Annotated in this window: 37 protein-coding genes and 2 pseudogenes (1 of these 39 running past the window's edge); 23 read left to right on the top strand and 16 right to left on the bottom strand. The window is 45.0% G+C overall.

All coding sequences use genetic code 11. From position 1 onward, the window contains the following. From VB073_RS11815 to VB073_RS11765, 11 genes are all read left to right on the top strand, one after another. Positions 1–1,889, top strand: the 3' portion of a protein-coding gene (locus tag VB073_RS11815; RefSeq protein WP_323404384.1) for an alpha-L-arabinofuranosidase C-terminal domain-containing protein. 727 nt of this gene lie to the left of the window's left edge; only the last 1,889 of its 2,616 coding nucleotides appear in the window; its start codon lies beyond the left edge, outside the window; its stop codon occupies positions 1,887–1,889. Positions 1,890–1,981: 92 nt separating this feature from the next. Further along, a complete protein-coding gene (locus tag VB073_RS11810) occupies positions 1,982–5,725 on the top strand; it encodes a beta-L-arabinofuranosidase domain-containing protein (RefSeq protein ID WP_323404383.1) in 3,744 nt (1,247 codons plus the stop codon). Positions 5,726–5,926: 201 nt separating this feature from the next. Further along, the gene (locus VB073_RS11805; protein WP_323404382.1) at positions 5,927–8,272 is read left to right on the top strand and encodes a beta-galactosidase; all 2,346 of its coding nucleotides are present in this window, start codon (positions 5,927–5,929) and stop codon (positions 8,270–8,272) included. Between the two features lie 183 nt (positions 8,273–8,455). Next, the gene (locus VB073_RS11800; RefSeq protein ID WP_323404441.1) at positions 8,456–10,360 is read left to right on the top strand and encodes an alpha-L-arabinofuranosidase C-terminal domain-containing protein; all 1,905 of its coding nucleotides are present in this window, start codon (positions 8,456–8,458) and stop codon (positions 10,358–10,360) included. A 72-nt stretch (positions 10,361–10,432) separates the two neighbouring features. Beyond that, entirely contained in the window at positions 10,433–12,436 is a 2,004-nt protein-coding gene (locus VB073_RS11795) for a hypothetical protein (protein WP_323404381.1), read from the top strand. A gap of 418 nt (positions 12,437–12,854) precedes the next feature. After that, positions 12,855–14,057 (top strand): MFS transporter, encoded by a 1,203-nt coding sequence (locus VB073_RS11790; protein WP_323404380.1) that lies wholly within the window; start codon positions 12,855–12,857, stop codon positions 14,055–14,057. Between the two features lie 64 nt (positions 14,058–14,121). Next, complete coding sequence (locus VB073_RS11785; protein WP_323404379.1) at positions 14,122–15,558, top strand: IPT/TIG domain-containing protein; 1,437 nt, start codon at positions 14,122–14,124, stop codon at positions 15,556–15,558. Positions 15,559–15,583: 25 nt separating this feature from the next. Beyond that, entirely contained in the window at positions 15,584–18,688 is a 3,105-nt protein-coding gene (locus VB073_RS11780; protein ID WP_323404378.1) for a TonB-dependent receptor, read from the top strand. Between the two features lie 44 nt (positions 18,689–18,732). Then, entirely contained in the window at positions 18,733–20,760 is a 2,028-nt protein-coding gene (locus tag VB073_RS11775; RefSeq protein ID WP_323404377.1) for a RagB/SusD family nutrient uptake outer membrane protein, read from the top strand. A gap of 48 nt (positions 20,761–20,808) precedes the next feature. Beyond that, entirely contained in the window at positions 20,809–21,753 is a 945-nt protein-coding gene (locus VB073_RS11770; RefSeq protein WP_323404376.1) for a BT_3044 domain-containing protein, read from the top strand. Between the two features lie 23 nt (positions 21,754–21,776). Continuing rightward, positions 21,777–22,856, top strand: a complete 1,080-nt coding sequence (locus VB073_RS11765; protein WP_323404375.1) for an Ig-like domain-containing protein — start codon at positions 21,777–21,779, stop codon at positions 22,854–22,856. 241 nt (positions 22,857–23,097) lie between these two features. Here VB073_RS11765 and VB073_RS11760 read toward each other — a convergent pair whose 3' ends face one another. Then, positions 23,098–24,252: an ATP-binding protein gene (locus VB073_RS11760; RefSeq protein ID WP_323404374.1), complete on the bottom strand. Its 1,155-nt coding sequence runs from the start codon at positions 24,250–24,252 to the stop codon at positions 23,098–23,100. A 277-nt stretch (positions 24,253–24,529) separates the two neighbouring features. Here VB073_RS11760 and VB073_RS11755 point away from each other — a divergent pair, with 277 nt between their 5' ends. The 12 genes from VB073_RS11755 to VB073_RS11700 all read left to right on the top strand — a co-directional run bounded on the left by VB073_RS11755 (position 24,530) and on the right by VB073_RS11700 (position 37,497). Next, positions 24,530–25,699, top strand: coding sequence for a Gfo/Idh/MocA family oxidoreductase (locus tag VB073_RS11755; protein ID WP_323404373.1), 1,170 nt, complete (start codon positions 24,530–24,532; stop codon positions 25,697–25,699). 134 nt (positions 25,700–25,833) lie between these two features. Then, the gene (locus VB073_RS11750; protein WP_323404372.1) at positions 25,834–27,396 is read left to right on the top strand and encodes an SUMF1/EgtB/PvdO family nonheme iron enzyme; all 1,563 of its coding nucleotides are present in this window, start codon (positions 25,834–25,836) and stop codon (positions 27,394–27,396) included. A 121-nt stretch (positions 27,397–27,517) separates the two neighbouring features. Further along, entirely contained in the window at positions 27,518–27,880 is a 363-nt protein-coding gene (locus VB073_RS11745) for a four helix bundle protein (RefSeq protein WP_323404371.1), read from the top strand. A gap of 54 nt (positions 27,881–27,934) precedes the next feature. Beyond that, positions 27,935–29,305 carry a Gfo/Idh/MocA family oxidoreductase gene (locus VB073_RS11740; protein WP_323404370.1) on the top strand — a complete coding sequence of 457 codons (1,371 nt, stop codon included), beginning with the start codon at positions 27,935–27,937 and terminating at the stop codon, positions 29,303–29,305. A 12-nt stretch (positions 29,306–29,317) separates the two neighbouring features. Next, positions 29,318–30,232: a sugar phosphate isomerase/epimerase gene (locus VB073_RS11735; RefSeq protein WP_323404369.1), complete on the top strand. Its 915-nt coding sequence runs from the start codon at positions 29,318–29,320 to the stop codon at positions 30,230–30,232. 198 nt (positions 30,233–30,430) lie between these two features. Next, on the top strand, positions 30,431–31,144 hold the full coding sequence (locus VB073_RS11730) for a hypothetical protein (protein ID WP_323404368.1): 714 nt from the start codon (positions 30,431–30,433) through the stop codon (positions 31,142–31,144). 100 nt (positions 31,145–31,244) lie between these two features. Then, complete coding sequence (locus tag VB073_RS11725; protein WP_323404367.1) at positions 31,245–31,679, top strand: hypothetical protein; 435 nt, start codon at positions 31,245–31,247, stop codon at positions 31,677–31,679. After that, entirely contained in the window at positions 31,633–32,490 is an 858-nt protein-coding gene (locus VB073_RS11720; protein ID WP_323404366.1) for a polyphosphate polymerase domain-containing protein, read from the top strand. Before VB073_RS11725 ends, VB073_RS11720 begins: the two co-directional genes overlap by 47 nt. A 31-nt stretch (positions 32,491–32,521) precedes the next feature. Then, positions 32,522–33,199, top strand: a complete 678-nt coding sequence (locus VB073_RS11715; protein ID WP_416349540.1) for a DUF4956 domain-containing protein — start codon at positions 32,522–32,524, stop codon at positions 33,197–33,199. Continuing rightward, a complete protein-coding gene (locus VB073_RS11710) occupies positions 33,200–33,883 on the top strand; it encodes a DUF2490 domain-containing protein (protein ID WP_323404364.1) in 684 nt (227 codons plus the stop codon). It abuts the gene before it with no gap. An 85-nt stretch (positions 33,884–33,968) separates the two neighbouring features. Beyond that, a complete protein-coding gene (gene ccsA / locus VB073_RS11705) occupies positions 33,969–36,422 on the top strand; it encodes a cytochrome c biogenesis protein CcsA (protein WP_323404363.1) in 2,454 nt (817 codons plus the stop codon). Positions 36,423–36,504: 82 nt separating this feature from the next. Continuing rightward, a complete protein-coding gene (locus VB073_RS11700; RefSeq protein ID WP_323404362.1) occupies positions 36,505–37,497 on the top strand; it encodes a Gfo/Idh/MocA family oxidoreductase in 993 nt (330 codons plus the stop codon). On the opposite strand, the pseudogene VB073_RS11695 reads toward VB073_RS11700, so the two are convergent. The 15 genes and pseudogenes from VB073_RS11695 to VB073_RS11625 form a co-directional block, all read right to left on the bottom strand. Continuing rightward, positions 37,493–37,588: pseudogene (locus VB073_RS11695) on the bottom strand (DNA-binding response regulator); the annotation flags it as partial. The gene VB073_RS11700 and the pseudogene VB073_RS11695 overlap by 5 nt on opposite strands. A 137-nt stretch (positions 37,589–37,725) precedes the next feature. Beyond that, entirely contained in the window at positions 37,726–39,024 is a 1,299-nt protein-coding gene (locus VB073_RS11690; protein WP_323404361.1) for an alginate export family protein, read from the bottom strand. A 240-nt stretch (positions 39,025–39,264) separates the two neighbouring features. Beyond that, positions 39,265–40,158 carry a transporter gene (locus VB073_RS11685; RefSeq protein WP_323404360.1) on the bottom strand — a complete coding sequence of 298 codons (894 nt, stop codon included), beginning with the start codon at positions 40,156–40,158 and terminating at the stop codon, positions 39,265–39,267. A 1-nt stretch (position 40,159) separates the two neighbouring features. Continuing rightward, positions 40,160–41,074 carry an alpha/beta hydrolase gene (locus VB073_RS11680; protein WP_323404359.1) on the bottom strand — a complete coding sequence of 305 codons (915 nt, stop codon included), beginning with the start codon at positions 41,072–41,074 and terminating at the stop codon, positions 40,160–40,162. Between the two features lie 127 nt (positions 41,075–41,201). Next, on the bottom strand, positions 41,202–41,762 hold the full coding sequence (gene gmk / locus VB073_RS11675; RefSeq protein ID WP_323404358.1) for a guanylate kinase: 561 nt from the start codon (positions 41,760–41,762) through the stop codon (positions 41,202–41,204). Between the two features lie 46 nt (positions 41,763–41,808). Next, positions 41,809–42,681 (bottom strand): YicC/YloC family endoribonuclease, encoded by an 873-nt coding sequence (locus VB073_RS11670; protein ID WP_323404357.1) that lies wholly within the window; start codon positions 42,679–42,681, stop codon positions 41,809–41,811. Positions 42,682–42,695: 14 nt separating this feature from the next. Continuing rightward, the gene (locus VB073_RS11665; protein ID WP_323404356.1) at positions 42,696–43,439 is read right to left on the bottom strand and encodes a CDP-alcohol phosphatidyltransferase family protein; all 744 of its coding nucleotides are present in this window, start codon (positions 43,437–43,439) and stop codon (positions 42,696–42,698) included. Between the two features lie 143 nt (positions 43,440–43,582). Further along, positions 43,583–44,299: a response regulator transcription factor gene (locus tag VB073_RS11660; protein ID WP_323404355.1), complete on the bottom strand. Its 717-nt coding sequence runs from the start codon at positions 44,297–44,299 to the stop codon at positions 43,583–43,585. Position 44,300: 1 nt separating this feature from the next. Then, a complete protein-coding gene (locus tag VB073_RS11655) occupies positions 44,301–45,860 on the bottom strand; it encodes a HAMP domain-containing sensor histidine kinase (RefSeq protein WP_323404354.1) in 1,560 nt (519 codons plus the stop codon). 299 nt (positions 45,861–46,159) lie between these two features. Further along, a complete protein-coding gene (sprA, locus tag VB073_RS11650; protein WP_323404353.1) occupies positions 46,160–53,362 on the bottom strand; it encodes a cell surface protein SprA in 7,203 nt (2,400 codons plus the stop codon). A gap of 193 nt (positions 53,363–53,555) precedes the next feature. Further along, positions 53,556–54,146 (bottom strand): Holliday junction branch migration protein RuvA, encoded by a 591-nt coding sequence (gene ruvA / locus VB073_RS11645; RefSeq protein ID WP_323404352.1) that lies wholly within the window; start codon positions 54,144–54,146, stop codon positions 53,556–53,558. 155 nt (positions 54,147–54,301) lie between these two features. Continuing rightward, the gene (locus tag VB073_RS11640) at positions 54,302–55,519 is read right to left on the bottom strand and encodes an L-serine ammonia-lyase (RefSeq protein ID WP_323404351.1); all 1,218 of its coding nucleotides are present in this window, start codon (positions 55,517–55,519) and stop codon (positions 54,302–54,304) included. A 234-nt stretch (positions 55,520–55,753) separates the two neighbouring features. Beyond that, positions 55,754–55,900: pseudogene (locus tag VB073_RS17480) on the bottom strand (nitroreductase family protein); the annotation flags it as partial. A gap of 10 nt (positions 55,901–55,910) precedes the next feature. Then, positions 55,911–56,846 carry a helix-turn-helix transcriptional regulator gene (locus VB073_RS11630; protein WP_323404350.1) on the bottom strand — a complete coding sequence of 312 codons (936 nt, stop codon included), beginning with the start codon at positions 56,844–56,846 and terminating at the stop codon, positions 55,911–55,913. Positions 56,847–56,967: 121 nt separating this feature from the next. Next, a partial coding sequence (locus VB073_RS11625) for an NAD-dependent epimerase/dehydratase family protein (RefSeq protein ID WP_323404349.1) occupies positions 56,968–57,671 on the bottom strand: 704 nt, incomplete at its 5' end.

Here is a 57,671-nt window from a genome sequence, read left to right as displayed (position 1 = left end):
ATCCTGTCACCATCTCCATTTCTCCGGCTATTCAAAAAAAGAAATCAATCAGCGATTTATTGATAGGTATCTTCTATGAGGATATCAACTATGCTGCCGACGGTGGCCTGTACGCCGAGTTGGTGCAGAATCGCGGGTTCGAATATGCTTTGAGCGATAAGGAAGGCTGGGACAAGAACTGGAACAACCGTACTGCCTGGTCGGTGGTAAATGGAGAAACTTTTTTGATCGATACGGTTTCCCCCATCCATCCGAATAATAAGCATTATGCTGTCTTGCAGATTGAGAAAATTGGGGTGGCGCTCGTCAATGAAGGGTTCAACGGTATCGCGGTAAAGGCAGGTGAAAAATATGACCTTTCACTGTTTGCCAGAAGTCCTGGGAAAGTGAGAGGTAAAATCTTGGTGCGGCTCACGGGGAAGAACGGTGAAGTATATGGAGAGGTCACTATGCGTACAGTCAGTGCAGAGTGGAAGAAGTTGGAAGCGGTGATTACTGCAACCAAAACGGCAGATGATGCCCGTATTGAGGTGGTACCCCAACAGACGGGTAGGGTAGACCTGGATATGGTCTCCCTCTTCCCGCAGAAAACTTTCAAGGGACGCAGGAACGGACTGAGGGCTGATCTGGCACAAGCGCTGTCCGACCTGAGACCACGCTTCATGCGTTTTCCGGGCGGTTGTGTGGCCCACGGTGACGGGATCGGGAATATCTATCGTTGGGAGAACACTATCGGCCCGCTTGAAGCGCGTAAGCCACAACGCAATCTCTGGGGATATCACCAGTCGTTTGGACTGGGTTATTTTGAATATTTCCAGTTTTGCGAGGATATCGGTGCCGAACCCGTTCCGGTTGTGACGGCGGGTGTTCCCTGCCAGAACTCTGCCCACCATGGATGTTTGATCGGAGGACAGCAAGGGGGCATTCCTATGGAGGAGATGGATGAATATATCCAATCCGTGTTGAACCTGGTCGAGTATGCCAACGGCGACGCCAAATCGGACTGGGGAAGGAAAAGGGCGGAAGCAGGCCATCCGGAACCGTTCAACCTGAAATATATCGGTGTGGGTAATGAGGACCTTATCTCGGATGTTTTTGTGGAACGATTCACGATGATATATAACGCTGTAAAAGCTAAATACCCTGAAATAACGGTGATCGGAACAGCCGGTCCTTTTAGCGAAGGATCCGATTATGTGGAAGGCTGGAATCTGGCGACCGAACTGGGTGTTAAACTGGTCGACGAACACTATTACCAACCCCCCGGATGGTATCTCAACAATCAGGATTATTACGACAGGTACGACCGATCGAAAGCTAAAGTCTATCTGGGTGAATATGCAGCCCATGTCCCGGGTCGGCATAACAACCTTGAGACGGCGCTCTGTGAAGCACTGCACCTGATCAATATCGAACGGAATGGTGATATTGTGGCGATGACTTCCTATGCCCCGTTGCTGGCAAAAGAGGGATCCACCCAATGGAATCCCGACCTGATCTATTTCAACAATACCGAAGTGAAGCCGACTGTCGGCTATTATGTGCAGAAATTGTTCGGCCATCATTCCGGAAATGAGTATCTTCCAGCCAATATCAACCGTTCAGATAACCGGGAAGATATCAGAAAACGGGTTGTATCCTCTTTTGTGATAGATGCTAAAACAAATGAATTGACCATCAAACTGGTGAATTTACTCCCAGTCCCTGTTTCGTCTTCCATTGACTTGTCGGATATCCATATTGCCAACAATCAATCGGATCTGATTGTAATGAAAGGATCGCCGGATGACAAAACAGTCAGACCTAAGGAGTCAAAGTTGACCGTTTCCGAACAATTCAATTATGAGTTGCCGGCATATTCCTTCTCGATAATCCGGATAAAAATGTAAATAGCGGACTGAAGCTCTTCGCCTTGGTTGTAACATACTCTATGGACAGATGCGGAAGTCTGATAAAAATATAAAACGATACAGGAAACAGAATGGATAGAAAAAAGCTCAATTGGATCATCATTTGTTTTACTTGCATCCCTTTAGCGAATGCTCAGATCAATCCGCAGGTCGAATATTTCCGGTTGCAGGATGTCAGGTTGTTGGATAGTCCTTTCAAGCATGCGGAAGAATTAAACAGGCAATACCTGCTGGAAATGGATGTGGATCGTCTCCTTGCTCCTTTTTTGAGGGAGGCCGGTCTGCCGCAGAAAGCTGAAAGTTATGCCAACTGGGAAAACAGCGGACTCGACGGCCATATCGGTGGGCATTATCTGTCCGGGTTGGCGTTGATGTATGCCTCTACCGGAGACGCGCAGGTCAAAAGCCGGTTGGATTACATGCTCGCTGAATTAAAACGGTGTCAGGATGCCAACGGCAATGGTTATATCGGGGGAGTACCCGGAGGAAAGGCTATTTGGGAAGAGGTGGCTGCCGGCAATATCCGTGCCGGCGGCTTCGACCTGAATGGTAAATGGGTGCCGCTCTATAATATCCATAAGACTTATGCGGGACTGAGGGATGCCTGGCTGGTCGCGGGCAATGAAGAGGCAAAAGAGATGCTGATCAAAATGACCGACTGGGCGATAAAACTTGTCTCCAACCTGTCGGAAGAACAATTGCAGGATATGCTTCGCAGTGAACATGGTGGGCTGAATGAGACTTTTGCCGATGTAGCAGCCATTACGGGTGATAAAAAATACCTCGAACTGGCACACAAATTCTCCCATCAATTGATATTGGATCCGTTGATTCATCATCAGGATAAACTGACCGGAATGCATGCCAACACCCAGATCCCGAAAGTGCTGGGATTCAAACGGATTGCGGACCTTGAGGGAAATGGATCGTGGGAAGAGGCAGCCCGTTTCTTCTGGAAGACGGTAGTTGAAAACCGGTCGGTGTCCATCGGTGGAAACAGTGTGTCTGAGCATTTCAACCCGGTGGATGATTTCTCACGGATGATCAGCAGCATTGAAGGCCCTGAGACCTGCAACACTTATAATATGCTGCGTCTGACTAAAATGCTGTATCAAACCTCGAAAGAGAAGAAATATGTGGATTATTACGAACGGGCTCTCTACAATCATATCCTCTCTTCCCAGCATCCGAATACGGGTGGTTTCGTCTATCTTACCCAGATGCGCCCCGGACATTACCGGGTCTATTCGCAGCCGCATACCAGCATGTGGTGTTGCGTGGGATCGGGGATGGAGAGCCACTCGAAATATGGGGAGATGATCTATGCCCATGCAAATAACCAGCTTTATGTCAATCTTTTTATTGCATCTTCATTGCAATGGAGAGCACAGGATACCGAAATTATTCAGGAAAACAACTTTCCCTATGAGGCTAAAACGGAAATTACGGTGAATCCCCGTAAACGGAAACGGCTTACGTTGTGGTTGCGTTACCCCGGCTGGGCCGGTGAAGGGAGTGTAAAGGTCACAGTGAACGGAAAAGTATATCCCGTATTGAATAAAAACGGATATATTCCTATCGACCGGAAATGGAAGAAGGGTGATAAGGTGGTGATGGAGATGCCCATGTCGCTCAGAACCGAGCAATTGCCCGATGGATCGGGTTATTATTCGTTCCTGTACGGCCCGGTGGTACTTGCCGCCAAAACCGGTACCGAAGAGATGACGGGATTATTTGCCGATGACAGCCGGAACGGACATATCGCACATGGAAGATATATCCCGATGAAAAATATGCCCTTGCTGGTTGGTGATCCGGATAAGTTGACCTCCTATCTGGCACCGGTCCCCGGTAAACCGCTGACTTTTCGTGTGAATAACCTCTATCCTGAGCAGTATGCCCGGGGAATGGAACTGGAACCCTTCTTCAACCTGCACGAATCCCGCTATATCATTTACTGGCCTCATGTCACCGAAAAACAAGTGAAGGAATCGGAGTCGGTGGCTTACCTGTTTACCTATTTCACCGGCAACCGGGTGGAAGAGGAGTCGGTGAGGTATGCCATCAGTAGCAATGGCTACAATTACTATACGCTGAACAACAACCGGCCAGTGATCGACTCGAAAAAGATCAGCTCGACGGGTGGGGTGCGTGATCCCCATATCCTGCGGGGTGAGGATGGGAAAACCTTCTATATGGTGCTGACCGATATGACTTCCTCCAAGGGATGGGATTCCAATCGTGCGATGATATTGCTCAAGTCGTCCGACCTGATCAACTGGTCATCGAGCATCATCAATATCCAGCAGAAATACGAAGGACAGGAAGACCTGAAGCGGGTATGGGCACCGCAAACCATCTACGATCCGGAAGCCGGGAAGTATATGGTCTACTGGTCAATGCTGCATGGTGATGGAGCCGATATCATCTACTATGCCTATGCCAATGACGATTTCACCGACCTGGAGGGGGAACCCCGTCCGTTATTCCTGCCCAAAAACGGGAAATCATGTATCGATGGAGATATCGTGTTGAAAGACGGTCTGTTTCATATGTTCTATAAGACCGAAGGGCACGGTAACGGCATCAAACTGGCGACCACCTGTTCGCTTACCTCGGGGCAATGGACCGAATATGATGATTACAAGCAGCAGACGGCGGAGGCGGTGGAAGGATCGAGCCTGTTCAGGCTGATCGATTCCGACAAATATATACTAATGTATGATGTCTATATGAAAGGTGCTTATCAATTTACCGAAAGCACCGATCTGATGAATTTCAAGGTGATCGATCATGAGATCTCGATGGATTTCCATCCCCGTCACGGATCTATTATCCCTATCACCCAAAAAGAGCTCGATGCCCTGATCGTGAAATGGGGTAAACCGGAGAATTTCTCTGCAAATAAGACCAATCCGGTACTGAAAGGGTTCTTTGCCGATCCTTATGCGCTATACTCCAATAAAACGAATAAATACTATATCTATCCCACCAGTGACGGCTATCATGGTTGGTCGGGTACTTATTTTAAAACCTTCTCGTCGGAAAACCTTTCGGAATGGAAAGATGAAGGCGTTATCCTCGACCTGAAAAAAGATGTTTCCTGGGCCGAAAGGAACGCATGGGCACCTTGTATCATTGAAAAGAAAAGAGAAGAGGGATATAAGTATTACTACTATTTCACTGCAGCACAGAAAATAGGAGTCGCGGTGGCTGATGATCCCGCCGGCCCGTTTGTCGACTCCGGTAAGCCGTTGATCGACTTCAAGCCCGAAGGGGTGAGAGGCGGACAGGAGATTGATCCGGACGTTTTTTGGGATCCGGTAACAAAAAAGAACTATCTTTACTGGGGCAATGGATATATGGCCGTGGCGGAACTCAACGACGATATGGTATCTATCAAAAGGAACACCATCAAAGTGATGACACCTGACAACACATTCCGTGAAGCAATCCATGTCTTTTACAGGAACGGTATCTATTACTTTCTCTGGTCGGAAGATGATACCCGAAGCGAGAATTACAGGGTACGTTACGCTACCTCTACATCGCCGGTGGGACCGCTTACCATTCCGGAAAACAACCTGATCCTGTCGAAATCGCCCGAAGAGGGAATTTGGGGTACAGGCCATAATTCGACGTTAAAAATAAAAGATAAAGATGAATGGTATATTGTCTACCACCGCTTTTTCCGCCCTGAAGGGATCCACTGGGGCGATGCCGCCGGCTATCACCGGGAAGTATGTATCGACCGCATGGAATTCAATGAGGATGGGAGTATTAAGGCAGTCGTACCGACTACAATGGACAATTGATAATGTGCCAATATGCCAATGTGCCAATTAAAGCGTAGTGAAGATCCGGACGTGTCGGGACAGGTAGTGAATAATGTGCTAATGGTAAAAGAAGTCTGAAGTTGAGAAGTCAAGATCTCATTGTCAATTATCCATTGTCAATTGTCCATTGTCAATTGTCCATTGTCAATTAATAAAGTCTTGGCTCTAAAAATTAAACAAATGAATAAAATCCTACTAATTTTAATCGGTCTCTTGGCCCTGTTGGCAACGAGTTGCAGCAATAGAGAAAAAGGGACATTCGAAGTCGGCCAGAATACTTTTCTGCTGAACGGTGAGCCGTTCGTGGTGAAGGCGGCGGAGTTGCATTACCCGCGTATCCCGCGTGAATATTGGGAGCACCGTATTCAAATGACCAAAGCATTAGGTATGAATACGATCTGTCTTTATATCTTCTGGAATATCCATGAGCCGGAAGAGGGTCAGTTCGATTTCACCGGTAACAGCGATGTGGCGGCTTTCTGCCGGTTAGCACAAAAATATGGGATGTATGTGATCGTACGTCCGGGACCTTATGTATGTGCCGAATGGGAAATGGGTGGATTGCCCTGGTGGTTGTTGAAGAAAAACGATATCAAGCTACGGGATAACGATCCCTATTTCCTGGAACGTACCCGGCTGTTTATGAACGAAGTCAGTAAACAACTCGCCGATCAGCAGATCACCAGAGGGGGTAATATCATTATGTTCCAGGTGGAGAATGAATATGGTGCATACGGCATCAATAAGGAGTATGTTGCCAATATACGCGATATCGTGAAGGATGCGGGACTCCGCGAGGTGCCCCTTTTCCAGTGTGACTGGAATTCCAATTTCGAGAATAACGCACTCGATGACCTACTTTGGACAATCAATTTTGGTACCGGTGCTAATATCGGAGATCAGTTCCGCCGATTGAAAGAACTACGTCCCGAAAGTCCGCTGATGTGTAGCGAGTTCTGGTCCGGCTGGTTCGATCATTGGGGCGCCAAGCACGAAACACGCAGTGCACAAGCGCTGGTAGGGGGATTGAAAGAGATGCTCGATCAGGATATCTCGTTCAGCCTATATATGACACATGGTGGGACAAGTTTCGGACATTGGGGTGGCGCCAACTTTCCCAATTTTTCACCCACCACCACTTCTTACGATTACGATGCCCCCATCAACGAATATGGCAGGGCTACACCGAAATACTACGAAGTACGGAAGCTGTTGGAGCAATATCTTCCCGAAGGGACAGAGTTGGCTCCTGTCCCGGATTCGATACCGACCATTTCAATCCCCGGGTTTGAGTTGACCGAAACAGCAGTGCTTTTCGATAATCTTCCCGAACCGGTAGTCAGTGAGGAGGTGAAGCCGATGGAATATTTTGATCAGGGGTGGGGCAGTATCCTCTACCGCACCAGACTCAAAGAGTCGCCAGACCGCCAGACGCTGGTCATTACCGAGGCCAATGATTGGACGCAGGTGTTTATCAACGGTGAACGGATTGCCACGCTCAATCGCCTCAAAGGTGAAGGTAGCGCTATACTGCCGTCGGTGAAGGAAGGCGATGTGCTGGATATCCTCGTCGAAGCAATGGGGCGCATGAACTTCGGCCGGGGGATATATGACCGGAAAGGGATTACAAAAAAAGTGGAGCTTGTCTCCGAAAAGAGAGTTACGGAACTGAAAGGCTGGGAGGTGTACAATATCCCTGTGGATTATGCCTTTGCAAAAAATAAAACTTATCGGGAAGAGGCCAACATCAAAGGTGCACCCGCCTATTACCGTGCCACCTTCACGCTGGATAAAACCGGGGATACCTTCCTCGATATGAGGAACTGGAGCAAAGGGATGGTATGGGTGAACGGTTATGCTATCGGCCGTTACTGGCATATCGGTCCCCAGCAGGCGCTTTATGTGCCGGGTTGCTGGTTGAAGAAGGGCAGGAACGAGGTGATCGTGCTGGATATGACTTCGCCGGAGAAAGCGACCCTGGCCGGATTGAGAGAACCTATCCTCGATCAGCTCTCTTTAAAAGGTGCTGCCTATACGCACCGGAAGGCGGGGGAAGAACTAAACCTCACAGGCGAGCAACCCTACTATGCCGGTTCGTTCAAGCCGGGCAACGGGTGGCAACACGTCAAATTCGGGAAACAGGAACAGATCCGTTATTTCTGCCTTGAGTCGCTCAATTCACATGGAGGTGATAAATATGCTTCCATGGCCGAACTGGAATTGCTGGGAGAAGATGGGAAACCCGTTTCACGTCAACACTGGAAGGTGGTATATGCGGACAGTGAGGAGACCAACGATGCCAATAATGTGGCCTCCAACGTGTTCGACTTGCAGGAATCGACCTTCTGGCATACCGATTATACCGGCCTTAATCCCGATCATCCGCATCAGATAGTCATCGATCTGGGTGAAGACAAGGTCATCAGCGGATTTTCATACCTACCTCGTCCTGAGTCCGGAAAACCGGGTATGATCAAGGATTATAAGGTATACCTGAAGAAAACGCCGTTTAAGTTAGCACCCTGAATGCTGAATGTGAAAACCGAAGAGTGGTATACTAACTAAGATCGTATGGCTAAAATCGAGTGGGTAATAGATAGTTTCAATCCTATGAGAAAATATTTTTTGATCATCCTTTTGTCGTGTGTATACGCCGGTGTACCCGCACAGCAGGCTAACGGGCCGGTCGTTGACGGGAAGAGCCGCGAAATGGGGATTCAATCTTCCTATGACCTGGTAGTCGATGTGAAGAAACCGGGAGCGGAGATACAACCGACCATGTACGGTTTGTTTTTCGAGGATATCAACTTTGGGGCTGATGGCGGCTTGTATGCCGAACTGGTCAAGAACCGCTCCTTTGAATTTCCCCAGTCTCTGATGGGCTGGAAAACTTTCGGACAGGTAGAGGTACGTACCGACGGTGCTCCCTTTGAGCGTAATCCCCATTATGTGCGACTGGACAATGCCGGGCATGGACATAAACATACCGGTCTGGAAAATGAGGGATTTCGGGGGATAGGCGTGAAGAAAGAGGCTACCTACCGTTTTTCGGTCTGGGCACGTTCCGGCAATGCAACCGCTCAAAAGATCAGGATCGAATTGATCGATGGCGATAACAATCCTTTTGAACGGAAAGAGCTGACAATCGGTTCCGGGGAATGGAAGAAATATGAGGTAATCCTTACCTCGTCAAAGGAAGAGGCGAAAGCCTCACTGCGTATATTTCTCATCTCCGGTGGGCCGGTGGATATGGAACATATCTCCTTGTTTCCCACAGATACATGGAAAGGGAGAGAAAACGGCCTGCGCAGGGATCTGGTAGAAGCACTCAATGAATTGAATCCCGGCCTGTTCCGTTTTCCCGGTGGATGTATCGTGGAGGGAACCGACCTGGAGACACGCTATAACTGGAAAAATTCGGTCGGCCCGGTAGAAAACCGCCCGTTGAACGAAAACCGCTGGCATTATACCTTTGCTCACCGCTTCTTCCCCGATTATTTCCAGACATACGGAATGGGATTCTATGAACTGTTCCTGCTCTCAGAGGATATGGGAGCCGAACCGCTGCCGGTAGTGAACGTGGGGTTATCATGTCAGTACCAGAACGAAGGAGAACATTGCCATGTTCCTGTCGGCGAACTACAGGATTATATTCGGGATGCATTGGACCTGATCGAGTTTGCCAATGGTGCCATCTCGACTACCTGGGGTAAGGTCAGGGCGGAGATGGGGCATCCCGAACCGTTCAACCTGAAATTCATCGGTATTGGTAATGAGCAGTGGGGAGCTGAATATCCTGCCCGGCTGGAAAAATTCATCGAGGCCATCCGTGCACAATACCCTGAAATAAAGATCATCGGAAGTTCAGGGCCACAGGCAGAGGGAAAGGATTTCGATTATCTCTGGCCGGAGATGAAACGGCTCAAAGTCGATCTGGTGGACGAGCACTATTACCGTTCACCGGAGTGGTTTTTGAATCAGGCTGCGCGTTACGACTCCTACGACCGGAAGGGGCCAAAAGTATTCGCGGGCGAGTATGCCTGCCATCCGCAGAGCAGGGAGAACAACTTCGAGTCGGCGTTGTGCGAGTCGGCATTTATGACCGGATTGGAAAGGAATGCCGATATTGTGCATATGGCTACTTACGCGCCTCTGTTGGCGCATGTGGATGCCTGGCAGTGGCGTCCCGACCTGATCTGGTTTGACAACCTGCGTTGTGTGCGTACCCCCAACTACTATGTACAGAAGTTGTACGCACACTATAGAGGTACAAATGTGCTACCCTTTACCCTGAATAAAAAGCCTCTCACCGGGCAGGAGGGTTTGTATGCCTCCGCAGTCATCGATACGGATAAACAGGAGATTATCATAAAGTTAAGCAATGTCTCCAATGAGGATAAAGATATCCGTATCAATATTGAGGGGTTACAACGTAAAATGAAGATAGGGTCGGAAGCACAGGTGGTCCTGTTAAAAGGTGAGGTGGACCGGGAAAACAGGTTGGACAATCCGGATGTCGCTGTTCCGGTAAAATCGGTTGTCAGGATGAACGGAACGGTATTGGAAGCGACGGCGGAAAGTCAATCTTTTAATGTGTATGTGATCTCTTATTGAGATTGATAGGAGATTGAAGGGCGATTGATGGTAAATTAGGGAATATCATAAAAAATAAATAGTATTAATCATATGAAAAAAACGGTTATTATCTTTATTTTCTGTTTTGTGCGTGGATTTGCGATGAGTAGTCAGGAGGAAAATCGCTGGCATATAAACTCTTCGGGAGGCATTACCTGGAATATTGATTCCCGTATTCCGCATAATGACCATATCGAAATGAGTGGAGAACAGATATCCACTGTGCTCAGATATGGAGTGGATGAAAAAGGTAAGTTCTTACTGGAGCGGAGTTTTGTGTGGCCGATGTTGCGTACTATACCCAATAATACCCATGCAAGTCTGATGCGCCGTTTTGGATGGGACATTATAGGGGATATGATGACAATGAACGGAAGGAGAGTTCCTCAGGAAAAGGTGAAGAGCATAACATTGGATGGCGTCATGACCGTCGAGAGCGAATTTGATATACCGCGGAATGGAAAAATGAAACTTATTCGCTATTTGTTCCCCTCTACGAAAAAGGCTGCCTACTGTGAAAAATATGTTATACTTAACGATGGCCAGGAATCAGTTATGATAGAAATTCCGGAAGCCAGGTCGGTGATCAAAACCGATCCTGAAAAGGGTGTGGATGGTGAGTATGAGATTGAAACCAATGTATCGGGAGTGAGGGGACATACACTTGCCCCGGGAGAATCGGTTGTTTTTTATGCTGATTTCAAGGCTTACAAGAAAGGAGAGGCGAGCGATCCCGTCGAGGTTGAAAAAGAATTAACCGGGAGAAGGGCCTTGATAGACGAATTCTGGGATAAATTGATCCTTGAAACGCCCAATCATACGATCAATGCCATGTTTGCTTTCGCCAAGATCCGTGCTGCAGAAAGTATTTATAAAACAGGAGGCGGTTATATGCATGGTCCCGGAGGTGAGTCATATTATGCTGCTATCTGGGCGAATGATCAGGCTGAATATATCAATCCTTTCTTTCCTTTTTTGGGATATGATACCGGTAATAAGTCCGCCTATAATTCTTTCCGGCATTTTGCCCGTTTTATGAATGATGCATACAAGCCTATTCCCAGTTCAATTATTGCGGAAGGAATCGATTTCTGGAATGGTGCGGGAGATCGGGGTGATGCGGCCATGATAGCCTATGGCGTAGCAAGGTATGCTTTGACAAGAGGTGACAGGCAGGAAGCCCTGGATTTATGGCCCTTGCTTGAATGGTGTCTGGAATACTGTAGGAGAAACCTCAATGAGGATGGCGTGGTCGCTTCTGATTCGGATGAACTTGAAAACCGTTTTCCTTCGGGTAATGCGAATCTGTCTACCTCATCCCTGTATTATGATGCGCTGGTGTCAGCGGTTTATTTGGGCAAGGACTTAGGTAAACCCAATGCTCAATTGTCTACCTATAAGAGAGAGTCAAAAGAACTGCGTAAAGCCATCGATCAATATTTTGGAGGAACTGTGGAGGGTTTCAATACTTATAAGTATTACAAGGAAAATGATATCTTACGTTCATGGATATGTATTCCGTTGACGGTAGGAATTTATGATCGTAAGGATGAAACAATAAAAGCTTTGTTTTCGCCCCGTTTATGGACTCAAAACGGTTTGCTCACCGAGGCCGGAAGTGAGACTTTCTGGGATCGCTCCACCTTGTATGCTTTGCGTGGTGTTTTTGAATGTGGGGAGACAGCCAAAGGCATCGATTACCTGTCCTATTATTCAAACCAACGATTGTTGGGAGAACATGTACCATACGCTATCGAAGCCTGGCCTGAAGGTAATCAACGACATCTCTCAGGTGAAAGCGGACTCTATTGCCGTATTATAACAGAAGGTTTATTTGGTATTCGTCCCACAGGTTTGTCTTCATTCACACTCACTCCCCGTTTACCGGAATCGTGGGATAAAATGAGCCTGAAAAAGATAAAAGCTTTTAATAAATCGATTGATATTGAAGTGTATCAATGGGGAGATAAAGTGAAAATAGAAGTATATGCGGATAATAAATTAATCAAATCAATTGTTGAGAAGAAAGGTAAGTCGATAAATGTTGCAATATAATGGATAAAATGTTGCAATGCAAACGCTTAAATAGATTGATAATTATTGATTTTTTTTATAATGGCCGAGGTCTTTATAATTTACTTCTATATATCTTTATTATATAATTTTTTTTTACTTCCTTTGCTGATGTAAATGTTTTTTTACTTATGGCTAAAGGGAGATGTTTCAGTGATTATGTGCCGTGTTACGATACTATTAAAATGAGAATGAACACACTCGACAAGTTCTATGCCCTTGATTTATTGGATGATATTTAGTGGGTGGGGTAATCCTCTCTCCGTAACCAGAAATGTTCAATAAATATCAGTTTGTGTGTAGGTATGTTGCCCAGATAATATACATTATTAATATTTGTTGAGAAGATGATCCTGATTTAGCTTGATTTATAAAAAAATTAACAATAAAAGATCAATAAATGGGAAGCAAAAACAAAAAAACACAATTATCCCTGATGATGTTCTTTCAGTTCTTCATCCAGGGGTCATGGTATGTGACCATGGGCACCTACTTAGGGCAAACACTTCATTTTTCGGGAGTGCAGATTGGGCTGGCATATAGTACGGCTGCCATAGCCGCGATTATATCTCCTGTAATCGTGGGGATGATAGCCGACCGGTTTTTCTCTCCTAATAGGGTGTTGGCATTTTTAAATATTGTAGGGGCACTATTATTGCTTTGGCTGACACAAATCCAACATTTCTCCTTGTTCTTTCCCGTGCTGCTGTTGTATAGCATCTGCTTTATGCCGACGATGTCGTTATGTAACTCCATCTCTTTTGACAACCTGCTGGAACCCTCGAAAGAGTTTTCCCGCATCCGCTTGTTCGGATCGTTCGGATGGATTATTTCCGGAATATTGATCAGTTCAATGAATCTGGAATCGTTGGCAACCCCTTTCATGATCGCTGCGGGGATCTCTCTGCTGGCAGGCTTGTATGCATTCATTCTTCCGTACAAAGCGCCTGAAAAACGTGCTGAAAAGGTGAGTGTCGGTCAGATACTGGGATTCGATGCCTTTAAACTGACGAAAGATAAATCGTTTCTGGTGCTGTTGGTATTCTCTGCGCTGACCTGTATTCCGCTTGCATTCTATGACTCATTCACCAATCTCTTTATCGTCAATGTGGGTATTGACAATGCTGCAGCAGCGATGAGTCTGGGGCAGGTTGCCGAGGTGATTTTCCTTTTCGCATTCCCGTTGATGTTTCTTAAGTTGCGTTACAAGGGAAGTATCGTGGCTGCAATTGTAGCCTGGGTGCTGATGTATGGATTCTTTGCATTGGGAGCATATACGGGCCAGACCGGATTTATTTATGCCGTATTACCGCTCCATGGATTCTGTTTTACTTTCTTCTTTGTTTCGGGGCAGCTGTTTGTAGATGAAAAGGCTCCGTCGTCATTACGCAATTCGGCACAAGGATTGATTGCCTTTGCAACCTATGGGGTAGGGAAGTATCTGGGAACACTGGTAGCGGGAAATGTAGTGCATCAGTACACGACTGCTCAGGGATCATACAACTGGGTATCCGTCTGGACGGTACCCTTTGTGATGGCTGTTGTGATCCTGATAGGTTTTGTGGCGCTGTTCAGGGAAAAAAACAAAACACAAACAGTGTAAATATATTATATAGTAAGTTTTTAAGTATAAAAAACAAATAATTTTTTAATAAATAAGGTTGAATATGAAAAGCAAACAAAATTATGTTTCGAGACATGTTGAACCAATTATTCATCTTTTTTCAGAAATAAAGCTGAGAAAAAATGTGAATATTGTGTTCCTGTTCTTTGTGATTGTACCGTTGTTTTTTCTGAGTTCCTGTAAAGGAGAGGAAGAAAGCGGTGGTGTAGCGCATGATCCGAATAAACCGATCGTACTGACCTCATTTTCGCCTGATTCGGGTCGTATTTCCGAGATGGTGTTATTGGATGGGGATAATTTTGGAACGGATCCTTCCAAGATTCAAGTTTTCTTCAATGTGAAGGAAGCTGCAGTAATCAACTCTACCGGAAAACGCATATTGGCATTGGTACCCCGTCTTCCGGGAGACACCTGTGTCTTAAGTGTGAAGATTGGGAATCAGGAAAAAGAGTATTCCGAGCAATTTTATTACAAAATTGCAGCCTCGGTTACTACTACGGCCGGTAATGGAAATGATCCTGCCGATCCTCCTGTCTATAACGTCGGTTTGGATAAGATCCAATTGGTGCCGGTGTATATTGGAATGGATAAGGATTTCAATATTTTCGTTTCATTGGGGAATGATAACCTGTTGAGGTTAAATGTAGCTGAAAATAGTGCTACCGTTGTGGCTACCGGCCCACAAGGCTACGACCACCGTTGTCCTCCGATCGCTAATCCGCTCACCAATGTACTGCAGACCGGCTCGGAAGATGAACGTGACCGTTTTTGCTTTATGGATCCCAGAACGGGCTGGATACCCAAACTCTATTTTATCAAAGAGTGGAACCGTGGATTTAATAGTGTAACCGGGAAAGAATATGATATGCCCTCCGATGTAAGGCATTATCACTGTCTTGTGAGCGAAGCGGATGGAAACTATTACACTCGTTACCATGACGGACAGTTAGTCAGGATCGATCCGGTAACATGGAAAGCCACCATTATAGGGATGACACCGAGTGGAATAGCCTATGGGATGGCCATGCATCCTATCAATCCGAATGAATTGTGGATCGCCTATTCTTCTGGTGCAGGAGATGTATCCAATAGTATATGTGTTGTGGATGTGACCGATACCAGAGTGGGGAGTGATGGTGTTCGTCTTGCATCGTTCCAAAAACTTTCCGGTGCAACCAACGGTGCACATCGTGATGGACCCTTATCGATTTCCCAGTTCAATCAACCGCGCGGGATCAGTTTTGACGCCGATGGAAACCTGTATGTGGGAGACAATGAGAATCACTGTATTCGTATGATCAATACAACCACCATGATGGTGGAAACGATGATCGGTATACCCAATAATGCAGGATTCAAGGACGGATCGAAAGACGATGCCCTTTTTAGAAATCCTCACGGGATTGTTGTAGATGCTGAAGGTAATATTTTTGTATCGGACTACGGAAATAAAAGGATTCGCAGAATTGCTATTGAATAAACACTAACGGGTAAATTTTTATAATATGCAAAAGATATATTATTTCTTGATTTTTTTCTTCGCGGTGACCTTAGGGGCGTTGGCGCAGGAAACAGTGTATACGATTAAGGGTACCGTTTCGGATAATACGGATGTATTAATCGGTGTAACGGTAACGGTACAGGGTAAAATGGGCGGTGCTGTGACCGACGTAAATGGGGATTTTAGTATTAGGGCGTCGAAAGGCGACAAATTGATTTTTTCCTATATCGGTTATGAAACTTTAGAGTATCTTGTGACGAAAGAGGAAAGCGATTTGAAAATAACGCTTAAAACTGCCGATACACAAATAGATGAAGTAATTGTAACGGCAATGGGTACCCAGCGTAAGATTTCCAGTTTGGCTTCCATATCCTCGGTAACACCGGAGGAACTACAAGTCCCCACCCCTTCGGTCGCCAATCTGTTGGGCGGTCGTGTGGCAGGGGTTATTACTATGGTAAACAGTGGTGAGCCTGGAAAGAACCTTGCCGAATTCTGGGTACGCGGTATCGGTACTTTTGGAGCCAATAGCAGCGCCTTGGTGCTGATCGATGGGCTGGAAGGAAATATCAATTCAATCGATCCGGCAGATATCGAGAGCTTCTCGGTGTTGAAAGATGCTTCGGCTACCGCCGTATATGGTGTGCGTGGTGCCAATGGGGTGGTGCTTATCACTACCAAGCGGGGAGAGACGAACAAGTTGAGCCTCACGGCAAGGGTTAACTATTCGATTTCCCAGATACGCCGTTTGCCCAAATACCTGAGGGCCTATGATTATGCCTTATTGGTCAATGAGGCCAAAGAGGTACGTGGTGAAGATCCCACCTATAACGATATTCAATTAAATGTGATTCGGGATGGACTGGATCCCGATTTATACCCGGATGTCAGCTGGCAGGATGAGATGATCCATAATTTATCATTAAAGCAAAATTACTATGTGAGTGCGCGCGGTGGAGGAAACGTGGCAAGATATTTTGTGAGTTTAGCTGGTTCGAATGAATCCGCCGCCTATAAAGTGGAAAAAAACAATCCTTATGCTTCCAATACAGGCTATAACACCTACTCTTTGCGTTTGAACTTGGATATCAATCTAACTAAAAATACCTCTCTCTATTTTGGTTCGGAGGGTTTTATTTCAGTAAATAACCGTCCGGGACAGGTCAATACCGATTTTATCTGGCAATCGCAGGCCAGCCTTACTCCTTTGATTTTTCCTGTACATTTTTCCAACGGCCAGCTTCCGGCTGCCGGAACAGATAGCGGTATGTCTCCCTATGTGTTGATTAATCACACAGGTAAAACTTCTATCAATCACAATAGTAGTATGTTCACCATAGCTCTCAATCAAGATCTGGGGCATATTACCGAAGGGTTGAGGATAAAGGCGCAGGGTGCCTATAATCGTAATGGTGATTTTACAGAAATGCGTTTTACCTTTCCGGCTCTGTACAGAGCAATCGGACGTAATTCAAAAGGAGAGTTGTTGACACGGGAACAGGTAGCGAGAAGTGCTTCCGATATATATGGTAGTTCACAAGCCCAGTGGAGAAAATTTCATTTTGAATCTACGCTGAACTACGACCGGGTATTCAATGATGATCACCGTGTGGGTGGATTGGTCTATTATTATCTGAGTGATCAGCAGGCTACCAATCAAATGACTTACGATGAAAGTGCCAATTTAAGAGCAAGCCTTGCCCAGATCCCTAAAAGATATATGGGATTATCAAGTCGTCTGACTTATGGATTTAAGGATACATATTTGTTAGACCTTAACTTCGGGTATACCGGTTCGGAAAACTTTATTCCGGGCAAGCAATTCGGATTTTTCCCATCTATTGCTCTTGGTTGGGTACCTACAGGGTATAAATTTATGCAGGATAACTATCCATGGATTAATCTGATTAAATTCAGAGGAACCTATGGTACGGTAGGGAACGACCGTATCGGTGGAGACCGGTTCCCTTACCTGAACCGTGTTTCCGAGGGGTATGCCAATGTATGGGGTGCCTCCACTTCGGTGGAACGAGTAGGTATTTCCCGTGTGGGTGCCGATAACCTGATATGGGAGGTTGCAAAGAAAGCGAATCTCGGTATTGATCTCGCGTTTCTTAATAGCAAATTGACGGGAACAGTGGATATATTTAAAGACCGTCGTGATGGTATTTTCCAGCCACGTGTACAGGTTCCCGATTTCGTGGGGTTACCCAATATGCCTTACGGTAATGTGGGTAAGATGGAAAGTTGGGGTACAGACGGTAACGCTGCTTATACGCATATCATCAACAACGATATGGATTTTACCGTGCGTGGCAATTATACCTTTGCACAGAATAAGATATTAAACTATGAGAAGACCTATGATGAGTATCCATACCAGGATTATACGGGATTGCCCGATAATGTATGGCGTGGACTTCAGTGTCTTGGCTTCTTTAAGAATGAAGATGATATAAAGTACAGCCCTAAACAAAGTTGGGGAGAAGTAAAACCGGGTGACCTGAAATATAAGGATATCAACGGTGACGGTAAAGTTGATGATAACGATAAGGTTCCTATCTCTTATAAAGAAATGTATCCTCAACTGATGTATGGATTCGGAGGTCAGTTCCGCTATAAAGATATCACCGTGGGAGTTTTATTCAGGGGTACCGGTAAAGTGGATTATTATCGGAATAACACGGGATATATTCCTTTTAATGAAGGAGAAAGGGGTAATGTGCTGGTACAGTTTAATGATCCATCCACGCGTTGGATTCCGAAGGCATATGTGGAAGCGCATGGAATGGATCCTTCGTTGGCAGAGAATCCGAACGCTCAATTGCCCCGTCTTCAATATGGAAATAACTCCAATAACACGCAATTATCTGACTTCTGGAAAGGTGATGCCCGTTATTTGCGCCTACAGGAGGTGACCATCAACTATAATCTGAGAAATAATTTCCTGAAACAGATTGGTATTGGATCGTTGGATTTACAGCTGGTAGGAAATAATCTATATATATGGGATAAGGTGAAAATATTTGATCCCGAACAGGCCCATAAAGTTGGGCGTGTTTATCCTATCCCTGCTATATATTCTTTTCAGATGTATGTGAATTTCTAAATAACAGGAAGGCATAATTATTACAAATAGATACAGAGATGAATATGAAAATATATAATATAAGGAGAGCCGTTGTGGCCAAGTTGATAACCCTCTCTATGCTCATTACATGGGGACTTTCTTCCTGTGATTTTTTGAGTATCGACGGTTATATCGATGATGAATTGAAAATGGACTCGATATTTAGTTCCAAACGTTATATTGAAGCTTTCATGTGGGATGCGGCATCACAATTCCCGGATGAGGGGGCTATATTCGGTGGTGGCAGTATGTATACTCCTGGGCCGATGGCGACTGATGAAGCCTTTTGTCTGTTTGGTACGGGAGAGTTTCAGGGAATGGCCTTTGTGCTTGGAGAACGGAACGATGCGAATCTGGGTTATTTCAACCGATGGGGACAATATTACAAGATTATCCGTCAATGTAATACTATCTTTGCCCGCATTGATGAGGCTTCCGACTGGTCAGCCGTCGAACGATTGAATGTGGTCGCCTATACCCGTTTTATCCGGGCTTATGCTTATTACAACCTGTTGATGAATTTCGGTCCGGTAGTCTTGCTGGGCGATGATATCCTCAACAACAATGAAGATATTACCTATTATGACCGTCCACGGGATCTCTACGACGATTGTGTGGAATATATCTGTACAGAGTTTGAAGAAGCAGCCTTGTATCTTCCTTCCAAAGTCAACTCGGTACTGGAATATGGGCGTCCTACCAAGGGTGCGGCACTCGCGTTGGTTGCCAGGGTTAGGTTGATACATGCCAGTGACCTTTTCAACGGGGGACGGTCGGCACGTACCTATTTCGGGAGTTGGACACGGAAAACGGATGGTAAACATTATATTCAGCAGACTTATGATCCGAGGCGCTGGGCAGTTGCCGCTGCCGCTGCCAAACGAGTGATGGATCTTCAGCAGGATGGTCTGTCCATGTACCGCCTACATACGGTAGAAGCGGATGACAGAACACGTCCGTTACCCACCAATGTGAATGATCCCAATTATCACAACCTTTTTCCGGATGGAGCCGCAGGAATCGATCCTTTCCACTCCTATTCGGATATGTTTAACGGTGAAACGGTAATGAATGTTAATCCGGAGTTTATCTGGGCAAGAAATTCAGGTGCAGTTACGAGTTACACCAGACATTCATTTCCGGTAGCCAATGGTGGCTGGAATGGACTGTGTGTGACCCAGAAAGTGGTAGATGCTTATGAGATGGTTGACGGCCGAACCATTAACACAGCCAGTGAGGAATATCCTTATGACGAGACAGGATTTACCAACGACAGGAAGGAGTTGTACCGCGAATATTATTTGAATGCGAACGTCTATAATATGTATGTAAACAGGGAGGCCCGTTTCTATGCCTCTGTCGGTTTCAGTGAAGGTTTCTGGTTAATGGGCTCGACTTCCGATAATACCCAAAAGAACCTCACCATTACCTATTATAATGACTCTCCCAACGGAAAAAGCGGAGCGCCTAATCCGAATGACCACCCTATGACGGGGTATGTTTTGAGAAAATATGTGAATCCGATCGATGCCTGGGCAGGTACTTCGGCGAGAAGGATTGATAAACCATTCCCGATTATCCGGTATGCAGAGATCCTGTTGTCATACGCAGAAGCTTTGAACCAACTGGGGAATGAAAGTTTCACCATTGAAGTAGACGAGCAGCATCAGACTTTTACCCGGGATATTGCCGAGATAAAGAGAGTCATCAATCTGGTGCGTTACCGTGCCGGCTTGCCGGGCTTGCAGGATGCAGATATGGCAGATGCCAATAAAGTCATGGAAAAAATTAAAAAGGAGCGTATGGTGGAATTCCTCTATGAGAACCGGAGATATTTCGATGTACGTCGCTGGGGTGATTATGAAGCATCTGAGAGTGAGCCGATCAAAGGGATGAATACCGCGGGTACGAGGGATACCTATTATCAGCGTGTGGTACCTACCAGTTATCGTATTACCAATCGGGTTGTCAACCGCAGGATGATATTCTTGCCAATTCCGAAAGCAGAAATGCTGCGTTTACCTTCATTCGATCAGAACCCGGGCTGGTAAACCTATTCATATATTTTAATGAACAATGAAAATAAATTGATTAATCGTATGAAACATATAAGATTTATAAATCTGCTGTTTGTCCCTCTCCTTATATTTGTCTTGTTATCTTGTAACAGGGATGAGATTTTTGAGCGGGAACAATACAAGGCTGTAGTGGCTTTGCTCAGTGATGATGGTTTTAATATTTTTTCGGAAGAACTTGAATTTTCTGACGGAGTCGACGGATATATCGCGGCTTCCTGCGGTGGTGTTTTGCCTACGACTGAACCGATCGATATAAGTATCGTTGAAGATGTAAGTCTGATTGGCCGGTATAATATCAGTAATTTCGATACCGATGCCGAACGTTATGCTCTTTACCTGAGCTCTGACAGGTATCAGATTGAGAAGCATAGTATCACTATTCCTACCGGGGAAAGAATGGGTAGGATGCATATCCGGTTGCGCACGACCGGACTGTCTCCCGATTCTGTTTATTTCATCCCATTTAGGGTAAACAATTTTTCTGCGTATGAATTTAATCCTAAAAAATCGACAGTTCTCTATCGATTATATTTGAAAAACTTTTATGCATCTACTAAGGATGGTGATGGAGCTACTATCTACAATCAACGTGGAAAAAGAGGTATAACGAACACCATGGTGCAGAAAAAAGTCTTTCCTACCGGAAGCAATGAGGTGAGGATTATGGCGGGAATCAAGGAATTCCAGAAAGAAGAGGAATTAATTGACAGGTGGTCTATCCGGTTAATTGTCGGTGAGGATGATAAAGTCACGATCTTGCCCTGGAACACTTCAGACTATGGAATGAAGCTTACTCAGATCGACGGAAATCCCGATTTCCCTAATACATTCAGTATTGTGAATGATGGCTATAATACCTATAAAACGTTCCTGCTCCGTTATAATTATGTAGATCCGGATGATGGTAATACCTATGAAATGTCGGAAGAACTGAGATTACAATTCAGTGAGAGAGATGAATATTAAAAAACAATTTATCCGCAATGAATATGAACTATTTTAAATATCTAACGATTGTCATGCTTGCCATATTGGCCGCATGTAATAATTTCGATCCGTTTGTAGTGACCGAGAAACCGTATGTGAATCAAACATCGGTGCAATTATACGTGGGACCGCATGCGGGCGATCGTAATACAATTCAATTAGTGAGTAGTCCTGCCGGTAAATCTTATGTGTGGACCAGTCAGGACCCCACTGTGGTTACGGTTACCCAATCGGGCTTGCTGACCGCCGTAGGTGAGGGGATTACTACTGTAACGATTGCCTCTGATGACGATAAGACAGTTGTCGATGTGAATGTAAAGGAATTTATTCCATTAACAGGTTTTACATTGAGTACACAGTCGGTAATAGGTTTCTGGCAAGACAAAACCCGTGTGTTCGTGACATACACTCCTGAAAATGCGACCGATGTGAATCTCGAGTGGAGTTCGTCAAATCGGAATGTGGCAGAGGCCTACAATAATGGACTGATTAAAACACTGGAAGAAGGAAGGGCTACCGTCACTGTCAAACATGGCAATATCGAACAGACGATAGATGTATGGGTTCCCGCTCCTCCGGTGAAAATGAGCAAAGCGGGTTGGAGTATTCCGGGATATGATCCGAACAGTGATGACGGTACAATCGGTTATAGCTCACAACAGAGAAGCGATGGCGGTGGTGTACCATCCATTATTGATGACAATCTGAATACATACTGGCATGCCAGATGGAGTGGAGCTGCCAGTAATTATCCGCATTGGTTTATTATTGACCTGGGAGAAGAGGTGACTATTGCCCAAGTAGGTATGGCAAGACGTACCGGTGATAACCGTGGACAAAAAGGTTATCAAGTATTTACCTGTCTTGCAAGCGGAGCGGTAAACTTATCCGATCCCAATACCTGGGATTGGCAGGATCAGGGTGATATTCCTTTCGACTCAAACAGGGATGGAATCCAGATACAACCTTTGAGTAAATTTCCACAAGCACGCTATGTGAAGGTATATATAGCTGATAAATATAGGGGTAGTAATAACTTTGCCATGGTTGGCGATTTTAGCGTCTATATTTTTAAAGATTAATTTGGCTTAAAGTATCAGGGATATCTGACAAAAGATATCCCTGATTTTTTATATACATTCCTTAAAACTTTTACCTTCACTACAGAGTCACCCCAGAAATTGTATTTTTTTTAATCTTGTAAATCTTGTCGTCCATACTCGAAACATTGTTGTAAATTGGTGAAAGAATCGAGTGTATTCGAAACTTTTCTTGCTATTTTGTAAAGTTATACATTCTCTTTTGGCTTGATTATTATTTTTTTTAATAACCAAATTTTAATAACGAGAGGGAGCCGAAATATGCTTGTAACCAAAAGCCAAAAAACCTGTCGTAAACGGCATATTCGCTACCGTTTTTAGTCAGAATTTCTTTGTCGAGCAGTAGCCGTGATGCTGTTTGTACAGACGAAGATGAATGCTGGGCATGTTTTTTGATAAAACTACTACCTGTTATGTTTGTCGCTTTTCCCTCTTTGGCGATCGCGTACAGACATTCTTTCTGCCGGTCAGGGAGTAGATTTAGAATCTCGGAAAACAACGTCTCGTAGGTATAAATTCGGTTCAATACCGCTTTTGCAAAAATTTCATTGGTACATTTTTCATCCTCGTCAAGCTCCGAAAAAAGCTGATTTAAGACCGATTGCACATAAAACGTATGCCCTTCGAAAATATCGTACGCTTTTTCGATAAAAATCGCATCAACATCTTTTCTGGCTTTTTTGAAAAGTTCAGATGCAAATCGTATGTATTCTTTTTTCTCAATCACATCGAGCGATTGTAAAACTGCACTTTGATAGAAAGGTTTTGAGGCGGAGAAAAACATTTCGTGCAGAATATGGCGTTGACTTCCCGAAAAAATAAAATTAGACTTTGTCGTTTTTTGTATGTGCGTGCGGAGAATTGCCTCGGTGTTTTTTTCGGGGTATTTGGCTATTTGCTGAAATTCGTCTATGGCAATAATGCAGGGCTTGTCGGTGGTGTTGAGGTACTGAAAAATTTCCTCCAACGTAAATTCTGGCGATTTTATTTCGCCAATTCCAATGTCGAAAACAGGCGCACCCGTCCGCTCGTCCAATTTAAAACCTGCCCGCAACGAAGAAATTACCGTAAAAAAACTGTCAACAAACGACTTTCCTTTGGGTTTTAGGCTGTCAAAAATTTCTTTTCCGAGCTTATAGATAAACTCTGACAAATTGCTTGTGGCATAAATATCCACAAAGAAGGTGTAGTAGCCCGTTGTAATTTTTTTGTTCCGAAAACAATGCTTAATAAGCCCTGTCTTGCCCATTCTTCGGGGAGAAACGAGCACTACATTGTTGCCGTTGGTAACTAATTTTATTAAGTTTTTACTCTCTTCAACCCTGTCGCAAAAGTATTCTTGCGAAATATAGCCGCTCACTAAAAAGGGATTTTTCATATTTTTGCTATTAAGAACTACATGCAAAGAAACATATTGTTTTTCAATTATCAAAATATAATTATTAAATTATAATAATTATATTGTGGTGATTTCATCTTGAGCTCTTGCCAAATTTTGCTTTATAGTGGGGGCTAGTGCTGGCGTAGGTGTTTACCTGTTACTTTGACAAAAGAGGAATAATAAGATAGAAATCGTTGCTATGTGTGAAAAAAATAATAACTTTGGCATTCAATGCAGAATTTCGTAAAAAAACTTCAATAAATAAATTTAAAGTATGAGAGAACACAGAAAACTCAAGATGGGCATGGTTGGTGGTGGAAGCGATGCTTTTATCGGAGCGATACACCGTCGCGCGGCATTCATGGATAACCTGGTAGAACTGGTATGCGGCTGTTTCAGCGTGGATCCGGAAATATCGAAGAGTTCCGGAAGGGAATATTTCGTCCCCGATCACCGCATCTATGATAACTACCAAGAGATGTTTGAACGCGAAATGGCATTGCCTGAAGAGGAGCGTATGGATTTCGTCACCATTGTTACCCCCAATAAATGGCATTTCGAACCGGCTATGATGGCGTTGGAGAGAGGTATTCACGTGGTACTCGACAAGCCGATCACCTTTTCCCTCGAGGAGGCAGTGAAGCTTAAAGAAAAAGTAGAGGAAACCGGCCTGGTGCTGGCGCTTACCCATGTCTATTCGGGATATCCGGCCGTGAAAGAGGCGAAAACCCGGATTGCCAGCGGTGAACTGGGAAAACTCAGGAAAGTATATGTGGAATACACCCAGGGATGGCTGTCGCAACGCATCGAATTGCAAGGCGGCAACAACGCGGGATGGAGAACCAATCCCAAGACTACCGGTAAGGCCGGTTGTATGGGCGATATTGGTACCCATGCATGGCATCTGGCGGAATATGTGACGGGACTTAAAGTACAGGAAGTGTGTGCCGACCTGCAGACTTATGTGGAAGGACGCCCGGTGGATGACGACGGCGTTTCGCTGCTGCGTCTGGAGAACGGTGTTACCGGCGTACTGATGGCTACCCAGATTGCTACGGGTGAAGCCAATAATATCCGTATCCGTGTGTATGGCGATAAGGGAGGACTTGAATGGAGACAGATGGATCCGAACCGGTTGATCCTGAGATGGGGTGATAAACCCACACAGGAACTCTATATGGGAAATAATGAATTTCTCAGTGATATTGCCAAATGGAACACCAGAACACCGGCAGGACACCCCGAAGGTTTCATTGAAGCTTTCGCCAATATCTACCGCAATTTTGCATTGACCGTGATGGCCAAAAGAAATGGAGAGACTCCCGGTGGACCGATTACCGACTTCCCCACGGTATATGATGGCCTCCGAGGTATGCAATTTGTCGAGACGATGGTAGAGGCAGGAAAGGATGACAACACGAAGTGGTTTAAGTGGATAGAATAACAATTATTTTTGTCAAAAAAGCACATTTAATAGAAACATTCTTTTAAATAGAATAAAATTTTGTACTTTTATAGGCAAATAACGGTGATATATAGATACAAACTATAACTTAATATTCATTATCAAGAAGTGTAATGTCAAAGCGTGCAAGAAGAGAACGTAAAACAGGAAAGAAACTACATCAACGTAAAGGTTTTTACCTAACCATTGGTATTTTCATTGGAATTGTTTTTGTAGCGGCACTGTATCAGACGTCAGTCTATTTCTCCACGAATGAATCGTGCATGATGTGTCATGTGCATCCACATGCTGAAGAAAACTGGATGCTGTCGGTGCATGTGAATAACTCGAGCGGGGTGATGGTAAACTGTGTGGATTGCCACCTCCCTCCCAAAGATGATACCTGGGCACACTATACCGCAAAAATCTCTTTAGGGGCACGTGACCTGTGGGGATATCTTACCAAGGATCCTGCCAAGATCGACTGGGATAAGAAATCTGAGTTGGAGCATGCAGTGAAATATATTCCTAATGCTTCTTGTGTCAAATGTCATCAGAATCTTTTTCCCGAGGGGATCAGTGATGAGGCTATTACCGCGCATCTCTATTACGAAGAAAATGCGGAAAAGCTTGACTTGCAATGTATCAGTTGCCACCTCGACGTGGGGCATTATAATCCGAATTATTCCCACGGCCAGATGACGGGGATTCCCGGTGTGACAGGATCTAACGTGTTAGATACCAGCCTGTTTTATAAGGTGCCGGCAGAAGTTACCTCCTTCACCAATTACACGGAACAGATCCCGGGTACCATGATTTCATTCAATATGATCGCCATTGAAGGTGGTACCTTTACGATGGGGAGCCCCGAGAAGGAACCCTTCCGCAATCCGGACGAATCACCCCAGCATGAAGTAGCGCTGAGCCCGTTCTTTATGGCGGAAGTAGAAACTACCTGGGATATGTACTGGGCTTTCTATGCAGAGACAATGAGTGAAGGACGCACTCCCCCGGAAACGGTCTATGCAAATAACCTGAGTGCGATGGGGGTAGATGCCATATCGGGTCCCACTCCTCCGTTCGGCTATCCCGATCAGGGTTGGGGACAGGGAGACCGCCCGGCTATCACGATGACCCATTATGCCGCAGAGACATTCTGCCAGTGGTTGTCGGAGAAGACCGGTAGGAAATATCGCCTGCCTACTGAAGCTGAATGGGAATACGCTGCCCGTGGAGGTACCCAAACACCTTATTTCTTCGCGGGAAGTCCGAAGGATTTCTCAGACAAGGGCTTTATGAAGAATATTTTCAAGCCGAAGACGGAAGGAATCTCTTCCTATGTGATTTATGACAAGAATAGTGACGGGCGTACACAACCGCCTTCACAAGTGATGCCCAATCCGTTCGGATTGAAGAATATGTTGGGTAACGTAATGGAATATACCTCCGACAAGTATGATCCGCAAGCTTATTCGAAACGTTCGGGTGTTACACAAGATCCACAGGTGACCGAAGGTGAAGAGTGGGTTGTAAGGGGTGGACTCTATTCGTCCGATGCTGCTGACTTACGCAGTGCAAGCCGTAGCCATACGCAACATGTAGCCTGGTTGAGAACCGACCCGCAACAGCCGAAGAGTATCTGGTGGTATTCCGATATAAAAGGAATTGGCTTCCGCGTAGTTTGCGAGGCTCAGTAGTTATTCGGCTACGCCGTTATTCGATAGTTATTCGTTCGCTACGCTCACGTGATTCGGCTTCGCCGTTGTTCGCACTTCGTGCGAGAATGGATAGATGTTTTAGTATGGAAAGATTGGCCATATGAAACTGGAAGATTTAGAAATCTACAATTTATCTATGGATCTGGCTGAAAAGATCTACAATGAGATAGTGGAGTTTGACTATTTTCATAGGGATACTTTGGAAAAGCAATGGATCAGGGTGATTGACTCTGTAGGATTAAATATAAGTGAGGGTTTTGGACGTTATACTCATAAAGAGTCAAAAGCTTTTTCAATTATTGCCAGAGGTTCCTTATATGAAAGTAAAACATGTTTAAATAAGATATTCAGGAGAAAAATAATTTCGGAGGAGGTGTATAATGAACTTCTGAAGGAGCATAATAACTTGGGAGTAAAGTTGAATAATTATATTACATCTCAAACCAATTTGATGAAAAAGTAACAACTGAATAACAACCGAATAATAACTGATAATAACTTAAAACAAATCAAAGTAATGAAGAAAGAGAACAGTGTAACCAGAAGGTCATTTTTGAAGACTTCCGCCGTTGCAGGGGCAGTCGGAGTGATTGGAACCAGTTCAGCAGGAATTTTGACATCTTGTGCAACCGGAGGTAAAAAAGATGCTATCGTACCCTTGAAAGAACCAGGTACTTACTATATTCCTGAATTGCCTGATTTGGCTGCTGACGGGAAAGAATTGAAAGCCGGTGTGGTAGGATGCGGTGGACGTGGTTCCGGAGCTGCAATGAACTTCCTGAATGCTGCCAACGGAGTAACTATTGTGGCTTTGGGTGATGTATTTGAGGATAGGGTAAATGGCTTGGCCGACAGACTGAAAAAAGATAAGAATATTGATATCCCGGCTGACAAGCGTTTTGTAGGATTAGATGCATACAAACAGGTGATCGACAGCGGTATCGACGTGCTGATCGACTGCACACCTCCCTTCTTCCGTGCGGAACATTTCAAATATGCGGTAGAAAAAGGTAAACACAGTTTCCTGGAAAAACCGATTTGCGTGGATGCAGCCGGTTACCGTACCTTGGTTGCTGCAGCTAAACAGGCACAGGCAAAGAAATTGTCCGTAGTGACCGGCACACAACGTCACCACGAACGTAAATATGTGGAGGGCTACAAGCAGGTGATGAATGGTCTTATCGGTGAGATCACCGGTGGAGCAGTCTATTGGAATCAGAGCATGTTGTGGTATCGCGACCGTCAACCCCAATGGAACGATTTCGAATTCATGGTACGTGACTGGGTGAACTGGAAATGGCTCTCGGGCGACCATATAGTGGAACAGCATGTACACAATATCGATGTGTTTACCTGGTTCTCCGGATTGAAACCCGTGAAAGCAGTCGGCTTCGGTTCGCGCCATCGTCGTGTCACTGGTGACCAGTACGATAATTTCAGTGTCGACTTTACCATGGAGAATGGTATTCACTTGCATAGCATGTGTCGCCAGATCGATGGTTGTGCCAATAACGTGAGCGAGTTTATTCAGGGTACAAAAGGCTCATGGACCAGTAACGGTCATGTGATCAAGGATCTTCAAGGTAATGTACTATGGCAGTATGATAGTGAGGCTGAAAAGGCTGAATTCAAACAAATTGATCCTTATACACTGGAGCATGTCAATCTGATCAACAGTATCCGTAAGAACACCCCGATCGAGCAGGCTTCTGAAACAGCCGTATCGAACATGGGAGCTATCATGGGCCGCGAGTCGGCTTACACCGGCCAGGAAGTGACTTGGGATGCTATGACTGCCGCTCAGTTGGATTATACACCTGCCGACATGAATATCGGAAAGATGAATATGTCCGGATTTACCGTTCCTGTACCGGGAAGCGGAAAATAAAAAGTTGCGATTATGACACTCGACAGGAGAAAATTTATACAAACAACCCTCGCCGGGTCTGCAGCCTTCGCGGTAGGCGGATGTAACTCCCTGGCTTCGGCTAAAGGGAAAGACAACGCCTCCGCGACTAAGGCGAAATTGAATATCTCCTTTCAGGAAGGGATTGCTCCCGGTAATAACCTGAAAGAAAAGTTCGATTTCATGGAAAAGCATGGTGTAGTTGGATTTGAACCTCATGGAGGAGGGATCCGCAACCGGATGCCGGAGTTCAAAGATACCCTTAAGGGACGTAATATCAAGGTGAGCGTCATCTGTGCCGGCTTCGAGGGATTTATCCTCTCTACCGATCCTGCGATCCGGAAGAAATGCCGTGATACGATGGAGGTGCTGATGATCGCTGCCGGTGAGCTCGAAGCCGAAGGGGTGATCATTGTACCTGCCTTCAACGGCCAGCAACCGGCGATGCCCCACACGCAGGAGACGCGCGACTTCCTCTGTAAGCAGTTCGATGAAATGGGTACCTTTGCCCATCAGCATGGGACAACCGTTATTTTCGAACCCCTAAACCGCAAGGAAGCATTCTTCCTTCGCCAGGTGGCTGATGCTGCCTCCATCTGCCGCGATATCAACAATCCCGGTGTAAAATGTATGGGTGACTTCTGGCATATGACCTGGGAAGAAAACTGTGATATGGCGGCTTTCCTTTCCGCCGGAGAACATCTCCAGCACGTGCATGTGGCTAGCCGTAAGCGTCGCAGCATGCCGGGTGAAGATGGTGAAGCCGACAACTACGTGCAGGGATTCAGAGGGCTCAAGATGATGGGCTACGACAAGTATGTCAGCTTTGAATGTGGTGCACAGGGCGACCGTAACATAGTAGTACCGGCAGCGCTTGAATTACTTCGTAAGCAATGGAAAGAGGCGTGAGGTGTTTCCTCCGTCCGATAGTCGAATAGACTTTTTCATTCAATGATAAGTTAGTTTATAAAGGCTGTCTCGTTTTGAGATGGCCTTTTTTCCTGACTTCGGCGCTTTAATTAAGAATCTATTTTTCGTTAAATATATTCCAATTAATGCGTACCTTTGCATTTATTTCTTTTATTTATTAATTTCAATAGAGTCTCCATGAAACCAATTCTTTCTCTTTTCTTTGCCGGAATTTGTTCTCTCTTGTTCGTGTCATGTATCAACGAAGAGGGGGAAGGAGGAACTGCATCTGTTGATGGATTTGTATACAAGATTGTCCATCCCGACGGAGAATATAATTTTACAAAAGATACATTCCCTGCTGCACGTACTGATGTTTATATCCAGTATGGAAATCAAAAACCTTACGGAGATAAAATGGATATAGGACCTGATGGTTATTTTAAATTTAAATACCTGATGGACGGTAATTACATCGTTTTTGCCTACAACAAGTATCCCAATGGGTATGAGGAAGCAGTTTTCGATACCGTATATGTACATAAAGGCAAAAATGCAACTACAAAAGACATATATATCCATGAAGGTAAAATGTTCGGAAAATCTTTCATAAAAGGTACGATACTGGCCGAATATTACGACAAGAATGTTCTTATTGATTCCAGACCGGCTGTAGATCAACGGGTATATATACGGAAAAAAGGCAGTACCATGCCTTTTGATGATGTTCGTGCCGGAACCGACGGTACTTTTATTTTTGAGAAACTGGCTGTAGGTGAATATCAGATATACGGTATAAGCGAAACAGAGGACCGGGTTTTATATGTCAGGAATATAACAGATGTAAAAGTTACCGAAAAAGAGACAATGACTGAGATTTCCGATCCGATCATCATACGACTCCGATCATAAAAAGGGCAGATCGTCCCAAATAAACGTGGCACGTGACTATATATTGCCAGGAAAATAATATTATCATCATATAACATGTAACGCAACTCTCATTAAAAATATGCATAAAAAAGGATTAAAATTGATGCTCTTTCTTCTTCTTCTCATAGGAAGTATACATTTTTCGTATTCGCAAACTTCGCCGGAATCATTAAGAGATGAAAACAGGGAGCGGAAGAAAAACTTAACTATTCGTGAATACAATACCGACGCAAAAGGGCGGAATAGCTGGCTTGACCACTTGACCGTTTACAATAGTGAAGGGTATAAAATAGAAGAAATAGAGTATGCCACGTATGGAATGCGTCAGCGAACTCTTTATGAATACAATGAGCAGAATCAGTGTATAAAGGAGATAGTATATGATGACAGAAATAAAATAAGTCGCATAAAAAAATACGAATATAACGAGGACGGCACCAAAAAAACGCAGTACAACTATTTGCCCAATGGAAGATTATACTCCAAAAAAGAGTTTCAGTACAACTATCAATAACTCTGCTTCCCCCGTATTGTACCCTGAGGAATCATTGTACGGCATATTGGATGAATTTGAAATAATTTCCCTTGCCGAAATGGATAGTGTACGCCTGATGAGTAGGATAGACACTAAATACCTGCTCAACCGGCACCAGTTACCGCAGTTGTTGATAAAAGCCCGGGAACATTATAAAATCCTTGAAATAAACAATAAGCGCGTAGCAGCCTATTCTACTGTTTATTGGGATACTGACCTTTCGGAAATGTATATTATGCATCATAACCGAAAACTGAACCGCTATAAAATACGAATGCGTTCTTATCTTGATTCTGATATTTCATTCTTAGAGATAAAGCAAAAGAACAACAAGGGTATAACATCAAAAAGACGGATTGAAATTGATAATTCACGGTTTTATAACTGGCTTCTGAATGAAAGAGAAGAGCAATTCCTGGCAGAGATATCACCCTATTGTTTTGATGCACTGAGGCCGAGTCTCCAGAATTCTTTCCAACGGATAACACTGGTGGATAAAGAAGAAACGGAACGGATTACGATAGATTTGGATTTAACGTACAAGCGAATCGATTCTTCCCATATCCACAAAATGGAAGATTTGGTTATTATCGAAATGAAACAGGGCGTAGGTTCAACACATTCTTTTTTTTACAATTATTTGAGAGACATGTCTATCCAGCCTGTTAATATGAGCAAATACTGTATGGGAATGACACTGATTTACCCTGCATTAAAATCCAACCGGTTCAAAAAGAAATTAAGATTAATCAACAAAATAACAAACAATACAAATTATGCTTCAAACTGATTTTCCGGAATACGATCCGTCCATCGCAGAGATGTACGGGGGACAGGGGTTTTCCGGCCCCGATTTTATGGGAGTTCCGCTTTTCGAAGGACAATCGGTACTTGAATTGGTGATCCGCTTTGGTTTCAACCTGCTTATTTGTTGGACTATTGTAAGATTTTTTTATTACAGAAAAAGCGGAAGACGGGATTTCTATTTTACGTTCGTTTTATTTTCGGTTGCCGTATTTCTGCTTATTTATCTGCTCGACAGCGTACGTCTGCAAATAGGAATGGCATTAGGGTTGTTTGCTATTTTTGGAATTATACGCTACCGGACCGAACAGGTTTCCATTCGGGAAATGACCTACTTGTTTATTATCATAGGTGTTTCCGTAATCAACGGCCTATCCAAATCAATCAGTGTGGTGGAACTTTTCATTGCCAATCTGTTCTTCATCGCCATTATCGCGATTATGGAAAGCCCCAGGATCGTCAAGCATATTTCCTCTAAGATAGTGCTATATGAGCGGATAGAACTAATTGTGCCGGAAAGGGCGGAAGAATTAAAAGCGGATCTGGAAAAAAGAACCGGCTTGCATATTTTGAAAATGGAAATTGGACATATCGACTTTCTGCGTGATGTAGCCTATGTCAAGATTTACTACTATCCACAGTTAAATGAACCGAATACCATTGACCGTATTACTAAATTGGGAGATTTCTCTTAGATGAAAAGAAGAAAACAGATACTGCTTCTCTACGCCTGTTTGTGCCATTGTGTCGTAAATGTATCGGCCCAATTGCACGACACGGGTGCGATGACTGTCCTCACCTTTTCTAAAGATATGAGCCGTTTTGCCGATCTGGAGGTAGAGCAGGAATTTCGTTTTGATAATAATATGACATCTTTCAGACGTTCGACCACTTCTTTGGGATTTGGTTATGAACTCGTCCGCGATTTTCTGAAAATCAATACAGGATATGATTTGATATGCAGGGATGAAGAGAATCATTATGAAATGCGGCATCGTGTTTCGGTGGCACTCAATGCTCAAAGAAAATACCTGAGAACCGATTTCAAAATCAGAACGCGCCTCCAATCAACCTACCGTGATGAAAATAGGGGAGACTATAAATTCAATCCGAAATATGTCTGGCGAAACAGAATGGAAGTGCAATATAACTTTTTTAAATTGCCTTTACGCCCCTATGCCTCGGGTGAGGTGCTATGTCCTGTCAATAGCAGACATGGGTTATTTGCCGATGAATACCGACTGACGTTAGGCTGCAAATACCGACTGACAAGAAAAAATACTTTAGATATTTCGCTACGCTACGATCATGAAATACAGCAAGTAGCACCTGAAAACATACTTTATCTTAACCTTGGCTGGAAATATAAGATTGATTAATTCTTTTTATCTATCCCAAATTTTAATATTTTTGTGAGAAGATAGGTGGAATAGAATCCCTTTATTTAATTAAAATCAATCATATATGGACAAATTTGTACGTTTTCTATCATCATATAAAGCCTCTATTGTATTATTGCTGATTTACGCTGTCGGGTTGGCATTGGCTACTTTTGTGGAGAAGTGGATGGGTACGCAAGCTGCGAAAATGATGATCTATTATTCGCCCCTGTTCCTATTCCTGCAATTCCTGTTGGTGGTCAACTTTATTTTGATCCTTTTCGGCCGTAATTTTATCCAACAGAAAAAATGGGCGATGGTGGTGATCCACTGTGCATTGGTGGTCATCCTCTTAGGGGCAATGACTACTTTCCTGTTCGGCAAGGAGGGGCAGGTGCATATCCGTGAAGGTGAGAAAGCCGACCAGATGGTGATGCATACCTCCAAGGGAGTCAAAAAGGAGACTTTTCCTTTCCAGTTGGAACTCGTCGATTTCCGGTTGATCCGCTATCCCGGATCCCAAAGCCCCTCCTCCTATGAGAGTGAGCTGCGGGTGTATGTGGACGGTGAGGTTCGTGAAGCGAAAGTGTTTATGAATAATGTGCTGGACGTGAAGGGATACCGTTTCTTTCAGGCATCGTATGACAAGGATGAACTGGGGACTATCCTCTCGGTGAACAAGGATGTGGCGGGGCGTACCATCACTTATACGGGTTATCTCCTGTTGCTGGCAGGCTTTGTCCTTATGTTCTTCATGCCCAATTCACGTTTCCGTAAGTTGTCACAACAGTTGAAGGAAGTGAGGAAGGGTGCCCTCGTTGCACTCTCTCTGATGATGGCGGTGGTAGGTTCGGCACAAAATACGACCGGAGCGGTACTTGAAAACAGTATTCCTGCGGAACATGCGGCTAAATTTGGAGCACTGCCGGTGCAATTCCGTGGACGAACGATGCCCATGAATACTTTCTCTTCTGAAATTATCCGAAAAGTACACAAGGAGCAAAAATTTGGAGAACTCAATTCCGACCAGTTCCTTCTCGGCTTGCTTGCCATACCGCAGATGTGGATGCAGGTACCTTTCATCGCCTTGTCCGATAAAGAAATCAGTGCGCGATACAATTTGCCTGAAGAATATGTTCCCTATTTTCTTCTCTTCGACCGACAAGGGAATTACAGGTTGCTTCCTCAATTACAGGAGATCTACCATCGACCGGCCGACAAGAGGAGTTCTTCCGATAAAGATCTGATCAAACTCGATGAACGGGTAAACATACTCTATCAGTTGTTCAATCATACAATGTTTGGGCTTTACCCCGATCCGAATGATCCGTCCCATACATGGTATGCGTCAGGTGACGATCTTTCCGTTTTTTCCAAAGCTGATTCTCTCTTTATTGTCCAGTCGTTTGAGCAATATCTGGAAGAAGTACGCCAGGCGTTGCGGAGTGGGGATTGGAGCAAGGCTGACCAGGCTTTAGACGTGATAGGGACATACCAGTTGGACAACGACAAAGCCTCGCTGATCCATCCGGAGAAACTGGAGGCGGAGTACCGTTATAACCAATGGGACCTGTTCAACCGTGTGAAAGTCGGTTATTTCATTTCCGGGGGATTGCTACTCATTTTCGCCCTGATGCAAATCCTGCGCGAAAAACGATGGAAGCGTTATGCTGCTGCTTTCCTGACGGGCTGTATCATTTTGTTGTTCCTTTGTCACATGTTCGGTATGGGGATGCGGTGGTATATCTCAGGATATGCACCCTGGAGCAATTCGTATGAGACCATGGTCTATGTGTCGTGGGCAACGGTACTGGCCGGATTTATCTTCGGACGAAGGAGTACCCTTACCCGTGCACTGGCTTCCCTTTTTGGAGGAATCATTCTTTTCGTGGCTGCACTGAACTGGATGGATCCGCAGATCAACACATTGGTGCCCGTATTGAAGTCGCCCTGGTTGATGTTTCACGTGGCAGTGATTGTCGCTGCATATGGATTCTTCGGAATCAGCTTCCTGTTGGGTATCACCAATCTCTCGATAATGGCTTTTGCAAAGGAGAGTCCCCGATTATCCGTCCGTATACAGGAGTTGACCATCATCAATAATATGTCGTTATTGGTGGGCGTAGTCCTGTTGACTGCCGGCACGTTTCTCGGTGCAGTTTGGGCGAATGAGTCGTGGGGAAGATACTGGGGCTGGGATCCAAAGGAGACCTGGGCACTCATCTCCATCGTGGTTTACACCATCGTCACCCATTTGCATTTAATCAAGAAATGGAATAGCCAGTGGCTTTTTAATCTTCTCTCGGTTTTTGCTTTCTCTTCCGTCCTTATGACTTATCTGGGCGTCAACTATTTCCTTAGCGGGATGCACTCCTATGGTGAGACGGAAGGGGTAGGCTCTGCTTTCCTTTATATCGGGATTACTTTCGCTGCGGTTGCTCTATTGGGGATTATTTCGTGGAAAAAGAATAAGAGTGAAAAATTAAGAGAGAAGAATGAAAAATTAAGGATTAAGAGAGTGGTAAGCGAAAAGGTGTAAAATTGGTAATTATCAATTGATTAATAATTAAATCATTATTGATATTGGCACATTGGCATATTGGCATATTTGCACATTAATTATGGTACGTTGGGGATTTATCGGTTGTGGGGCTGTCACCGAAAAGAAGAGCGGTCCGGCGTTTAGTAAGGTTGCAGGATCGGAAGTGGTGGCGGTGATGCGCCGAGACAGCCGGAAGGCAGAAGAGTATGCCCGTCAGCATGGGATAGGGAAGTGGTATGACAATGCGGAGGACCTGATCAATGATCCGGAAGTGAACGCAGTCTATGTAGCCACACCCCCCGATTCACATGTGGAATATACCGTTGCAGCCATGAGAGCAGGTAAGCCGGTCTATGTGGAGAAGCCGATGGCTGTGTCGTACGAAGAGTGTCTTCGTATAAACAAAGTATCCAGGGAGACCGGTATGCCCTGTTTTGTGGCCTATTACCGTCGCACCTTACCCTATTTTCTCAGGGTGAAACAACTGATTGATGACGGACTTCTGGGGGAGATCTCCACCGTACAGATCCGTTTCGCCATTCCACCTTATAAGGACGATTACAACCGAGAGACCCTACCGTGGCGGGTAAAGAAAGATATAGCCGGCGCGGGCTATTTCTACGACCTGGCATCCCATCAACTCGATTTGCTTGATTATCTCTTCGATGAGATTATTGATGCTTATGGATTTACTAACAATGTAGCGGGGTTGTATGAGGTGGAAGATAGCGTGACCGCTGCTTTCAGGTTTAAATCCGGGGTGACGGGGAGCGGAAGCTGGAGTTTTGTTGCACCAGCAAACAGCCGTACCGACCTGATTGATATAACCGGCACAAAAGGGAAGTTGACCTGTTCCACTTTTAAATTTTCACCTATATTATTGGAAACCTCAAAAGGTATAGAGGAGTTCCACGAACAAAATCCTGATAATATCCAATACTATCTGATCGAAAGTATCGTCAACTTCCTGAACGGGCATGGAACAGAACCGGTTAGTACCGCTATCTCGGCTTCCCGCACCAATTGGGTAATGGAATTGATATTTTCTGCCAGGAGACTCAATATAAAGTGACATCGAAACCATTGCGGGTAAAGAAATCTTTTAGCAAAAGCACGTATTTCATATCGTCATCGGCGAAAAGTATTTTCAGGGAGGGTTTCATTCCGGACGCTCATACTGAAGTCCTCTTTCAGTATATCTCTAACTCAACGAATAGAGATGACTTACAACGGAGAACTACAGTGGCAATGGTCCTCTTTTGGCGAGATCGTATCATTGATTGGTCTATGGATATTTGATCTAAAACCGGCTTTTGAAAATAGTGGGATTGATGGTGAGACTGATATAGGCCCAGTCCTGCCATGAATCGGGATTACCGGGATGTTCTTTTTGTTCTTTTGCGATAGGCATGGCATCGGTAGCGAGCATAAAAGAGTAGCCGCCTTCGAGCATGATATGTTTGCGAATAGGATAAGTGAAGGTGAAATCTATTTCTGACCCCAATACGTTTTTATTTATTCCTTCTACATCGATGAGTTGTTCAGAAGAGAAATGATGGTACCGCAGATCTAACCCCAGTTTCCTCCATGCATTCCAGTTCACCCCGATATATTTATCCCACACACCGTAATAGTCGTATCCCTTGAAATAGTCCATCGATCCCATGAAGGAGTGGTTGGAGCGGTATAGCAGATCCATGCGGGTTATCTTCTCCGAATCGGGGTCTTGTCCGGGGTGGAACTCTGTCCCACCATAGAGGGAAAGCCGTGGTCGTAAAGCATAACGTCCCCTCAATGCCAGCATGTAGGCACTTACTTTTTCGTCTTTACTGTTGGTGCCTGCTTGGTAATAGAATGTTCCCATCACATTCCAGATTTTGTTTTTGTAACCGATGTTGGTACCCATAGTCTGCATATAAGTCTTTTTGCTGATGGGCGCTCCTTCTTCAGGAGTAGGATTGCCGGTTTCAAAACCGAGGTTGATGAAGAGTGCCGAAGCAGTGAATCCTATCGGGTTCCGGTACTGGTACCAGGCCATCTGCATATTCTGATAGGGTTGGCCTACAACCTCATAAAATGTGCCTTCGTTGGTTTTCTCACGTGATTGGTTGTAGGCAAATGCCAGATGCAGGGTGTTCATTGGGTTCTCGTAACCCAGTTTCACCGCATCGTGCCAGATGCCGGTGGATGTCCAACTCGATTCCGACAGGATCCGTCCATCATCATAGTTGAGCGACTGGCGTCCTATTTTGGCAAAGAATCCGTCGTGTCGCATTTGAGCCCAGGCTTCATGCATGGTAGTGCGCGCTCCGTCATTATCGTTCTGGCGCTTCTGTCCCCAGATAGAGATGTCCTGAGCAGCTATCCTGGCGGAAAGGAATCCGTTGTCGAAGTTGGCCCCTATACGGGCACGGTTTGAGGTAAAGGCCGATGGCCTGTCGGTTTCCAGCCGGGGATAGGAATATCCATTACGGTATTCGAACCGGGGACGCAGATTGATATCTATGGAGAATTCACCTCCTTTTTCCTCTTCTTGCGCGTTCATCAGAAAAGGAAAAGCTAAGATTATCAGAAGTTGGATAATGACAAATTTTTGCATGATAAATTAAGTTGATATTTTGTTATTTACCTATTTATTATGGCGATAAAGATACATCTTTTTTTAGAATCAAGAGAAAGTTAATGTGCCAATTCATTAATATGCCAATGTGCCAATTAAACTGTAAGCCATTGCACCATTAAATTATTGTTTACATTATTCTTATCTGTCTTATTAAAATATTATTTCATTATTCGAATTATTCTTATTGGCACATTGGCACATTGGCATATTGGCATATTAATTTTTCCGCTTCTCCCTCCATATCTGCCAGGAGTTGACCAGATTCTGCCACAAGACATACATCCCTGGGCCGAGGGTGGCGAGCGGGTTCAGGTAGGTTTGGGTTAGCCAGATAGCCAGTACCGTGTTTTTTTGTCCCAGGCTTTGTCCCCCGGCGACGGTTTGTCCAAAACGGCGACCGATCTTTCTTCCGAAGAAGAACTGCAACAGGCAGATCACTAATGAAACGGCACCGATAATGATTTCGAGGCGGTAATGACTGTTGCCTTGTAGTCGCACATAATTGGTGATATTGCCGATCACGATGGTGAGAGCGACTGCCCAGAGATAGAAGGAGACAATCTGTGCCGATTGGACTTTCTTGTGTACTTTAGGAGCCGTCTTCTTTAGCAGTAATGCCACCAGGAAAGGCAAGACGAGAATAGGGATAACACTGCGGAAGATATGCCAGAAGGAAGCACCTAAGGAGACTGTTTCGCTTGCATTTCCCACCAGAGAGAGGAAAAGGGGAGCGATCAGGGCTACGGATAGGTTGCTGATAATGGCGTAGGCAGCTGTTACCGCGATGCTGCCACCCAATATTCCTGTTACCACGGGCGCAGAGGTGGCGGTGGCTGTAAGCATGCAGATCATAGCTGCCTGCGCGAGGGTTTCGTTGAATGGATGGAGTACAAAGTAGATGATAGCACTTCCTATATACTGTATAGAGAGTAGGATATAATGAAATCTGGTAAGCTTGATATCGCTCCATCTTACTCTGCTATAGGTGATAAAGAGCATCATCGCGAGCAGGTAGGGAATAGCAGGAGAGAGTACCGATATTTGCCGATGAAATCCGATCCCCAGGATCATCGCGATGGGAAGCAGATATTTCTCTATATATTTCCGCATATTAATTGTAATAATTTCCCGGTGTGGTGGAAGTATCCGACTTGCGGAGCATATCTTTGAAATCGATATCGGTCATCCATTGTTGGCGGTTGAGTACCCAATCGGAAATGAACCGTTCGATCTCCGGCAGGTATTCTTGCATGGGATATTCTGATACTTCGTGGCCGATACCTTCTATACTGTAAAACATATAGGGATATTTTTCACTCCTGAATTTTTTAGCCAATGACTTGGAACCGAACATACCCAGTTTGAAAAATCGAGTCTTGTCATAGGGTACCAGTTTGTCGGCGCTACCGTGAAAGAAAAGAGTAGGAGCGGGTGGTTGAGTATAGGAAGGTACTCCTTCGTTACTGAAGATGGCACCCGCAAAGGAGATCACACCCGCGTAACGGAAATTATCGGGTAACACATCGGCAGCGGGGCGGTTATCTCTGCTCTCATAGTCACCCTGCAATACGGTAATTGCACCGGCACTCGATCCGCTGATAATGATCAGTGACGGGTCGATATGTAATTCCGCGGCGTTTTCCAGCAGATAATTTGTGGCAGAGTAGAGGTCCTCGACAGCGATTGCAATAGCATTCCTAATGGGTTTATTATTGAATACCCCGGGTGCTTTCTGGTCTTTCATGCCCAGGCGATAGTCGATGGAGACTACAGTGAATCCTTTCTTGGCAAAATAGTGGAAGTAGGAATGATAAAGTTCCGCGTCCCGGCCACCATCTTTAAAGCCGCCACCAAAGACAAACAGGAGACATGGTTGCGTTTGTGACGATCCCATATCACTTTTGTATATATCCATTTTTAGTGCTTGTCCTTCCTTTTCAGCAAAAAGACGTGTCTCCTTCTGCACCGTTTGACCAAAGAGGACAACTGTCAGAAAAAACAGGACTACAGATAAAAATATCTTCATATTCAATAGTTATTCGATTGTAATTCAGTAGTAATTCAGTTGTTGTTCAGTAGTAATTCAATTGTTGTTTGGTTGTAATTCAGTAACAGCGAACGAATAACAATTGAATAATGGCGAAGCCGAATAACTACTGAATAAATTCCGTGACCAGCCTCAACACTTCTTCCTTCGCCTGGTCGAAATCTTCGTTATAGACGATCTTATCGAATTGTGGAGCGAAACTCATCTCGTATTCTGCTTTGGCAAGACGGTGTTCAATTATTGTGGGGGCATCGGTTCCTCTTTTTTCGAGTCGTTCGCGCAACACCTCTACCGACGGTGGCATCACGAAAATACTAAGAGCTCGGTCGCCGTATATTTTTTTTATGCTCAATCCGCCCATGCAATCCACATCAAAGACCACGTTCGTCCCTTCGGCAAGAATACGATCCACTTCACTTTTCAGGGTTCCGTAGAACTTGTCTTTGTACACCTCCTCATATTCAAGAAATTCGTTGTTGGCAATGCGTCTGCGAAATTCTTCCGGTGTAAGGAAGTAGTATTCCACACCCTCTTTCTCTTCACCGCGTGGCATGCGGCTGGTAGCTGAGACAGAGAACCGGATATTTAATTTTTGTGATAGTAAAAATCTTATTAATGTTGATTTGCCCGCACCTGAAGGCGCCGAAAAGATGATCAGTTTGGCCATTGTCATTTCATTTTCCGGTGTCGGCGCTTGCTGCCCTTACCGGTAGTTATAATACATTTAAAATCTGCTCTTTCATTTGTTCGAGTTCATCTTTCATCTGTACCACGATCCGTTGCATGCCCGACTGGTTGGATTTAGAACCGAGCGTATTGATCTCGCGACCTATTTCCTGCGCGATGAAACCCAGTTTCTTTCCCTGCGGTTCTGTCTCTTTCAATGTAGCTGTGAAATAATCGAGATGATGCGCCAGACGGTTTTTTTCTTCATTTATATCTAATTTCTCAATATAGTAGATCATCTCCTGTTCGAACCGGCTTTTATCGTAGTCAATATTTTCCAGGCTGTTCAGTCCTTCACGGATGCGGCTCTTCACTTTTTCCACCCTCTCTTCTTCAAAGGGTTCCACAGCCTCCAGCAGGGATCGGATGTTGTTGATCTTCGTTGTCAGTACCTGTGAAAGCATTTTTCCTTCCTGCCTGCGGAAAGCTATTGCTTCGTCCACTGCACGGTTTACTGCCTCTTCAATGATATTCCATTCTTCGTCGCTCAATTCTTCCTGTTCCTGTTTCATCACATCGGGAAGCCGTAACAGGATCGGGAACCAATCTCCCGGCTCGGGAATACCCAATTCAACCGCCAATCCTGAAATCTCCCGGTGATACTGACTTAACACATTGTGATCGATTTTCGATGTCACATCTTTAGCAATCACCTCCACATTCATGGAGAGATCTACTTTTCCCCGTACCAGGAGGCGGGAGAGCGAGTTTCGCAAAGCGATTTCTTTTTCGCGATAAGCCAGAGGGAGACGTGTAAACAAGTCGAATTGCTTGCTGTTTAACGACTTTATCTCAATGGTTATTTTCTTGTTCGGGAGTTCTGCCACGGCCTTGCCGTATCCCGTCATTGAATGTGTCATACTGTGAATATCACTTATGCGTTTTCGATTCGCTTCTTTTTAAACTCCTCTTCTTTTATGCTGCGATCGACTTTATCCTGCGCATCGGCCAAACTGAGGAGCTTACGCATTTCTACCAGGTTGGATACAAGGAGTATCACACAGGCGACAGAGGCAAGGTACTGTATGATACCCGGAACAAACGCCTCGACGGTAATAATGATCCCCAATATCAACCGTACTTCTGTAGGGCCAAAAATACCTGAATCAATGGAATATTGACCACTAATCTTATAACGTAACTGGGCAGTAACCATCTCCCATCCGTACATTACGACGAAGAAGAAACCGGCATATAACCACCCGCTGTGTATATAGTCTACATGATTTATATAAATCATGAACCCGAGTCCGATAAGGAAAGTGCCAATCCAGTCTACTGTCACGTCAAGAGAGAAACCATACCATTTACGGGGTTTGTTACGGTAATAGGCGAGCCGACCGTCAAGTGAGTCTCCCACCCAGTTGACAATGAATCCCAAAATACACAGAAGTAACCAATAACGGTTCACGAAAGCACCCAGGATAAAACTGGAAGCAACAACCATATTACCGAAAAAACCAAAAATAGTGAGTCCGTCGGAAGAGATCCATGCAGGGACTTTTTGTACCAGGTAGGCTATTGTTTTCTGTTCCCACTCACGAAGTATATTTGTTCTCTGGCGATCTTTCGCGATCAATCTAAGAGACTTTGCCATTTCACGTCTATTATTCTTCATATGACTTCTTTTTTAATCTCTTCTGTACATTCTACAAAAGTAGTCAATTAATTTAATGTTGCGAATTTGTGACGGTAAAATTTATTGGAAAAAAAAACCACTCCTTTTCGGGGTGGCTTTTTTGTGATCAGATAATCAATTTGTTATTGTTCTCCGTTCTCTCCGTCATCAGTGGGAACGATCAACTTATATCCCTTACCGTGAATATTGATAATCTCAATATTGGGTTCTGGCTTCAATAACTTGCGTAATTTGGTGATATACACGTCCATACTACGGGCATTGAAATAAGTATCTTCTTCCCATATCTGTTTCAGTGCGTGATTCCTTTCAAGGATATCATTGGCATGTGCGCAAAGGAGCGAAAGCAACTCAGACTCTTTGGTCGTCAGTTTTGTCTGGCTATCACCAATCGTAAGAATTTGCTTTTGCGTGTCGAAAGACATCGTACCAAAGCTATAGACCTGTTGCTCTTTGCTCTTTTTACCTTTCACACGGCGGATGATGGCTTCGATACGAAGTACCAGCTCTTCCATGCTGAATGGTTTGGTGATATAATCGTCGGCACCTGCTTTGAACCCTTCCAGCACATCTTCCTTCATGTTTTTTGCAGTCAGGAAAATTACCGGGATGTCCGTATTGATGGTTCTTATCTCTTTTACAAGTGTAATTCCGTCTTTTTTAGGCATCATTACATCCACAATGCAAAGATCATATTTTGTCTTTACAAATCCTTTGAAACCGGCTTCCCCGTCGGGAAACAAGTCTGTGTCAAACCCTTTTGCCTGGAGATATTCTCGTAGCAACATGCCAAGATTCTCATCATCTTCGCATAAAAAAATTTTTAGCTTCTCTTCCATATCATTTTTGTGTTATTACGGGTAAACTTATTATAAATTTGGTTCCTTTTCCTAATTCACTATCGGCACGTATAGTGCCGTTCATATCAGTCACAATTTTTTTCACGTATGCCAGCCCTAAGCCAAACCCCTTCACATCATGACGGTTGCCGGTCGGCACGCGATAAAACCGGTCGAATACTTTCTTCGAATCTTCCTTCCTCATTCCTATCCCATTATCTTCGATGCTGATAATGATCTTATTCCCTTCGTTACGGGTCCGGATCATTAACTGCGGAGGGATCTCCTTTTTACGATACTTCAACGCATTATCCAGGATGTTGAAGATCACATTGGTGAAATGCATCTCATCCACTCTGATGGTCGATTCTTCCGCCTGAAGATCTATGTCGAGGGTACCCTCCAGTTTTTCTACTTTCAACACATGCGTATTGGCCACACTCACCACCAGATCATTTGCATCGATCTCCTTCATTTTCAACGTAGCTTTCTGTTTGTCGAAAAGTGACATCTGCAGCACTTTCTCTACCTGAAAACTGAGCCTTTTGGTCTCATCATGGATCACGCCGGTGACATGTTTGAATACTTCGGGTGACTTCAGTATCGATTCATCTTTCAGCATCTGGGATGCCAGCGAGATGGTAGAGACAGGCGTTTTCAACTCATGTGTCATATTGTTGATAAAATCATTTTTCATTTCAGACAAACGCTTCTGTCTGAAGAGTGATACCACCGTGAATATAAACGTTATCAACAGGATAACCGTAAATATAAGCGACGGGATAAAGAAAGAAAGTTCGCTGTACACAAAATTACTTCTCGTCGGGAAATAAACCCTCAGCTTGTTTAATTTTGCCGATGGATCGTTGGGAAAAAGAATCTGGGTGTAAATTGCATCTTTCTGTTTGGTGGAAAATCCCGGTGACGAGTAGACCACTTTATTATTGAAATCCACAATCTGAAAACTGAACGGTACATTCAATCCATTATATGCCAATTCATACCGGATATGCTGCTCCGTCTTCTTGAAATCCAACCGCTTTTCAATCGGTTCGTCGCTGGCACGACTCATTATTTCCAAAATGACATTGTCCAGCAACTCTCTTTCGTGCAGATAACGTTTCTTCAAAGATTGTTGCATATCGTGCTGCGTTCTGGAAATAGTACTGGAACCTCGGTTAGGCGATAAAAAGACACTTTCCCTCTGTTGTTTCGGACGCAACGATTGTTCCGTTCGGCTCAGTTCAATTCTTGTTTCACTTCCATCGGGCCGAGTAATGATTGTACTACTGCTTTGGTTCGTGATGTGCTGTGAAATCTGTGATTGATTGTACTGCGAATATCTGTTTTCCGACTCAGTCATATCCTGTTCAAGATATTTCCGTGTCTGATCTTGTTCCAGTTTCCTCATCACATTATACAAACTTCTGTTTACCTGCTCGTCAAACTGTTGGGTACGGATATCCAGACTGGTCTTCATATATCTTACCTGTAGGAACAGCAACACAAGAAACGCAGTAAACATCACAATAGCAAGCAGCCAGATAGTTGATTTTTTCATACTTTTCTTTTACTTACCTCCGTTTTAGTGATAATCTTATTTCAAAGATCGTCTTTCTTCATTTTTAATTTAACAAATAAACCGCTTTTTTGTTTAACACTTGTCCTTAAAATTAAAAAAAAACGTAAGGGGGTATCTTTTACAACATTAATTAATAGAATAACCGCTCTTGTGTTTTCTTTTTAGGATTTGTTTAATTCGTTGGAGAACCAAGATTCAAGACTTATAGAACCAAGACTTATAGATTCAAGACTTGGAATTGGGATTTTGAACAACCCCCTCTCCATCCAACCACCTAATCACTGGTCCATACTGAACTTCAGACTTATTCCGGCACTGGTGGTAGCGGTAGGGTAAGAGCCTGATGAGACAAGCGGTCGATATATCACTTTGTCGAAAAATGCACGTAAGGTAACCAGTCTGCTTAGTGAATAATCGGCAGAAAAGCTTATAGTGGTAGTTCTTATGCCGCTCGTAGCCTGTGTGAATTGCTCTTCAATCTTCCTGATCAAGGCATGGGTAGTCTTCCGTGAAATATCAAGACGGATGTTCAGATCGTTACTGAATGTTGAGACTCTTTCTGTTTCCGTTTCGCGGTTCAATGCTTCTTTCGTGGAGTGGCGCCGCTCTTTGGTGATGGTGTTTGATCCGAAGCCGATGAGACGGTTGAAGTGCTGGATGCGGTATCCCATGCCGACTACAATATCGCGGTCACTCGTCTCTACGATCTGGTAGGAGGCAGTATTAAGATTGAGCGCCCTGCTTTTATTGATCCGGAGTTGGAGACTCAGGTTGTTATCCCATACCCCTCGGGCTTCAATTAGAGGATTGAAACTCTCCTGGATACTCGCAGAAGAAATATTGAAAGGAGTGGATGGAATGGGTGCGCCGGAGACCGCGTCTCTGATATACCCCAAATCGCTTCTATCGGGGAGAGGTACCCAACTCATGAAGGATTCGAATGAACCGACCCTGTATTGGGAGAGGTATTGATGTGTGAGGGTGAGTGACTGCATATGTTCTCCCAGTTTGGGAAACAACCTCATCAGATTGTAGGAGACAAACCAGTTGGGCAAGAGTGCAGATATATCCGGGAAAGGAGTCAGCCCGATCAATGCAGGATCTTTGCCTGTATAGGCAGAAAGGAATGCAGGGATAAGCACATCGGCTGTATTTAAGCCAATATCGCCGATGTTTTTATCGAACGGCTTACCCGCGTAATCACTGCCCTTAAGAAATCCTCCTGTAGGGTAATTGGTGCCGGAGTATTGTAGTCTTGTCCGTTCTGCAATAACCTGCCGGTTTGCGAGGAATTTTCCGAATGCGTGTGAATGGTAATTATTTCCTGCATTAGACGTTTCAAATGCCGAAGAGAGACTGTGAATGGTCATGGCGAAACTGCCGCCTCTCTTTTTCGGCATATCGTCGAACATGTACTGGATTTCGGTGCGGTGATTCTTTTCGTATAATGCGTTCAGATCAATTTTTAGTCCCGGAAGAGGCTCTATGGAGGCATCAAGCCGCAGGTTTCGGGTTTCGTTATAAATTGCCGGTTTGATATTATTTTTGTTCATCACAAGGAGATTATCCGATTTCAGTTTTTCGACGAACCGATCACCACCTTCAAATCCGAAAGCGAATTTCCAGCCAGGCAATATCCCGACCGGTGTATCAGACTGTCCAAAGAAGTCACCGATCATCCCGTCAAAACCGGGGATATCGTTGCGTGTTCTGTATCCCCAGTTTATGTTGATACTCCGGAACATCATTAGTGTCTGTACTGCGTAACGGGTGATGTCATGTCCCGCATTGTTTCGTGTAGCGGTTGGATTGCCGGTCTGCTGTGGATGCCATTCACTGCCGAAACGATTATTGATCTCTTGTAAAAAAGAAATTTTGTTGTATAATGATACCAGATTAAAGCGGTTATTGAGTGTGAATGAAAGGTCGTTTTGCAAAAAATTACCGATCTTCTCGTCCTCTATCATGGCTCCCCGTTCCCACCGGTAGCGGGAATGGTATGCAGCACTCGATCCGATCCAGTCAAGCAGTGGAATATGAGCGAACGGCAGGGTATAAGTCACATCAGCTGTCTGTGCATAGTTCAACGGTTTTCCCAGTTCGCGGATACTCTGTATTACAGAGTCTTTCCATATGGCGTAATCGCTCCTGTTGAGTTCTTTATTCACTTGGAGATAAGGTTCTTCTATCTCGGCGACAGTACCCGAACGGAAAGTGGTTTTCAGGTTGTGGGTCAGATCCCAGGCGATAGAGATATCCCTGTTCCAGAAGAAATTCCGGCTGAACGACAGATACTTCTGGTCTGCTGGCGTTGTTCCTTTTACATGGGCGTTCAAATCACGCAGTTGCACCTCCTCATAGTGGCGTACGAGATCGGAACTGAGCCTTATATTGTTGGGGAGGTAGTTGAAATTTATTGTCCCGAGCGGTTTTTTCCAACCGGAACTGGTATCGCTGTTTTTGAATGGTTGCCAGGTTTTTGTCAGTGGAGTGTAGTCGTAATTTGCCTGTATCCTGAAATCTTTCAGTGTAGCGTATTCAGTATCGGGACTCCGTCGTTGGTTTTCATTGCGGGCGTAGGTGAAATTGAAATTGGCCGGATCGTATGGCATCGGCTGTTTACTTTTGATATCCATCTTCATATTGCTGAGACTGAAACTTACGTCCTTGATGCCTGTGGTAGCGATCCGTTGTATGGAGTCGCGCAGGAGCTGCGAAGTGGAGTATTGGAGTGATTGCGAGAGCAGGATGTCCCGGTTGAAAGGGTCGTAGAGTGGTGCCGTGAGTTGGTTAGAGTAGGAGAAGTGGAGTGGGGCCGACAATTTGAGTTGTTTAGGCAGGAAACGTCCTATTTCCAGATTTAACGAGAGTTGTACCGATGTGTAATCGTCATCGCGGCGCTCCAACAGACTCTGGTTGAGTGCTCCGAAGCCGGCTGTCTCTTTCCGGCCGGAGAAGCTCACCGTTCCTACGTCGGAGAGTGCCAGTTGCATGTGCCCCTGTGTTGCCCAGCCCCCTTTCTCGTCAAATTCGCTCATCCGCAGCTCATTGACCCATATCTCTGCCGAACGGTAGCTGTCAGTATTATTCCTGATGCCGATCATCACTACCTTTACTTCAGCCAGTGATGGATTGCCGGTGATGCCAATCCTATTTTCCGGCTTATCGGGATCAGGACGCGAGTAAGGTATAAAAAAGGATATTCCGTCATCATGCTGTTTGTCAGCATCGCGTGCTAACTTCAGGTTGGTGAGCAACTCAAGGGGAAAGTCGAACATATTCTCTCCCGGCCATACTTTCTCCTGATCCGGCAGGTTGAGGTTGCTGTATTGCCCCTCAGGAGTGAGGCGCAGCGGTATCTCGTACTCGTAGTAATTATTCCTGTAGTCCGACCCTAATCGCAGGAAGATAGAGAGGTCACCGTCTTGCAGTGTACCGGGATCTTCCGGTAACCGTTCTGCGTGTACGAACATCTGCAGTCGCTTATAGCGTCGAAGGTCGTACATACTACCCTTATAGATTGCCCGGCTGTCGTTCGGATCGAGGTCGGTCACTTTTAGAGAGAGAGACTGTTCGTTTTCCTGGCGTAGTTGGGGTTGCCCCGGATCGAGAATTCGGGTGACACCTGGGGGTAGGACGTAATTGACCGGTGTGCGACGTCCGTTCTCCTCGATATTGACCGTCGAGATATTGAGGTTACCCGATCCGGTGACTGTCCCACCGGAGACGAGGTCGTTCCGGTAGTTCCGCCATTCGCTCCGTTTCAGTTCCAGTGTAGCAAAGCGCAGGAATTGCGGCTCTTCAAATCCGGTAAGGAACATCCGCATAAAACGGATGTTATTGAATCCCTCCATATTTCCCGTCTTTACCTGATATTCCCGGATAGGGATTTTGAATTGGTACCAGGTAACTCTCCCATCTGTGCCGTTTCGTAACCGTACACTCGTTTCCCGTTTGTCGGAGATGAAATTGCTTCCCACTTCCATTGCGTCGCGACGGAGGGAAATTTTGTATTGATAGTAGGACTCATTCTCGTTGAGCGTGTTGTCGTTATCGATATCCTCAATATCGGGTGTAGCCCGTGAAGCAGTTAAATAGGGATTTCCATCTTCGGGTGAGAGCGAATTCCCCTCTGTACCGTTAAAATATTTGTATCGGTCGAGAATACTCAGCCGCTGTCTGTCCTGTTCCGTTCCGCGGTAATGACGGAAGCTGTCCCCAGCCGGATCATTCAGCGGAGAGTGGCTCTCTTCCTGCATTTGTGAAAGGGTCTCACCCGACAGGCGGGTCCGTAATGTTTCCAGATAATCCCTGTAGGCGGGATATTTTTTTTCTTCCTCGCTGCTCAACCCGTTCAGCCCCACATCCTGTAACAGGCGGGACTGGTCACCGCGGGAGTTGTCGAAAGCATAGACAGTGGACTGCCGCTTAGGGTACTTTCCCCATACCGTGTAGCCTACGGCGGTGGAATCTCCGTCGACGGGCAACCCGTTCTCGAAGAATTTTTTACCATCTTTCAATACATCTTCCGATATTTCTCCCAGGTTAAGATAGAGATCTCCCCCGCGTGAGGTCTCCAGTGTATCGTTTATAAAAGGATCCATCAGCCAGACTTCTATATATTCGATATTGGCGGCCTCAAAGTCATGGATGTCCATCCGACGGGTGATACCTCCCCAGCGATCCCGGGGATTGAGCAGTCTCCCCTCACTGTCGACGTTAGTGTCGAGGTTGTAAGGCCCACGCTCGTTGGGATAGTAAGAGAGGTTGAGTACCGGGATGGTAGCAGGCTGCCCGAAATGAGCCTCCCTGCCAGGAAATATCTCCCGTTCATAAACCTCCCGTACGCGGTGATCAGAGAGTTGTTCGGTATCGTTTTTTATGTGAGAGGGCGTAAGCCCCGAGTTCCTGTAGGTGAACATACCATCGATATGGAACCAGGCAAGCTGTGCCCGGTTTTTACCATATTCGGTGTTGTTGGAAAGAGCTGCTTCGGGGAATAACCCGGTAGAGGTGTTGTTGTAAGGAGTGGCGGCAAGCGACCATCCGTAGGGGTTGCGCAGGTCGATACCCGAAGCGGATGTTTCGAAATCATCGAGATAAGAGTAGCTACCTGTGTATTTGTTTTTATAATGCCCTGCGATCAGATAGGCAAATTCCATCCTGGCTGAGAGTTGTGAAGGGGCACTTGCTTCGACGAATGGGAGCAGGTTGAGGAGATTGGTCAGGATGATAGATTCTTTTTTATAATCCAGGTTAAACCCCCACAAGGTGTTTTTTGCCGATTCATCCCCGAAGACGGTTTTCATGATGACTGGCTTCTCGTAATAGTGCATCAGCGTAGCTCCTGCGGAGAAATCTTTCGAGAAATTGTAGAGCAGGTTTACTCCCATCAGTGTTTTGCGTTGCATTTGCGATGCCATCCTGTTTTCAAGTGTGACACTTATGGGGGTGCCTGCATCGATGATCGACCGGTTGATGATGCGTACTACGCCGGAGAGGTAATCTACGGAATAGTCGACTCCTTCTGTGAGGGTATTACCGCCGGCAGTCACCCGTACTGAGCCTCGGGGGACATTCATCGTATTGAGGTTGATCTCTGCCCCTGACGAACCCCGGTATTCACCGCTCATCCGGAATTTGTTCTTTTCCGGCACTTGTCGGGCGACGGTGAGTGTGGAGTCATACAACTCCTGATAGACAAACCTGTTTGCTACGGCATCGTTGGCGATCATTTCCCGCAGGTGGGAACCGAATGGCTCTACGACCGGAAAAATAATACGTCCATTTTCCCGGTCTACCGTATAGCCCTCTACAAAATCGAAAATACCGTCAGGGTAGGGATCGTTACGTGCATTGATCCTGTCGAGGTTCATCACCTGTAGCAGCAATTTCTCTTCGATACCGCTGTTGGGAAGGTAATTCAGATAGATACCTGTGGTGTCGCTCTGGTAGGTGATCTGCAGTTTAAAATGTTCTTTTTGCAAATCGTAGGCACTGTAACCCACGGAGTAGATATTTTTCATCATCAGATCCCATGTATAGGCCCGGGGGGAAAGAGATACCGGTTTCAATAGTTTTACGAAGAGCGCTCCGTTGCCTGTCTGGCTGTTTTCCCCGGCTTCTTTTCCTACATCATCAGAGAATTCACCCACCTGATATACTTCTCCGTTTCGGGTATACTCGAAGGCGACCGCCAGTACTTCGTCCGCCTTCAATGGCATTTGAAGCGAGATATAACCCAATTGCGGCTGAAATGTATATTCAGACGGATTGAGCAGGCGCGCATTTTCGAGTTTCTCATAATCGATACCACGAAACATGTTGTCCGGTAAAATATTGTCGGTGATGGTGATGTCTCTTGCTCCGGAGTAACCGGAGACAAGTTGTTCATACAGGGTATTGGCTCGATTATGAGGGTATTCTTCACTTCCCTGTGCTGTCCAAAGAGGGTTATGTATGGTATTAAACTCTCCCAGGTCGGCAAATGCGATCAGGTTTCTTACCTGATCGTAATGACCCTGTTTGTTGGTAACCCATACCTGTAGCCGGTTAATAGATACCGGTGATTGGATGTAGGGTAACTTACTCAACGCATGATCGTATGATTCCCGAAAATAGTACCCCAGAAAGAAGTGCCGGTTCTCATCATATTGGTCGGCATTGAACTCGAAAGGTGTTGTCTGTACCCCTCCCCGGCTGTTCACCGTCTGCGTTTCCGATTGTTGCTGGGAAAAGAGGGTGTTGACATGTAGTTTCCCGAACTGAAGGTCCGTTTTTATACCGAACAGAGCCGTTCCACCGTTGATAAGCGAATTGGTGGTAGTCATACTTACGTTCCCTGCCTCAATATTGCGGATGATTTCATCCTCATCACCCCGGTAAGCCAGCTTGATCTGGCGGGCATCCAGGTCGAAAGTGGCGTCACTGTCGTAGTTGATATTGAAGTCGATTTTATCTCCTACTTTCGCGTTCATGTTAAACCGGATCTGCTGGTCGAAGTCGAACCGGTTGCGTATGCGAGCCCGTTGCGGCAGGGTGGGGTTATCGGTCACATCCCTCTTTAATCCTGTCGATATCTCTATAGATCCTTGTGTGGTGAGGCGTATCCCTCCCGGACCGAAAATGGAGGTACCCTGGTTATTCCTGTTACGTTGAAGGGAAAGGGGAGTGGGACGAATGGGAGGAGGTGTGCTGTTGCCTGAAGCGTTACGATACCTGAAATGACTATTCTGCATTTGCTTCAACCTGTATTCCATATACTCTTTTGGAGTCATAACAGAGAGTATTTCGACTGCCATGTCGCCGATCATCCGTTCAAAGATATAGAGGTTGGTTTGGTGGTCGTAGCGCACCTCAGTCCGTACTGTGGGGGGGGGCTGAGAAACAGGGAGATGGGGAGGCTTGGGGACGGGGAGACTGGAGGATTGGGGTGATAGGGTGGTTGGGGAAAAGGGGCATACCAAATAATACGTGCACAAAATGGCAAGCACGCGGATTTCATACGGCCACTGAGAGAGAAAGTGAGTGATTACCGCATGGACAAGAGAGAATATGTTTGTTTTTTTTCTCAGAGAAACAACAGCTTAACAGGATTCATATTATCAAATCCGTATTACGCAATCAGCCTGTTATTATCTCTTCAAAGTGTTTATATGATTGCAACCAAAAAGGTTATAATCTTTTCAATGCTTCTTTGATCACGCTTTCTACCGGTAAAGCGGGCGATTCTTTTAAAATTTTCGATACCACTTTCTGTGAAGCCGTCTGTACGAATCCAAGCATTACCAGAGCCGATACTGCGGAGTGGCCTGTTTCGGAAAGGTCATTTTTCGTGGGCAATTGAATAATGCCGTTCTCATCGGTCATTTTGATCTTGTCCTTCAGATCGACAATGATCCTTTGCGCTGTCTTGGCCCCGATCCCTTTTACTGATTGCAGCACGGTAGTATTCTCGGTGACGATCACATTTTCCAGTTCTCTTGAATTGAGGGAAGAAAGAATTATTCTTGCAGTGCTGGGACCTACACCTGATACCGAAATGAGGTGTAGGAACAACTCCCGTTCGTGTTTGTCCCTGAAACCGAACAATACGTGGGCATCTTCACGGATGGACTCATAGACATACAGTTTTGCCGTAGACTCCTGATTGATTGCACCGTAGGTGTTCAGCGAGATATTCAACTGGTAACCGATACCATTACATTCCAACGTGACGTTGGTAGGGCTAAGCTCTGCTACAACTCCTTTGATATAGTCTATCATTTCTTAACAGGTTGATTACGTAATACCGCTGTTATAACGGCAAAATTTATAAAAAAGTATATCGGGGCACAAAAACCTTCCTTTTTCTTCACCTCCCTCTTCAAGCCTCCTCGTCTCTCATTCTCCCCTTTTCTTCGTTCCCCGGCCTCCTCGCCTCAAGCAAACAGGTGCCCCTTCGCCAATCCTCCTTCACCGGTCTCTTTGTAGAGTGAAGGCAGGTCGTGGCCGGTCTCTTTCATCACATTCACTACGCGGTCGAATGAAACGCGGTGTATACCATCGGTAAACGATGAGTAAAGGTTGGCATCCAGCGCTCTTGCAGCAGCATAGGCGTTCCTTTCGATGCAGGGGATCTGGACCAGTCCGCATACCGGATCGCAGGTCATCCCCAAGTGGTGTTCCAACCCCATCTCCGCTGCATATTCTATCTGGGCAGGACTTCCACCGAAGAGCTGACTGGCAGCTGCAGCAGCCATAGCACAGGCAACCCCTACTTCTCCCTGGCATCCTACTTCGGCACCGGAGATGGATGCATTTTCCTTCACGATATTACCTACCAAACCGGCGGTAGCCAGAGCACGGAGCATCCTGTTCTTGCTGAAGCTACGGCTCTCTTCAAGATGATAAAGCACAGCAGGCACCACTCCGCAGGAGCCACAGGTAGGTGCCGTAACAATCTCTCCTCCCGAAGCATTCTCTTCCGATACCGCCAATGCATAGGCAAATACTCGTCCCCGTGATTGCAGTGACGCTTTATATCCCTTGGCTTTGATGAAGTAACTTGCGGCTTTGCGCTGAAGGCTTAGAGGACCAGGCAACACTCCTTCATTGTCGAGCCCCCTTTCCACGGCAGCCTTCATCACATCCCACACCTCTGCCAGATAATCCCATATCTCTCTGCCTTCATGTTCTTCCACGTATTCCCAGTAGCTCTTGCCCGTCTTCTCGCACCACTCCATGATCATCGTCATGGTGGTCATCGGGTAAATATCTTTCCCTTCATTACCTGTGACACCGATGGTTTTTTCTCCATCGGAGATCTTTCCGCCGCCTACGCTATAAACCGTTTGTGAACCGATGACAACTCCATCGCTGTTATATGCCTCTAGTTTTAACGCGTTGGGATGAAAAGGGAGGAATGTTCTTGGTAACCATTCAATGGTAGCGGGTGCCACCGGTTCCATCACCTGCAGGATGGCTTCGTCGGTCAAGTGCCCTTTGCCGGTAGCGGCCAGGCTTCCGTAAAGAGTAACGACGAATTGTTTCGCTTCCGGATAATCCTGGGCGAACATGGCTGCAGCTTTCTTCGGACCCATAGTATGACTGCTGGATGGGCCGTTGCCGATACGGTACAGTTCTCTGATCGATTGCATGAATTAAGAATGAAACTGTTTATACGCCACAAAGGTAGGATTTGTTATGCATTTTTTTTTGATTGGTATCAATTTTTTTCGAAGTAACATTGCAATAGTCAAAAGTCTAATTTCTTCGATACACTTCTTCAAAGGGAACTCGACATCGTTCGCTCCAAATACCGTCATTACCTTTTCTGATGCCACAGGCTACCACCATATTCACTTCTGCACCATGGGGCAGTTGTAATTATGGTGAAATTCCCACAACTGCATATTGGAACTGCTGGGAGCCAGAGTCGCTAACTCCAGACACTTTTTTACTTTTTCAGCATCAATGGGTTTTTCCCTATCATATACCCGCACGGAACGGCGGAAATTCAATACTTCTTCTAAATGCATAACTTAATTTTTAATTGAAAGATGCCCTGAACTCTAAAGGAGAAGCAGAAGTGCGGTTTTTGAACAGGCGATGGAAGGATTGAGGATGTTCAAATCCTAAATAATAAGCAATTTCAGATACGGACATTGATGTTGTAGATAGTAGTTCTTTTGCTTTTTCAATCACTCTGTTCCGAATGTGCTGCTGCGTAGTTTGTCCGGTTTGTACCCGAAGCATATCGCTCAGATAATTAGGGCTTAAGTGTAGTTCTCCTGCAATGTATTGAACGGTAGGAATGCCCTTTTCAAGCATGCGTTCGTTTTTGAAATAATCGTCCAGCAACGCTTCGAGCCTGATCAGCAGATCCGTATTGGCTTTTTTCCTCGTTAGAAACTGGCGGTTATAAAAACGGTCGCAGTATTTCAGCAATAAATCAATGTTAGACACTAACAAATCCTGTGTGAACGCATCCATATTGGCATCTATTTCACGACCTATGTTTCCTATAATGTCCATAACGGATTGTTCTTCCCTTTCCGAAAGGTGCAATGCTTCATTACTCTGATAGGAAAAATAACCGTAATCCTTCATTTTTGAAGCTAACGGATAGCTTTGCAGAAAATCGGGATGAAATACCAGCACAAATCCTTTTACACCGTTCAGCAATACATCTTCAAACTGCAATACCTGGTGCGGAGCAATGAAGTACATTATTCCCTCATCAAAATCATAATACTGCTGGCCGTATTTGCACTTGCCGCCCACACAATCTTTTTTCAAGGCAACCACATAAAAATCAGTAGTTATGGTACTTAAAATAGTTTCCGGCTCTAAGTTTACCTCATCAAAATTAAATACACTAATCAGCGGATTGGAAGGCTTTTTCAACCTCAAAAACTGATGCAGTGCACTGATAGATGAAACTTTTACCGGAACTTTCATTTGTTGATTATCTGATTTATACATTGTAAAAATAATTCAATTTCATTAGACTATTTGAGTTGCCTTCGCTCCTCGATTGTTAATTCTACGCTCAACATAGTTAAAATAAATTTTACCTCTGTGTTCGCTCAACGAAATAGTTCTTTTATTTCTGTAATGAAAATTGGTCGTTCTTAATTTGCTCCATTCCTTTTCGATAAGTTGTTACTTCAAAATCCGGGAAACGCTTTCTGAATTTGGAATCATCGAAAACATTATTGTGTTCATATCTCGGCAACAATTCCTGCAACTCTTTTACACTTTTATTAAACATTGCACCGATCTTAAAAATGAATTTCGGCACTACCGAATATTTAAGTTGCTTGCCGTAAACTTCTGAAGCCAACTCAATAAACTGCTTGTAAGTGGGGTGGCTCTCATCCACAGGCAGATGCCAGGTCTGGCCGAAAGCATCGGGCGTATTGCCAATCAAAGCTGTGGCGTTGCTTGCATCGGGAGTCCAGATCAGGCTTCTCATTTTAGCATCACTTAGAGGTACTTTCAGTTTTTTACCCTCTTTGATGTTATTGAAAATTAAAGTATTGGTTATGCTTTGCGTTTTTCCCGGACCGTAAAATTCGGGAGCACGGCAAATCACCGCTTCCAATTCCCCCGACTGCATTTCCTTCAACACCATTTCTGCCATTTCCCTGCGGACTTTCCCTTTTTTTCCTACCGGATCGAAAATCGTCTCTTCGGTAAGTACCCGGTCGTCCTGTGGATACATATAGGTATTGTCAAAAAACACCAGCTTTGTCCTGTTTATCTTGCAGGCATCAATCACATTTCTTACAATAAGCGGAAACTGCT

This window comes from Proteiniphilum sp. (assembly GCF_034927365.1).
GTDB lineage: Bacteria > Bacteroidota > Bacteroidia > Bacteroidales > Dysgonomonadaceae > Proteiniphilum.
Note: the sequence above shows the minus strand (reverse complement) of the source record. Positions and strands in the feature narration are given on the sequence as shown.

Coding starts and splice junctions, on each gene's coding strand:
- VB073_RS11790 (WP_323404380.1), top strand. CDS start 12,855: ATGGGAAGCAAAAACAAAAAAACACAATTATCCCTGATGATGTTCTTT.
- VB073_RS11810 (WP_323404383.1), top strand. CDS start 1,982: ATGGATAGAAAAAAGCTCAATTGGATCATCATTTGTTTTACTTGCATC.
- VB073_RS11765 (WP_323404375.1), top strand. CDS start 21,777: ATGAACTATTTTAAATATCTAACGATTGTCATGCTTGCCATATTGGCC.
- VB073_RS11800 (WP_323404441.1), top strand. CDS start 8,456: ATGGGGATTCAATCTTCCTATGACCTGGTAGTCGATGTGAAGAAACCG.
- VB073_RS11720 (WP_323404366.1), top strand. CDS start 31,633: ATGGAAGATTATACTCCAAAAAAGAGTTTCAGTACAACTATCAATAAC.
- VB073_RS11730 (WP_323404368.1), top strand. CDS start 30,431: ATGAAACCAATTCTTTCTCTTTTCTTTGCCGGAATTTGTTCTCTCTTG.
- VB073_RS11775 (WP_323404377.1), top strand. CDS start 18,733: ATGAAAATATATAATATAAGGAGAGCCGTTGTGGCCAAGTTGATAACC.
- VB073_RS11690 (WP_323404361.1), bottom strand. CDS start 39,024: ATGCAAAAATTTGTCATTATCCAACTTCTGATAATCTTAGCTTTTCCT.
- VB073_RS11770 (WP_323404376.1), top strand. CDS start 20,809: ATGAAACATATAAGATTTATAAATCTGCTGTTTGTCCCTCTCCTTATA.
- gmk (WP_323404358.1), bottom strand. CDS start 41,762: ATGGCCAAACTGATCATCTTTTCGGCGCCTTCAGGTGCGGGCAAATCA.
- VB073_RS11680 (WP_323404359.1), bottom strand. CDS start 41,074: ATGAAGATATTTTTATCTGTAGTCCTGTTTTTTCTGACAGTTGTCCTC.
- VB073_RS11735 (WP_323404369.1), top strand. CDS start 29,318: ATGACACTCGACAGGAGAAAATTTATACAAACAACCCTCGCCGGGTCT.
- VB073_RS11760 (WP_323404374.1), bottom strand. CDS start 24,252: ATGAAAAATCCCTTTTTAGTGAGCGGCTATATTTCGCAAGAATACTTT.
- VB073_RS11785 (WP_323404379.1), top strand. CDS start 14,122: ATGAAAAGCAAACAAAATTATGTTTCGAGACATGTTGAACCAATTATT.
- VB073_RS11685 (WP_323404360.1), bottom strand. CDS start 40,158: ATGCGGAAATATATAGAGAAATATCTGCTTCCCATCGCGATGATCCTG.
- VB073_RS11805 (WP_323404382.1), top strand. CDS start 5,927: ATGAATAAAATCCTACTAATTTTAATCGGTCTCTTGGCCCTGTTGGCA.
- VB073_RS11660 (WP_323404355.1), bottom strand. CDS start 44,299: ATGGAAGAGAAGCTAAAAATTTTTTTATGCGAAGATGATGAGAATCTT.
- ruvA (WP_323404352.1), bottom strand. CDS start 54,146: ATGATAGACTATATCAAAGGAGTTGTAGCAGAGCTTAGCCCTACCAAC.
- VB073_RS11740 (WP_323404370.1), top strand. CDS start 27,935: ATGAAGAAAGAGAACAGTGTAACCAGAAGGTCATTTTTGAAGACTTCC.
- VB073_RS11655 (WP_323404354.1), bottom strand. CDS start 45,860: ATGAAAAAATCAACTATCTGGCTGCTTGCTATTGTGATGTTTACTGCG.
- VB073_RS11630 (WP_323404350.1), bottom strand. CDS start 56,846: ATGTATAAATCAGATAATCAACAAATGAAAGTTCCGGTAAAAGTTTCA.
- VB073_RS11665 (WP_323404356.1), bottom strand. CDS start 43,439: ATGAAGAATAATAGACGTGAAATGGCAAAGTCTCTTAGATTGATCGCG.
- VB073_RS11700 (WP_323404362.1), top strand. CDS start 36,505: ATGGTACGTTGGGGATTTATCGGTTGTGGGGCTGTCACCGAAAAGAAG.
- VB073_RS11780 (WP_323404378.1), top strand. CDS start 15,584: ATGCAAAAGATATATTATTTCTTGATTTTTTTCTTCGCGGTGACCTTA.
- VB073_RS11750 (WP_323404372.1), top strand. CDS start 25,834: ATGTCAAAGCGTGCAAGAAGAGAACGTAAAACAGGAAAGAAACTACAT.
- VB073_RS11795 (WP_323404381.1), top strand. CDS start 10,433: ATGAAAAAAACGGTTATTATCTTTATTTTCTGTTTTGTGCGTGGATTT.
- VB073_RS11715 (WP_416349540.1), top strand. CDS start 32,522: ATGTACGGGGGACAGGGGTTTTCCGGCCCCGATTTTATGGGAGTTCCG.
- VB073_RS11725 (WP_323404367.1), top strand. CDS start 31,245: ATGCATAAAAAAGGATTAAAATTGATGCTCTTTCTTCTTCTTCTCATA.
- VB073_RS11640 (WP_323404351.1), bottom strand. CDS start 55,519: ATGCAATCGATCAGAGAACTGTACCGTATCGGCAACGGCCCATCCAGC.
- VB073_RS11710 (WP_323404364.1), top strand. CDS start 33,200: ATGAAAAGAAGAAAACAGATACTGCTTCTCTACGCCTGTTTGTGCCAT.
- VB073_RS11745 (WP_323404371.1), top strand. CDS start 27,518: ATGAAACTGGAAGATTTAGAAATCTACAATTTATCTATGGATCTGGCT.
- ccsA (WP_323404363.1), top strand. CDS start 33,969: ATGGACAAATTTGTACGTTTTCTATCATCATATAAAGCCTCTATTGTA.
- VB073_RS11670 (WP_323404357.1), bottom strand. CDS start 42,681: ATGACACATTCAATGACGGGATACGGCAAGGCCGTGGCAGAACTCCCG.
- VB073_RS11755 (WP_323404373.1), top strand. CDS start 24,530: ATGAGAGAACACAGAAAACTCAAGATGGGCATGGTTGGTGGTGGAAGC.